We start from the raw sequence: 56,214 nt of genomic DNA, 5'->3' as shown, positions 1-56,214 counted from the left end.
CTGGGCTTCCTGCTGTGCTCCTACGCCAACGTGCCCGTCCTGGGCGTCGCCCTGATCGCCATCATCATCGGCATCGACAAGTTCGACCTGCTCGGCCTGGGCGGAGCCCAGCCCCAGCTTTCCGCGGAAGGGGATGAGGACGATGACTTCTAGTCCCGAGAACAAGATCACGCGCTCCGACCTCGTCAAGAGCGCCGTCAACGTCGGCGCCCTGGGCATGGAGTTCTCCTGGACCTACTACAAGCAGATGAACATCGCCTTCTGCCTGATGGTCGCCAACATGCTCAAGAAGATCTACGCCGGCCGCCCCGACGACTACGCCGAGGCCCTGCACCGCCACTGCGCGTTCTTCAACATCACCGTCCAGTTCGCCCCGTTCGTCGGCGGCATCGCGATGGCCATGGAGGAGAAGGTCGCCCGCGGCGAGATCGAGCCCGAGAGCGTCAACGACGTCAAGGCCGCCCTCATGGGCCCGCTGTCCGGCATCGGCGACTCCATCTTCCTGTCGACGCTGCGCGTGGTCGCCGCCGCGGTGGGCATCAGCCTGTGCCAGGCCGGCAACCCCTTCGGCCCCATCGCCTTCCTGCTCATCTACAACGTCCCCGGCTTCGCGCTGCGCATCTGGGGCGCCGTCAAGGGCTACGAGCTGGGCGTGGGCTTCCTGGACGAGGCCCAGAGGACCGGCCTCATGCGGAAGATCATGACCTGCGTGGGAATCGTGGGCGTCATGGTCGTGGGCGCCATGTGCAAGGACATGTTCTGGGCCAGCATCCCGGTGGCCATCGGCTCGGGCGACGACGCCCAGACCCTCCAGGACATCCTGGACGGCATCATGCCCGGCATGCTCGGCATGATCGCCTTCTGGCTGTACTACTGGCTGCTGTCCAAGAAGATCAACCCCATGGTGCTGATCGTGGCCACCATGGTCGTGGGCATCATCGGCGCGTTCTTCGGCGTGCTGGCGTAAGGGCCCGGCTGCATAGACTGTCATTGCAACCTGGTAAGGGGATGGAGCGGGCCTATGCCCTCCATCCCCTTACTTGTATAGAGGGAGTTCGTATGTTCGCGAAGGATCGCGAAGCAATGCGCCTGACGCCGGCAGAGGTCAGGCTGATTCTTATTGAGTCCCTGCAATGGTGCGCCAACAACGCGGTGTACTTTTTAGGGCTTATCGGCGCGGCGACGTATGATTTGGCTGGCACGGCCTTTTTGGTTGCTGCCATTACGCTCGTACGCAATCTTATGACGTCGGCGGGCAATATGGTGTCGGGCTCGGTCATCGACCGCTTTGGACCGCGCCGGACGTCGTTTGTGACGTGCGTGATTACGGCGGTGCTATCGCTTGGCGTGGGGTTGGCGCCGTTGTCTGTCCCCGGGCTTGTGTTTGCCGCGTGCGTCTTGGGGCTTGCGGGCGGCTTTATCAACACCTGCACGCATGCGTTTCCGGGCTATCTTGAATCGACCACCGAGGGCCGCACCCGCGTGAACGGTCTCATGGTGTTCTACAGCAATATCGCCTATACCGCTGGCCCGCTGCTCGGTGGTGCCATCGTGAGCTTTTTTGCCACGCAATCGGTCTATCTGCTCATGGCGGGCATGATGGGTGTGGCGGCCGTGCTCTCCTTGGGCTGTCGCGAGTGTGTTGCTCCCGCAAAAGGGGAGAAGCCGAAGGGCGGCATTCTGGGCGGCATGGCCGAGGGCGCGCGACTTACGTTTCGCGACCACGACCTGCGCCTTATCTTTATCTCGGGCTTTTTGGGTTTCTTTGCGTTTGGCGCGTTCGATTCGCTGGAGTCGTTGTTCTACCGTGATGTGCTCAACGTGGATATCGTCTGGCTGGGCTGGCTGTCCTCGGTCGTGGGCCTCACTTCCTCGGTGGGCGCGTTCATCCTGACCAAGCTTTCTGCCCGCCATGTCAACCTGCGATTGTTGCTTGGCGCGCTCATGGCCGTGGGCATTGGGTCCATGGTGTACGTGGGCACCGATATGCTGGGGGTCGCGATTATCGGTCAGGCGATTAACGGCCTGGCCTGGGGATTCCTGGAACCGCTGCAGATGATCTTGATTCAGGAGCGCGCCGACATCAAATACCTGGGGCGCATTACCGGCTTTGTGCGTTTTGGCCTGATGAGCGCCGGCGTGCTGCCGCTGCTGGCGGCTCCGTTTTTGGCGGAGGCTTTGGGCGTCCAGGCGGTGCTGTTTGGGGCATCGACCATTATTGCGCTGGTGGGAACGCTGTTCTTTGTCGCACAAGGGAGGCGTCGGCGGTGTTAGCTATACATTCAATTCTAATTTAATACCACTCACCAGAGAATTTCGACCGTTCACCGAGGATTGAAATAGATTGATAAGTGGTATTAAAAACACGTTAGGTGTATGTCTATAATTGGTATCGAAAAGAAACGCGATGTATAGAGTTGCGTGCAGGACAGAAAGGAAAAGCCATGAAGGAAACCGAGAAGATCGAGATTATGCACTTTAGCCAGGAGGGCTACGTCGAGGACGGCAAGAACGTCTACGAGGCCGGCAAGAAGATGACCGCGCTCGCCGACAAGGTCGCCGACGAGGGCTACGACGCCGTGTTCCTGATGGGCGTCGGCGGCACCTGGGACGAGCTCATGCAGCTCGAGTACCTCATGAACAAGTTCGGCGACCGCGACCTCGAGGTCTACCTGATCCACGCCGCCGAGTGGAACGTCATGGGCCACAAGCGCATGACCGAGAAGTCCGTCGTGCTCACCGCCTCCGAGTCCGGCACCACCCCCGAGGTCCTCGAGGCCGTCAAGAAGATGAAGGACATGGGCGTGCGCGTCTACGCCATGACCAAGCCCGAGGGCCCCATCGGCCAGGCTGTGGGTGCCGAGAACTGCGTCAAGATGGCTTCCGATCACGGTAACGGCGGCTGCGAGATGGGCTACTACCTCGCCGACTGCTTCGGCCTGCGCCTGCTCAACCGCCGCGGCTGCTTCCCGCAGTTCGATAAGTTCATCGAGCAGACCAAGGACGTTTGGACCCACCTGGTCGACATCCGCAAGAGCTTCGAGCCGCGCGCCGAGGAGCTCGCCAAGAAGTACGCCCTGGCCCCCTACACCATGTTCATCGGCTCCGGTGCCCTGTGGGGCGAGACGATCCTGTTCTCGATGTGCATCCTGGAGGAGATGCAGTGGAAGCGCACCCGCTACATCACCTCGGCCGACTTCTTCCACGGCACCCTCGAGCTCGTGGAGCCCGGCGTCCCGGTCTTCCTGTTCATGGGCGAGGACGAGAACCGCAAGCTCGACGAGCGCGTCCGCGCGTTCCTGACCCGCGGCGTGACCGGCGACACCGACATCAACATCATCGACACCGCCGAGTTCGCCATCCCGGGCCTTGACGACGAGTTCCGCGTCATCGTGTCTCCGTGGATCCTCTCCTCGCTGATCACCGATCGCCTTGCCGCTTACTACGAGACGGTCACCAAGCACAACCTCAACTACCGTCGCTACTATCACCAGTTCGATTACTAATCGGCGACAAATTAGCTACTGATCAAGAAGCACCCTGCCCGGGCGCATGCGTCCGGGCATTTTTATGCCGAAGTTCGCAAGAAAGGGGAATCGAATGAGGCAGTTCATCGTTGCATCCCATGCTCATTTTGCGTCCGGAATCGTCGAGAGCATTGGGCTACTCTCGGGCGAGCGCGAGAACGTCCATGCGCTGTCTATGTATGTCGACGGAAACGAGGACCTGGTCAAGGAGGCCGCAGCGATTCTGGACGGCTTTGCCGCGGACGATGAGGTCGTCGTTTGCACCGACCTCTTTGGCGGCAGCGTCAACAACGAGTTCACCAAGATCGTCCAGACGCGCCCCAACACGCACCTGGTGACCAATATGAATCTGCCGCTCCTTATTCAGCTGCTGTTCGTGCCCGACTCCACCCCGATCGATGAGGCCATTCGCCAGATCGTCGAGGCGGACGACACCAAGGTCAAGTACGTCAACGACCTGCTGGGGCAGGCCGAACTCGATGAGTTTTAATCGTTAGGAGCACATCATGATTCAGATGATTCGCGTGGACTATCGACTGCTTCACGGCCAGGTTGCCGTTAGCTGGACCTCGGCTCTGGGTGCCGACTGCATCCTGTTAGTGAGCGACACGGTCCTCAACGACAAGCTTCGTCTGCAGGCCCTGTCCCTTGCAAAGCCCGAAGGATGCAAGGTCGTCGTCAAAAACACCGAGGATGCCGTCAAGGCGCTCCAGAGCGGTGTGACCGACAAGTACAAGCTCTTCGTGGTTTGCGAGACGATCCAACAGGCCGGTGCCGTCGCCAAGGCGATGGGCGTCAAGAAGATCAACCTCGGCAATGTGGCCTTTAGCGAGGATGCCCGCCAGGTCTCGACGAGCGTATTCCTTACGCCCGAGAACGAGGCCTACGTGAAGGAGCTACTCGGCGAGGGCTATGAGCTGTTCATTCAGATGATTCCGGCGGATGCGAAGACTGATGCCGCAAAGGTCATCGGTTAGGGGCTGTCATGGTTATCAAGACGATCCTGATTTTCCTGATTGCCCTTTTGGGCTATTCCGAGTGGCTGACCGGTACGAGTTACCTTCAGCGCCCCATTGTGCTCGGACCGTTGGTCGGCCTTGTCATGGGCGATGTGGTGACCGGCACCATTATGGGCGCCACGATGGAGCTTGCCATGGTCGGTGCCATCTCGGTCGGTGCGTATAACCCGCCCGATACGATTTCCGGAACCATTCTGGGCGTGTCGCTTGCCATGCAGGCCGGCGCGGACGCTTCGGCGGCCCTGACCCTGGGCATTCCCATCGCAACGATCGTCCTGGCGCTCGATACGGCCCTGGGCCAGCCGGTCATGCTGCTGCTGGTGCACCGTATCGACAAAAACGTCGAGGACGGAGACACCAAGGCCATCACGCGCAACATGCTCATCGCCGGTTACGCGCAGAGCTGGTGCGGCCTGCTGATCATTCCCCTGGCATTCTTCTTTGGCGCCGATGCTGTTGCCAGCCTGCTCAACATCATCCCCGATTTCGTTCAGACCGGCATGGATGTCGCCGCCGCCTTCTTGCCCGCACTCGGCTTTGCGATGCTGGCGCAGATGATTATGAACAAAACAGTGGCTCCGTTCTTCTTCGCTGGCTTCTTCCTCGTCGCCTACTTTGGCATTAGCACGACTGGCGTGGCGATCTTTGCCGCGATTATCGTCGTCGCGATGACGGTTTTGGGTGACAAGAAAAAGGCGGAGCAGCCCGCAGCGGCAACCGAGGATCCTGCGATTGGGAGTGGGTTCGATGAGTTTTAAGTTTGAGTCTTCTTACGACGGGCTGATTTCCCGCGCAGACCTTAAGAAGCTGTTCTGGCGCTCGATTCCCTATGAGCATTCCTGGAACTACGAGCGTATGGGCCATATCGGCTTTATGTGGGCCCTTATGCCGATCCTTCGCAAGCTGTATCCGCAGGATGCGGACTTTAAGGCCGCACTCAAGCGCCATATGGAGCTCTATAACGTCACGCCGTATATCTCGACGCTCCCCATGTCCATTGCTGCCGCAATGGAAGAAGTCAACGCCACCGAAGATAACTTTGACACGAGCGCGATCTCTAATGTCAAGCTTGCTTTGATGGGACCGCTGTCCGGCGTGGGCGATGCCTTCTACTGGGGTACGCTGCGAATTTTGGCAACGGGTGTCGGCACGTCGCTGGCGCTGCAGGGCTCTATTCTTGGCCCGATTTTGTTCCTGCTCGTGTTCAACGTTCCCCACTACATCATCCGTTACCTGCTGACGTTTGTGGGATATCGCTTTGGCTCGGACATGATCAGCAAGGTCCAGGAATCGGGCATTATGGACACGATCGTCAAGATGGCCTCTATCATGGGTGCCATGGTGATCGGCGCTATGACCATGGAGATGGTCACCGTGGACATTCCGCTCATGGTCGGCGCGGGCGATGGCGCTCAGACGCTCGCCGAGCTGCTCAACGGAATCTTCCCGGGCTTTGTCACGATGGGGCTGTTTGGAATTGTCTATCTCATGCTCAAGAAGAAGATGAATCCGCTGCTCATCATGCTCGTGATCCTACTCGTGAGTATCGCCGGCGCGTTCTTTGGAGTGCTTGGTGTTCAGTAGGGCATCCGTCATAATTAAAACAATGTAAGAGGGGGCGTCGCGCACATTGTGCTGCGGCGCCCTTTTGCCGAAAGGTGGACAAGATGGAGTATCCGCAGCTTGCCGTCATGAATATCAGCCATCGTTATTTTGACCTTGAGGAATTCTTTTCCTCGGCTGCGGCCTCGGGCTACACGTGTTGCGAGCTTTGGACCGGGGCGATGCATCTGTATGTCGATTGCCATGGATACGATTCGATCGAGCAGGTGCGGGAGCTGTCACAGCGGTATGGGGTTCGGATTGTGGGGCTTTGTCCCGAACAGAACAACCCCAAGCCGTGGAATATCGCGGCGCGCGGGAATGAAGCGCGTGCCCGCACGCTCGCGTACTTTAAGAACGTTGTAGATATCGCGGCGGAACTTGGAGCCGAGCAGGTCATGGTCTCGAGCGGCTGGGCATTTTTGAACGAGCCGATCGAGGACGCGTGGGGTCGCAGCGCCTCGATGCTGCGTGCGATTGCCGAGCATGCGGGAGAGTGCGGCGTGCGACTGGTGCTCGAGGCCCTGCAGCCAGTTGAGTCGATGATCGTGAACTCGGCGGCCGACACGAAGCGCATGATCGAGGCAGTTGATCATCCGGCACTTAAGGCATGTCTGGATATGGGCGCCATGGCGGTGGCGGGGGATACTATCGACGATTATTTCGATCTGCTTGGCGATGATGTCGCCCACGTGCATTTTGTCGATGTTGCGGCAGATGGCACGACGCATCTTGCCTGGGGTGACGGCAACCGCGACATGCGCGCCGACCTGGATAGGCTGGTGGCGCGCGGCTATCGCGGAGTTGTTTCGGCCGAGACCTATGACGGGCGCTATTTTGCCGACCCCGCAGCTGCCGATGCGCAGGTAATGGCAGAGTATCGTCGTGCGATTGGCGCCTAAGTGGGGTTGGGTTGCGGCAGCCTACCCTATGTTTCCAAATGAATACGCTATGAGCTGCAAGCGACGATTTTCCCCGCAAACACTCTAGTATGCTAAAGTACCCAGAAGACCGGCGGAGCTATGCCGGTTTTTCGTTCTATAGGAAACGTAGCATGAGGAGGCTCACCAGATGACGGCCACACCGTGGGGATTCCGGGACATATTGCCCGAGGAGGCTCAGGCGCGCGAGGAGATTGCGCTGACGGTGAAGGGCTGCTTCAGGGAGCATCATTACCTTCCGGTCGAGACGCCGCTACTCGAGGACAAGGGTTCGCTCGAGGAAGGCGGCCGCATCGCGGATACTCCGTTCAAGCTTTTTGACGACGACGGCCGCTTGTTGGTGGTCCGTCCCGACAACACGCTGCCGATCGTACGCCTGGTTTCGACCCGCATGCGCGCTGCCGACCTGCCCCTGCGCCTTCGCTACGAGGCGCCGGTGGTTCGTGAGTGTCAGCGAAATGCCGGTGGTTCGCGCCAGTTTACACAGTTGGGCTTTGAGCTTATCGGTGCGGGCGATACCGCGGGCGATGTCGAGATCGTCTCGCTCGTGGCCGAGGCCGTGCGCAAGCTGGCACTGCCCGATGCGCGCATTATCACAGGTAGCGTACGCCCGTTTAAGGAGCTGCTCGCGGCGTGCGAGGATCGCGAGCTGGCCGCCGAGGCCCTGCGCTGTGTGCACGCCAACGACTTTGTGGGCCTCGATGCCCGCGTGGCGGCAAGCGCCGAGTCCGATGCCGTCAAGGCCGCCATTAGCGAGTTGCCGCGTCTGCACGGCGGTGCCGAGGTACTCGACCGCGTGGACGCGCTGCTGGAGGCCGCCGGTATCGTCGCGCCGCTGACGCGCGAGCTGCGTGCCCTGGTCGAGGGCCTGGCACCCGAGGACGCCCAGGTGCTGTCGTTCGACTTCTCTATCATGAACTCTTTCGATTACTACACGGGCTTGGTCTTTAAGGCCTATGCCGGCGGCTTGCCCGATCCGGTCGGTTCGGGCGGACGCTATGACTCCATCTTTACCGGCGCATTTGGCGCCGGTATCGAGGTGCCGGCGGCGGGCTTCGCCTTTTCGCTCGAGCGCCTGGAGGCCGCGCGCACCTCGGCCGAGGATGCCGCTTCCGATGGCGACCATGCTGCGGGCCGTGGCGCCGAGGGCCCGCTGCGTATCGCCGTGCCCAAGGGCTCGCTTAAGGCCGACACGCTCGACGTGCTCGAGGCCGCGGGCCTGGACGTCTCTGAGCTGCGTGACCCCGGCCGTCACCTGATTGTGCGCGGCCGCGACACGCGTGCCGGCGAGGGCACGGTCGGCGATATCGAGTTTGTCATCGTGCGACCCAGCGATGCACCCGCCTTTGTGGGCTGCGGCGGTGCCGATTGCGGCATCTGCGGTTGGGACTCGCTCATCGAGGCCGACCTCAACCTGCTGCAGCTGGTCGATTTGGGCTACGGCCTGTGCACCTTTATCGAGGCGGAGCCCGCGTGGCGCGCCGGTCAGGCCGAGCGCAACTATGCCCGCCGCGGGTCGCTTCGCGTGGCAACCAAGTACCCGCGTATCGCGAGTGCCTGGTATGCCGAGCGCGGCGTGAACGCCGACATCGTTTCGCTGCACGGCAATATCGAGCTGGGGCCCATCGTCGGCATGACCGATCGCATCGTGGACATTACCGCCACTGGTGCCACGCTGCGCGACAACGACTTGGTCATCACCGGCCGCATCATGGACTGCACGGCCCGCTTCTTTGTCAACCCGGGCGCCGCGCGCCTGGACCCGCGCGTTCGCAACCTGGCCGATCGCCTGGCCGCGGCTGTTAAGGACAAGCATTTTGAGCCCGTTGCGGGCTCGGCACAATAGCGCGAGCACGCACGGGCGCCCCAACGTCCGGGCTGCGGGCCGACTGGCGCCGCCGTCCGGCCTCTCGTTTTTCGAACACAACCTCGACCGATAGGGGATACCGATATGAAGACCATCAAGCTTGTTCCCGGTGAGCGCCTCGTTACCAACCAGCTCAACCGCAAGGGCGTGCTGCCGCAAAACATCGTCGACGCCGCCCGCGATATCGTGGCCAACGTGCGCGCCAACGGCGATGCTGCGGTGCGCGATTACTGCCAGCGTTTTGACGGTGTTGAGCTGGAGAGTTTCCGTCTGCCGCAGGATCAGATCGATGCCGCGCTCGAGGGCCTCGACCCGGCTTTTGTCGCCGCGCTCGAGAAGGCCGCGCGTCAGATTCGCGAGTTCCACCAGCGCGAGGTCGAGCAGAGCTGGTTTACCACACGCCCGGACGGCACGATGCTCGGCGTTAAGGTGACCCCGCTCGCGGCGGCCGGCATCTATGTGCCGGGCGGCCGCGCGCAGTATCCCTCCACGGTGCTCATGAATGCCATTCCCGCCAAGGTGGCCGGCGTCAAGCGCGTGGTCATGGTGACCCCGCCGCAAAAAGACGGCCTGATCAGCCCTTACACGCTTGCCGCGGCAAAGCTCGGCGGCGTGGACGAAATCTATATGGTGGGCGGCGCTCAGGCCGTGGCCGCGCTGGCGTACGGTACCGAGACCATTCCGCGTGTCGATAAAATCACCGGTCCGGGCAACGCCTTTGTCGCCGCGGCCAAGCAGATTGTCTCGGGCGACGTGGGAATCGACATGGTCGCTGGCCCCTCCGAGGTCTGCGTGCTGGCCGATGCCACGGCCAAGCCTATGGTGGTCGCGGCAGACCTGATGGCCCAGGCCGAGCACGATCCGCTGGCAGCCTGCTATCTGGTGACTTGCGACGAGCAGTTTGCGCGCGAGGTCGAGGCTGGCATCGACATCCTGGTGGCGCAGTCGCCGCGTGCCGAGATCACGCGCGCTTCGCTCGACAACGAAGGCACCATCGTGGTGGCCGCCGATATGGCTGCCGCCGTCGAGGCCGTGAACACCGTGGCGCCCGAGCACCTGGAGCTGCACTGCAAGGATGCGATGGGCCTGCTTGGCGGCATTCGCAACGCCGGCGCCATCTTTGTGGGCGCTTGGAGCTCCGAGCCGCTTGGCGATTATGTTGCCGGCCCCAACCACACGCTGCCGACCGGCGGCACGGCCATGTTCTCCAACCCGCTTTCGGTCGAAGAGTTCGTTAAGCGCTCGAGCGTCATTTGCTATACGCCCGAGGGTCTGCTCTCCGACGCTCCCGCTACGCAGCGCCTGGCCGAGGCCGAGGGCCTGTGGGCGCACGCGCTCTCTGCCGCCCTGCGTCGTCGCGTGTTAGAGCAGGGCGAGGATGCCGTGAGTGCCGAGTCGCTGGCTGCGGCCGACCTGACCAAGGTCGCCTGGCCGGGCGACGCTGTGGCGACGGTCGCCGAGGGTGTGGATCTGGCGGCTGCAGGCTCGGATGGCGCTGGCGCGACCGGCGGGGAGGCCTAACATGGCCGAACTCACGCCGCGCATGAAGGAGCTCGTCCAGCCCTACTTGGCCGGTATCGAGCCCTACGATCCCAACTTTACGCCCACGCGCATCAATCTTTCGGCCAACGAGAACACCTATCCCGTACCTGCTGGCGTGCGCGAGGCGGTTGATGCGGCCTTGGCTGCCACGCCGCTCAACCGCTATCCCGATCCCATGTCCAACGACCTGCGCGATGAGCTCGCTGCCTGGCATGGCGTGGCGCGTGAGAATATTTGCGCGGGAAACGGCGGCGATGAGCTGCTCTATAACTACTTGCTGGCGTTTGGCGGCGCGGGGCGGACCCTGCTCAACTGCCCGCCGTGCTTTAGCGAGTACGCGTTCTTTGCGTCGCTTTGTCAGACCGAGGTGCGCGATGTGTGGCGCGACCCGGCGACCTTTGAGCTCGACCAAGCGGCTGTGCTCGCAGCGGCTCCCGAGTGCAATCTGGCGATCGTGACCTCGCCCAATAATCCCACGGGTGACGTGGCGCCGCTCGACTTTGTCGCGGCCCTGTGCGATGCGTGCCCCGGCATGGTCATGGTCGACGAGGCCTACGTTGAGTTTGCGGACGATTCGTTTGGCGCGGCTACCACGGCGCAGGGGCTTATCGCCGAGCATCCCAACCTGGTGATTCTGCATACGCTGTCCAAGGCGTTTGGCGCCGCCGGCACGCGTCTGGGCTATGTGATCGCGGCGCCCGAGGTCATCGATGTGTTTGCGGCGATTCGCCAAATCTACTCGGTTAACGTGCTGAGCCAGGCCGCCGCGCTTGCCTGCGTGCGTGCCCGCGATGCGTATGCGCCTGTGGTGGCACAGGTCGCATCCGAGCGCGAGCGCGAGTTGTACGCCCTGCGTGCAATGGCTGCCGAGGGCATGCCCGTGGAGGCATGGCCGAGCGCAGCGAACTTTGTGCTCGTGCGCACGCCGCATGCCACGCGCGTGCGCGAGCGTCTGCGCGACGAGCATTCGATTTTGGTGCGCGACTTTAGCTACGCGCCGGGGCTCGCGGACTGCCTACGCATTACCGTGGGCACCCCGCAGGAAAACGACAAGGTGCTGGCCGCGTTTGCCGCGCTGGTGAAGGAGGAGATGTAGATGGACCGCTATGCCGAGGTGACCCGCAAGACGGGCGAGACCGACATTGTCGTAAAGCTCGACCTGGACGGAAGCGGCGTGTGCGATATCTCGACCGGCGCGCCGTTTTTCGACCACATGCTCAACGCTTTTGGCCGCCATGGTCTGTTCGATCTGACGGTGCACGCGGTGGGCGACGTGGAGGTCGATGCGCACCACACCGTCGAGGACACGGGTATCGTGCTGGGCGAGGCGTTTTGCCAGGCGCTGGGCGACAAGGCGGGCATTACGCGCTTTGCCGACGCGGCGATTGCCATGGACGAGACGCTCGTGATGGCCGCCGTTGATATTTCGGGCCGCGGGCAGGCCTACTGCGAGCTGCCCGTGCCCACCGAGCGCGTGGGCAGCTTTGATACCGAGCTGGCCGTCGAGTTCTTCTACGCCTTCGCGCGCGATGCCAAGCTCACGCTGCACGTTCGCGAACTGGCGGGCGGTAACTCGCATCACATTATCGAGGCCGCCTTTAAGGCCGTGGGCCGCACGATGCGCCACGCCTGCGAGCTCGATCCCCGCGTGCAGGGTATCCCCAGCACCAAGGGCTCGCTGTAACCGTCACAAGGGTAAAACCACCACGAAGATGCCTGTCCTCTTTGTGGTGGTTTTGGATGATGAGAAGTGGAGGGGTCGCGTGGGCGAACCGAAGATCGTGGTGGTCGACTACCACAAGGGCAACTTGTCGAGCGTCGTGCGCGGGCTTGCGCGCGCCGGTGCTGCCGCCTGCACGTCGGACGATCCGGAGCAGATCCGCAACGCCGACGGCCTGGTCATCCCGGGCGTGGGTGCGTTCTATGACGCGATCGCCTTTATGCGTCAGAGCGGCGAGGAGGTGGCCGTGCTCGATGCCGTTGCCGCCGGAACTCCGCTGCTCGGCATCTGCCTGGGCCTTCAGCTGTTTTTTGAGCGCGGCAACGAGGGCGTGCCTGCGAACGAGGACGCGGACGCGGACGACGATGCCTCCGAGCAGGCCGGTGGTCCCTGGGTCGATGGCCTGGGCATCATGCGTGGCTCGTGCACGCACCTGGAGTCGAGCCGTCTGAAGGTCCCGCACGTGGGCTGGGACCAGGCGCGCATGACGCCCGCCGGTGCGGCCGATCCGTTGCTTGCCGGTTTTGCCGAGGGCGCCAACATGTATTTCACTCACAGCTACGCGGTGGCCGACGACGTCGATGCCGCCGATGTGTTGGCGCGCACGCACTATACACGGAGCTTCCCGTGCATCGTGCGCCACGGCAACGTGTGGGGCTGCCAGTTCCATCCCGAGAAATCCTCTGCGCTGGGTCAGCGCATCCTTAAGAACTTCGTGAGCATCGTCGAGGGGGCCGGCCGATGATTCTGTTTCCCGCAATCGATTTGATCGGCGGCAAGGTCGTGCGCCTGGAGCGCGGCGACCGGAGCCGCTGTAAGGTGTATTCTGACGACCCCGTGGCCGTTGCCCGCTCCTTTGCCGAGCAGGGCGCGAGCTGGGTGCACGTCGTCGACCTGTCCGCTGCCTTTGGCGAGGACGAAGACGCGTGCGCTGCCAACTTGGCAGCGATTAAGGCCATCTGCGGCGTCGACGGTCTGTCCGCGGACGTGGGCGGCGGCGTTCGTTCGCTCGCGCGCATCGACGAGCTGGCCGGCTACGGCGCGCGTCGCATCGCGCTAGGCACGGTGCTCGTGACCGAGCCGGGATTTGCCGAGGTGGCGGCGCAAGGCTTTGGCGAGTTACTGGTGGCAGACATTGCCGCCCGTGACGGCCAGGTCAAGGTGAATGGTTGGCGCGACGGCGCGGGTGTGGCGCTCGACGACGCCGTGGCGCAGCTCACCGAGCTGGGCTTTAAGCATCTGGTGTATACCGACATCGCGCGCGATGGCATGCAGACGGGCATCGACGTGGCGGCGTATCGCCATGTGGCCGAGGTCGCGGGCTTTCCCGTCGTGGCTTCGGGCGGCATCTCGACGCTCGACGATATCCGCGCACTGGCCGCGGTGGGCGAGGATGCCATCGAGGGTGCCATTACCGGTCGTGCGCTCTACGAGGGCAACTTTACGCTGGCCCAGGCGTTGGCCGCCGCCCGAGGGAAGGAGTAGCCCATGCTTGCCAAACGCGTGATTCCCTGTCTGGATGTTAAGGACGGCCGCGTGGTCAAGGGCGTCAACTTTGTGAGCCTGCGCGATGCTGGCGACCCGGTGGAGCTGGCGCGCGCCTACGACCGCGAGGGTGCAGACGAGGTCGTCTTCCTGGACATTACCGCGACGAGCGACAACCGCGCGACGACCATCGAGATGGCGGCGCACGCGGCCGAGGAGCTCGCTATTCCCTATACCGTGGGCGGCGGTTTCCGCGACTTGGCGGGCATGCGAACCATGGTTGCCGCCGGTGCCGACAAGGTGTCGCTTAACTCTGCCGCCGTGCGCGATCCGTCGTTGATCAGCCAGGCCGCCGCGGCGTTTGGCAGCCAGGCCGTGGTCGTGGCGATTGATGCCAAGCGCGTGGGCCTGCCCGGTCAGCCGGATGCCGACAAGTGGGAGGTCTTCACGGCGGGCGGTCGCAACGCCACGGGTATCGATGCGGTGGCGTGGGCCGAGGAAGCGGCTCGTCGCGGCGCCGGTGAGATCTTGCTCACCAGCATGGATCGCGACGGCACCAAGGCTGGCTTCGACCTGGCACTCACCCGCGCCGTGGCGCGCGCGGTGCCGATCCCGGTGATCGCAAGCGGCGGCGTGGGCACGCTCGAGCATTTTGCCGAGGGCGTGATCGAGGGCGAGGCCGATGCCGTGCTGGCGGCCAGCGTCTTTCACTTTGGAACTTTCAGCATTCGCCAGGTGAAGGAGTATATGGCCAGCCAAGGCATCCCTGTGAGGCTGGACTTCTAGTGCTACGGCTTGCCCAGGCACCGCATCTTGCCGCTCAAACCGTCGCTCGCGTACCAAAGTACGCGTCGCTCCTCTTTCGCGGCAACCTGCGGCACCTGGACAACCCTCGCCGACCTGTGGGATTTCGTTTGTTACTTGGGAGAAATGATGACTGAGGTAATAAATGCTACCGAGCTTAAATACGACGCCCGCGGGCTGATTCCTTGCGTGGTTCAGCAGCATGACACCGGTGAGGTGCTTATGGTTGCTTGGATGAACGAGGAATCGGTGGGGCTGACGCTCAAGACCGGGACCACGTGGTTTTGGAGTCGCAGCCGTCAGGAGCTCTGGAACAAGGGCGCGACGAGTGGCAACATGCAGGAGGTCAAGGAGCTCTGGGCCGACTGCGATAGCGATACGCTGCTGGTCAAGGTGGACTCACCGGGCCCGGCCTGCCATACCGGCAACCGTACCTGCTTCTTTAAGCGCGTGGAAGGGGGAGTGCGATGAAAGTCGTGACGCCGTTCGAGGTCGCCGAATGCAACACCGAGCTCCTCCGCGCGGGCGTGCCATGCCGCGTGCACCTGACTGATGCCTGCGGGGCGCAGTCGCTTTGGCTCGAGGCCGAGAAGGAAAGGCTCGATGAGGCCCATGCCGTCATCGTCGAGTTCTTTGAGAAAAAGGGCGCAAAGCCTCGGTTCGATGAGGCCGGTACCTACTTTACGCTGCAGTAACGAGAGGAAATAACCATGGGAGTCAGAACAGCTAACGTGCAGCCGGGAAACATCGGTGAGACGCTGACGGGACTGGCCGAGGTGATTCACAGTCGTCGCGACGCATCGCCGCAGGAGAGCTATACCGCGCGTCTGCTGACCGACGTCGAGGACGAGCTTCTCAAGAAGCTTGCCGAGGAGGCGAGCGAGGTGATCATGGCCTGCAAGGATAACGACCACGATCACATCCGCTACGAGGCCGGCGACCTGATCTACCACCTGCTCGTGACGCTCGAGCGCTACGGCATCACCCTCGACGAACTGGCCGGCGAACTCAACGCCCGCCGCCACTAGTCATTGGGGACGTTCTTAAACGACTAGTTAGGCGAGGGGCGTGGATTCCCATTCGCCGGTGGGGTGGGGGATATCGAAGGCCCGGTAGCCGCAGTCGTAGGCGTGGGCCTGGGCCTCGCGGATGTTCCAGCAGATGTCGCAGGCGCGGTGCGCGTCCGAGCCAAAGGTGATGGGCACCTCGGCATGGGCGAAGCGGCGCAACAGCCCGGTCGCGGGGTAGTAATCGTCGAGCCCCTTGCGCGGTGCGGCGGTCGAGACCTCAACGCGGCGACCCGTATCGTGGGCGCATTCGGCCATCTGCTCCCAAAACGGCGCGGGGTCAAAGTCGGGTGCAAAGCCGTCCTTCGAAAAGCGCATGACCAGGTCGGGATGGGCCATCGCGTCAAAGTTGAGTGAGCTTTCGCAAGCACGGCACCAGTCGTCGACGTAGCACTCCCACACGCCGCGCACGCCTAAGTTTTCCCAAACATGCAAGTTGGTATCGTCGTCGATCCAACCGCAAAGGGAATCGGGTGTATCGGGGCGCGCGACGTCCTCTGTCCCTGCCGTGCCCGCGGCGCCTGCCGCAATATCGTCCGGGTTGCCAATCCAGTGCACGCTGCCCAGACGTACGACGGCGCCCTGGGACCAGTGCTCTACCAAGGGCTCGCAGCCCTCGTACCAATCGCATTCAAAACCGTAGATAAAGGTGAGCTCCGGCGCAATCTGCGCGGCGAGTTTGCGGGCGTCCTCAAAGGCCAAACGATGTGCCGGCAAGTCGCCCTCGACGACCTGCACCTCGCAGTTAGCATCCATACTGGCGGGCAGGGTAAGGTGGTCGGTCGAGACCATGACGCGGCAGCCGGCGGCAGCAGCGGCACGGACGTTGTCCTCGAACGAGGCATGGCCGTCCGAAAACGAAGTATGGGTGTGGCAATCGACCAGCGGGCAGGCGGGCATGGCGACTCCTTTGCATTTGGTGAATCCGCTCCATTGTAATGGTGCAGCTCTCAACACGCCGCGCACGCCGGGGGTCGAAATCGATTGGAAAGGCTGCGCGGCGCGCGGTGCGGCCTCGCTCTAAAATGTGTACGTCAGCCTCCAAAAGCTGCAAAAAATGACATGTTTGGAGGCTGACGTACACGTTTGAGACGAGGGCGAGGGGCGGGGCAGCGCGTGCCGGCGCCGGCGACTACTTGCTTCGTGTCGCCGCTCGTTTGGACTGCACGGTTATAATCGCGTGCCGCACGGCGGTGACGGGACGATAGCGGATCATACGCGGTCCCGACCAGCGCATGACCTCGCGGATCTTCTCGCGCATGGCAGGCCGGTAACAATGCGAAGGACAGGCCGAGCAAAATGTCTTGGTGCCCATGTGCGGGCAGTGCTCAATGCGCGCGATGGCGTATTTCTGCAGCTCGGCGCATTCGGGGCAGAGCGTAACGGTTCGGAGCCCGAGTTTGACGCGAGTGGGCTTTTCGCCGTTGGGAGCCTGCTTACCCTCGTGGCCGCCGCGATGATGCCCGCGGCACCACAGTGCAATCATCTGCGACACCATCTGGGCCTCGCGTGCACGTTTGCGCGCCAGCTCCGGCGTGTCGACCGGGCGCGCCATTAGCTCAGCCTCCCGTGCTCGACCGAAAGCGAGCAATCGGCAAACGCGCAGGTGCTGGCACGGTGGCTTACGAGCACAATGGTCTTGCCGCGGCGCTTGAGCTCGTCAACGGCCTGCATTACGGCTGCCTCGTTGAGAGCGTCGAGTGCGCTGGTGGGCTCGTCGAGCAAGATGAAGGGTGCGCCGTTGAGGAAGATGCGCGCAAGGCCGATGCGCTGGCGCTCGCCGCCCGAAAGCGAGTCGCCCAGCTCGGCAACGGGCGTGTCGAGACCCTGCGGCAGGCGGTCGATGAGGGCGGTAAGCGAAGCGGAGCGGCAAGCGTCGAGCAGCTCGGCATCGGTGGCGCTGGCGTGCGCAACCAGCAGATTCTCGCGTACGGTGCCGCAGAACAGATGTGTGTCCTGGGTCATATAGGCCTCGTGGCTGCGCAGGCTCGCCGTGTTGATGTGGCGGGCATCGATGCCGCTCACCGTGATGGTGCCAGCTGCGGGGTCCCAAAAACGCATGAGCAGCTTAAGCAGCGTCGACTTGCCCGAGCCCGAGCGCCCCATGATGCAGGTCATGGTGCCGGGCGCAAAGGTGCAGGTCACGTCGTCGAGGATGAGACTCGCAGCGGTGTCGTTCGCGGCCTGCTCTGTGGCGCCCGCACCGCCCGCGTCCACGCCGCCCGCATAGCTAAAGCTCACATGCTCGGCTGCGGCGCCGGCAAACTCAACGTTCTGTCCATCGGCGACCTCGGCGCACTGGGGCTGCTCGTCGAGCAAATCGAGCACGCGTGCGCCCGAGGCGAGCGTCTCCTGCAGTGAGGCGCCCAGGCGGCTCACGGCCATCACCGAGCCAAACGACGACACAAAGGTAAAGACGGCGACAAACGCTGCGGCAAAGTCAATCGTTCCCGCAGCCACCAGCTGCAGCGCACGCCCGAGCATCACCAGATTAGCCACAAGAATAAGCGCATCGGCTGCGGCCTCGCTGACCGCCTGGCGGCGCTTGAGGCGCGCGTCCACGGCGCCGACTTGCTCGGTCAGCTTGCCCAGGGCACGGCTGCGATCGGTGCCACCGGCAAACTGGATGGTCTCGCCCGCGCCGCGCAGACTGTCGAGTACAAAGGCGCCCAGCTTACCGGCGCCCTCGCGGCTCTGGCGGCCGGTGGTGCCGCATGCCTTGGCCGAGGTCAGGGGCAGCAGCACGCCCAGGACCGCGTAGGCCACGAGCGCGATGCCCGCGAGCTCGGGGCTCACAGCCAGCAAAAAGCCCTCAAACACAACGGTGCAGACCAGAGCTATAGCAATGGGCGAGATGGTGTGCGCGTAGAAGACCTCGAGCAGCTCGATATCCGAGGTGACCAGGCTCACGAGTTCGCCCTTGCCGCGGCCCTCGAGCTTGGCGGGGGCGAGCTGGCGCAGGGCGCCAAACACCAGGTCGCGAATGTGTGCGAGCAGACGGAATGCGATGTAATGGTTGCAGAGCTGCTCGCCGTAGTGGAGCGGCCCGCGCGCGATGCCGCAGGCGGCGCAGGCCGCGCATGCTGCGATAAGACCAAGCCCCAAGGCGTTGCGGCCCAGCGCGGCCATAAGGCCAAGGGCGCCAAAGGCCGGCACGAACGCGGCGGTGAGCATGCCGATGCTGCCCAGCGCGACGGCTAGCACAAGCCAGCCGGCAAGCGGTCGGACGAGCCCCATCATGCGCCACATGATGGACGGCGCCGAGCGACGGGCGCGGCCGGAGTCAGGCGCCGCGGCAGCGGAAGACGAACTAGTACCGTTGAGGCCATCGGCACAGGCGGCGCTGCCGTCAACAGCCTCAACCGCGCCGGCATCCTCAGCATCACCCTCTGCATACGCATATGCCGAGAGCTGCTCCTGGCTGTTCCACATGCGCGCATAGGCGCCCGCGGCGGCCAAGAGCTCGCCGTGAGTCCCGTGCTCGGCAATGCGGCCGCGTTCCAGCACCAGGATCTGATCGGCGTCCACGATCGTCGACAGGCGGTGTGCCACCACAATTACAGTGTGCCCGCCGGCAAGCGACGCGATGACCTCGCCGATCGCGGCCTCGCTTGCGGCATCGACGTTGCTCGTAGCCTCGTCAAACACATAGATCGGCGAGTCGTGCAGCAGGGCGCGGGCCATGCACACGCGCTGGCGCTGGCCGCCCGAAAGGTTGGTGCCACCCTCGTTAATCACCATGTCGAGCCCGCCGTTGGCCCGCACAAAGGCCGCCACGCGCGTGCGGTCGAGCGCGCGCAAAAGCTCGGTGTCGGTGGCGTTGGGCTGGGCGAGCAGCAGGTTGTCGCGCAGGGTGCCGGCAAACAGGTAGCCGTTGGTGGGCACCAGCGTGACGGCGCGCATGAGTGAGGCGGCCGTGACATCGCGCAGCTCGACGCCGCCAATGCGCACGCTGCCGCGGTAGGCGTCCTTGCGGCCCGCGATAATCCCCGCGAGCGTGGACTTGCCGCCGCCGCTTTCGCCCACGAGTGCCACGAGCGAGCCGTGCGCAATGGTCGCGCTGGCGCTGTCCAGCACGGTGCGGTCGCCGTAGGCATAGCTCACGCCTGCGAGCTCGATATCGCCGCGACCATCAAGCTCAACATCGCCGCGCTCGGGCTCGGGCGTATCCAAAATGCCAAACATGCGGCGCGAGGCGGCCATGCCGTTCATGGCCGTGTGGAACAGCGATCCCAGGCGGCGCATAGGCAAAAAGAACTCCTGTGACAGAAAGACGATGAGGAAGGTAGCCTCAAAGCCGATCTTGCCCGTGGCGAGCTGCAGTGCGGCCACGATAATGCCGAGCGCGGCGCCCATATAGACGACCAGGTCCATAACGCAAATGGAGCGCAGCTGCATCACCAGCAGGTGCATGGTCGCTGTGCGGAAACGCTTGGACTCGGCGTTGATGCGCTCGTGCCAGCTTCGATCGGCCTGGTAGACCTTAAGGGTGGTGAGACCCTGCACGGCCTCCAGGAACATGCCGCCAAGATCGACATAGCTGCCCCAGTACTCGGCACCGATCTTTTTGGCGTTGCGCATGACCATCATAATGGAGACGGGGATGATCGGAACGCAGGCGAGCAGCAGCGCGGCGGGAAGACCCGCCTGGCCCACGAGCAGTACAAACAGCGTGATGGGTGTCAAGCCGGCAAAGAAGAGCTGCGGCAGGTAGCCGCCAAAGTACACCTGGAGTTGCGTGGCGCCCTCGACGCTGGTCTGGACGGCCTCGGCGGTGGGGACGGTCTCGGTGTAGGAGGGGCCGAGTGCGGTGAGCTTGTCGTAGACGAACGAGCGCACGCGGCGGACGGCCTCGAACGCGGCCTTGTCGCCGGCGCGTTGGGCCAGGTAGATGGAGGCGGCGCGCACGATGATGGCGGCGGCGAGCGGCAGGGCCGCCTGTGCGAGGGCATCGACGGCGAGCGCGGCGGAAAGGCCGTCCGTGACGATGCCGCCCAAGATGCGCGCAAGCACCCACATCACCGTGATGTTTGCCATGAGCGCGATCCACTTAAACAGGACGCTTGCCATAATGTAGGGCGTTGCCTGCGGAACCAGGGAGAAGAGCCGCTTCTCGAACATGAAACCTCCTATGCCGTAACGGTGCCGGGCGGGGTCCTCGGCAGCCGCTTAGTTAGCCAAATGCAACTAGAGTAACATCGTGCAGCGGGTAAGTATGCCGAGGGTAATTTTTGGTCGATGAACTGCGTAGAAAGTCCAAAATTGTTGAGTGCGGCGAACTTTGTGGTGGACGGAGTGCGGGCGCAATTCTGATCGTGTGCGGCCTCGCTCCAAAACGTGTACGTCAGCCTCCAAAACCGACAAAAAATGACATGTTTGGAGGCTGACGTACACGTTTGGATAGGGGTGAGGGCGGCGACGGACGAAAGTCACGCCTGTGCCACGTCCGATGTGCTAGCGTTTGGGTGAATAAAACGAGCCCGTGCGGAAAGGATCCGGACCGTATGCAACGTGGAAGTACATCTCCGCTGTCCCGCGAGACCGATGCGCCCGAAACTATCGTCAAGCTGGAGTGCGACATCGATGACGCGTCGCCCGAGGTGCTCGCCTACGCCGCCGACCGCCTGCGCGAGGCCGGCGCCCGCGAGGTGCACTGGCTGCCCCTCTACTGCAAAAAGGGCCGCCCCGGATGGCAGTTGCAGGTGATTTGCTCGCATGAGGATATCGAACGCCTGCAGACGATTATCTTTTTGGAAACCACGACCAACGCCGTTCGTCGCCAGGTGATGGAACGCGTCTGCCTGCCGCGTCGTTTTGAGCAGGTAGCGACGCCTTGGGGCGAGGTGGCCGTCAAAGTAGCCACCCTGCCCGACGGCAGCGAGCGCGCGGCTCCCGAATACGAGGATTGCGCCCGCCTTGCCCGCGAGCATGGCGCGCCGCTCCAACGCGTGATGCAGGCGGCTCAGAGCGCGGCGCTGCGATTTGAGTAACACGGTAGATGGGCTCCACATCCGCCGGACCCCGTATTCAGCCCCCATCAACTCCGCTTCGAAAGGACTCCCCATGAAATACCTCATCGCCTCCGACATCCATGGCTCGGCATACTGGGCCGAGCGCCTCTGCGCTGCCATCGAATCCGAGCAGCCCGACCGCATCGTGCTGCTGGGCGACCTGCTCTACCACGGCCCGCGTAACGACCTGCCGCGCGACTACGCCCCCAAGCGCGTGATTCCGCTGCTCAACGCCCTGGCCGACCGCATCATCGCGGTGCGCGGCAACTGCGACGCCGAGGTCGACCAGATGGTGCTCGACTTTCCCGTCATGGCCAACTACGCCACGTTGTTCGACGAGGCCGGCCGCGAGCTGTTCTTGACACACGGCCACGTTTTTGGCGCCGGTATGCACAACAGCGTCGACCACGTGCCCGCGCTGCCCGAAGGCTCCGCGCTCGTCTACGGCCACACGCATATCAAGGTTAACGAGGCAAGCGAGGCGCACCCGGGCCTGTGGCTCTTCAACCCCGGCAGCGTGAGCATTCCCAAGGACGGTACACACAGCTACGGCATCTACGAGGGCGGCGCGTTCCGTCACGTGATCCTGGAGGAGGAATAACCATGGCGCAGCACATGGCTCAGCAAAATGCCGAGGGCTCGCGCGACCTGTCCACGCTGGTCGACGCGTCGGCCGAGCTGCAGCATCTGGTGCAGACCATTTGGCGCCTGCGTCAGCCCGACGGCTGCCCGTGGGACCGCGAGCAGACGCACCGCAGCATTGGCAAAAATATGATCGAGGAGGCCTATGAGGCGCTCGACTGCATCGAGGCCGACGATGCCACGCATCTGCGCGAGGAGCTGGGCGACGTGCTCATGCAGGTCGTACTGCATGCGCAGATCGCGGCGGACGCCGGAGAGTTTACGCTGGCCGACGTGGCGCACGATATCGACGCCAAGCTCATCCGTCGCCATCCGCACGTCTTTGGCGATGCGGATGCCGACAGCTCCGACGAGGTGCTCAAGATTTGGGACGAGGTCAAGCTTGCCGAGAAGGCTGCCAAGGACAAGGCTGTGGCGGCGGACGAGGCTGCGCCCGAAGGCCTGCTCGACGGCGTGCCCACGCACCTGCCGGCGCTGATGCAAGCTCAGAAGGTGTCGCGCAAGGCGGCGGCCGTGGGCTTTGAGTGGGAGACGGTCCAGGATGTGTGGGACGAGGTCGCCGAGGAGCGTGCCGAGTTTGAGGCCGAGGAGCCCGGCTCGCCCGAGCGCGAGATGGAGTTTGGCGACCTGCTCTTTGCCCTGGTCAACGTTGCGCGCAAAGAGGGGATTGACGCCGAGAGTGCCCTGCGCGCGAGCACGGCCAAGTTCCGCCGCCGCTGGGCTGCGATGGAGCAGATGGCGGCTGACGCCCACGTGGATCTTGCCGAGCTTTCGACCCACGGCCTTAACGACCTGTGGGATGCCGCAAAGGCGGAGGAGTAAGACTGCGGGAATGACGGGCTGACACGCCTCATCGTTCCCGCTAAATTTTTCGAAAATCAAGTGTATCCCTCGGTTAACTTAGGGCATAATGCAAAAAGTGCGACATGGCTAACTTACGGAGGCGCACCGACGGTGCACGGTCAGCCGGTCGCTTGCATCCACTATGTTTCCAAGTGAGAGGGAGACAACATGAGCGATATTTTGGACGTCTACGGTCGCGAGGTGCTCGACAGCCGCGGCAATCCCACTGTCGAGGTCGAGGTCGTGCTCGAGGACGGTAGCTTTGGCCGCGCAATGGTGCCTTCGGGCGCTTCGACCGGTGCCTTTGAGGCCTGCGAGCTGCGCGATGGCGACAAGGGTCGCTACCTGGGCAAGGGCGTTTCGCAGGCCGTCGAGCACGTCAATAACGAGTGCGCTAACGCCGTCGTGGGCCTCGACGCCTTCGACCAGCGCGCCGTCGATGCCGCGCTGATTGCCGCGGACGGTACCCCCCAACAAGACCAATCTCGGTGCCAACGCCATTCTGGGTGTGTCGCTGGCCGTTGCCCGCGCCGCTGCCGAGTCGGCGGGTCTTTCGCTGTACCAGTATCTGGGTGGCGTCAACGCCCACCTGCTGCCCACACCTATGATGAACATTCTCAACGGCGGCGTGCATGCCGACAATAACGTCGACTTCCAGGAGTTCATGATCATGCCGGTGGGCGCCCCGAGCTTTGCCGAGGGCCTGCGTTGGTGCGCCGAGGTCTACCACACCCTCAAGGGCGTGCTGCACGAGGCCGGCCTGGGCGGCGGCGTGGGCGACGAGGGCGGCTTTGCGCCCAACCTCAAGACCAATGCTGAGCCGTTCGAGTACATTACCAAGGCCGTCGAGAAGGCTGGCTTTAAGCCCGGCGTCGACTTCATGTACGCCATGGACCCGGCCTCGACCGAGTTTTACAACGCCGAGACCGGCATGTACGAGCTCAAGGGCGAGGGTGTTGAGTACACGAGTGCCCAGATGGTCGATTACTGGGAGAAACTCGTCGACACCTATCCCATCATCTCCATCGAGGACGGCATGGCCGAGGAGGACTGGGACGGTTGGGTTGAGCTTACCCGCCGCATTGGCAACAAGGTGCAGCTGGTGGGCGACGACCTGTTCGTCACCAACACCGAGCGCCTCAAGAAGGGCATCGAGCTGGGTGCCGCCAACGCGATCCTGGTCAAGGTCAATCAGATCGGCACGCTCACCGAGTCGCTCGAGGCCATCGAGACCGCCAAGGAGGCCGGTTACGCCTGCATCGTGAGTCACCGCTCCGGCGAGACCGAGGATTCCACGATCGCCGACCTGGTCGTGGGCGTCAATGCCGGCCAGATCAAGTCGGGCGCCCCGTGCCGCAGCGACCGTATCGCCAAGTACAATCAGCTCATCCGCATCGAGGACGAGCTCGAGGGCAGCGCGCGCTACGCCGGTAAGACCGCGTTCTACAACATTCGCTAAACGGGCGAATTTGGCGAGGGGGAGGCTGACTCGGTTCCGTCCCGCCTTGACTGGATGCTGCAAAGCGCCATGGGCGCTGGGCCATACGGCTCAGCGCCTTTTTTATGTCGAGCAAAGGCTGGCGAAGGCGGTGCAGGCGCTCGTGCTATAACTAAAGGACTTAGCGCAAACAAACCTCAACCGCACAAGGCGCACATGGATCAGATTTACGACAACAGGTACTATTCCGCCGGTTCGCGCGAGCCGTCGCCTCGCCGTGCGCGCACGGTGCAGCTCGGTGGGTCCGCTTATGCCGGCGCCGACCGCTCCACGCAGCGCCCGGCAAGTACCTCGCGCCCCAATGCTCAATCAAATACCTTGGCAGATGGACCGGTGCGCCCGGCACGTTCGTCGCATGCGTCGCGTCCCTCGACTCAAGCACACGACAAATCGAGTAGGCCCTCGAACCGTCTTTCGGGCTCGGACTTTATGCATTACGCCAACGACAACGCGGTTGTCAAGGCGATCTATGACTTTACGCATGGCCCTCTGCGTCCGCTGTTTATCGGTATCGTGGTGGCGCTGGTGCTCGTGAGCCTGTATTTCCCCGTGCGCGATCTGTACGTGGCAAAGCGTTCGAGCGATATCTTGGCCAAGCAGGTCGAGATTCGCCAGCAATACAATGATGAGCTGCAAAAAAGCGTCGACAAGCTGCTCTCGGAGGAGGGTATCAAGGACGCGGCGTCCGAGGACCTGGGCCTGGTGATGCCCGGCGAGAAGAAGATTGACGTGCTAGGTTTGGACGACGATTCGGACTCGTCGTCGAGCAAAAAGTCCTCAAACGCCAAGAAGGCCAGCGAAGTAGCCAAGGAAATCGAAGAAGTCGGCAAGGACGCGCCGTGGTACATCCAGGCGCTCGACATGCTGTTTGGGTTTAACGGCGTCGAGGGTCAGACGGTCGTGTCCAACGGCAAATAGCGCCCGGAGGGGAGCCCGCAATGACAAATTGCAAACGCTATAAGGTAGCCGCGATCGACCTGGGAACGGTGTCGTCGCGACTGGTGTTGGCCCAGGTCGAGGGCGGAGCGATTGTGGAATCGTCCAAGCATACCGAGATTACCGACCTGGGCGAGGGCGTGGACACGACGGGGCGCTTTTGCAAGGCGGCTGTCGAGCGTGTGCTCGCTGCGTGCCGCATGTTTGTGGACGAGGCCCGTGCCTTTGGGGCCGTGTGCGTCTGCACCACGTGCACGAGTGCCGCGCGCGATGCGTCCAATGCCGCGCTGCTGCTGGACGGCCTGCGCGAGTTGGGGCTCAAACCACAGGTGATTCCGGGCGAGGTCGAGGCGCGCCTGACATTTTTTGGCGTGGCGCACGACTTTGCCGGCGAGCGCATCATCGTCGCGGATTCGGGCGGCGGCTCCACGGAGCTCGCGACGGGCGTATACGCTCCGGAGTGCAGCGTCTTTGCGCTGGAGGGAACGCGCTCGCTGGACATCGGTTGCCGTCGCGTGACGGAGCGGTTTTTCTCGGCGCTGCCACCCGCGGATGGCGAGCTTTCAGCCGCCGCTGCGTGGTCGGGCGAGCAGTTCGCCGCCTATTTTGAGGGCCTGCCCAGCGACTTTGAGCATGCAGAGCGCCTGGTCGCCGTGGGCGGCACCGTCACCACGCTCGTGGCACTGGTTCACGAGCTGGAACCGTACGATTCGAGCTTTGTGCACCTATGCGAGCTGTCGCTGGAGCAGGTCTCGGCCGCTATCGAGCGCATGTCTGTGTTGGACGCGGAAGGCATCGCCACGCTACCGGGTGTACAGCCCAAACGCGCGGGCGTGATTCTGGCCGGCGCCGTGGTGATCCGCGAGCTCATGCGTGCCGGCGGCTACAAGACGCTCACCGTAAGCGAGAACAGCCTACTCGCCGGCATGGCCGCCACCATCAACGAGACCCTCGACGGCACAACCCCCACCATCGGCTGGACCCCCAGCCTCAACGCCCTTTAACCATCCCCTCATAAGTTGCGGTGAAATACGGACTAAAATCGCCCTTTCGGGCCCCAAACAGTCCCTATTCCACCGCAACTCACCATCTGTATCGGCATCCAAAAGAAACGGGCCCGCATCCCCAGGGGACACGGGCCCGTAACCAATACATGGTAGGGGCGGTGGGACTCGAACCCACAATCCTTGCGGCGAGAGATTTTAAGTCTCCTGCGTATGCCAATTCCGCCACGCCCCCGTGAGACTAGAAGTCTAGCACAAGCCGTCCGTTACGCGTTGACGGCCATCGAGTGTTGGCCCGACTTCTCCAGGAACTCCTGGAACTTGGCTTCGTCGCCCTTGTTCTGGTACTGCAGGGCCAGCAGGTACTCCAGTCGGCAGCGCTTGACCGGGTCGTCGCCAACATCCTCGAGCATGCGCTCCAGCTCGGGAATGTCGTTGTGGCGCTTGAGGATCATCGTGTCGTACATCAGCTGGCATTCGTGTGCGACCGCCTCGGCCTGACCGCCCTCAAAGCCCTTGATCTCGTGCAGAAGCTCCTTGGACTTTTTGCGGTCCTCCTGGCCAACGTAGTAGTTAAAGGCTTTGATCACCAGGTCGACGCGCTGCATCTTGGGCAGATTGAGCCCCAGCAGCAAATCGAACATCTCATCGGCGCGCTTGTGGTCCTCGCGCAGCAGATAGGAGTTCAGGCGCAGATAGTCGCGGTTGTAGCGCGGGTACAGCATGCTGGTGAGTCTGCCGTCGAGCAAACGATCGAACTCGTCCCACTGCTTGGCAGCCATAAGCTGCTGCAGGCGCTTGAACGTTGTGCGTTTTTTGACGCTAAAGAACACCGACACGGCGATGCAGATGATAACGACGGCGGTCCAGAGTGTGCGGGAATCGGGCATATTGGGATCCTTAGTCGCTCATAAAGCGAGCGGTATGACAACACGTACTAGATGTATTATACGCAGCGCGCAAGCAAACTGGCATAAAAGCTCATCGAGGCTGAGTGCCATCGCTCGCTGCGGTACACTTACCTAAAGTAAACCATGAAGGGAGACATTACCTATGAAGAAGATCGTTTTGGCTTGCGGTGCTGGCGCTGCTACTTCCACGCTTGTTGCCCAGAAGGTCGCCACCATGCTCGACGCCAATGGTTATGCCGGCAAGTATGAGATCGTGCAGTGTGCCATCTCCGAGGCCAAGGACTACTGCGACGAGGGCGCCGACCTGCTGATCGCCACCACCGTTGCCCCCGAGGGCCTCACCTGCCCGTACGTGAGCGGCGTGCCCTTCATGACGGGCATGAACCGCGTCGCTGCCGAGAAGGCCGTCCTCGACGTCATGGCTCAGTAGGCGCTGACTGTATGAGTGAGCAGAACGCCAATCCGGTCGAGCTCTTTGGCATGCGCGTTGCCCATGTGGGCATTAACGCCACCGACCCGGCAGATGCCCTGGAGATCGCGGAGCTGTTCTCGACGATGATGGGCCTGCCCGTTATCGAGACCCCGGTTTCGTACTTTAACGATTCGCTGGTCGAGATCATGAAGCAGAACGGTCGTGGCGCCAAGGGCCACATTGGCTTTGCTGTCAACGACATCGATGCGGCCGAGAAGTGGTTTGCCGAGCGCGGGCTCGAGGTCAACGAGGAGTCGCGCGTGCTGCTGCCCGACGGCGGCACCAAGCTCGTGTACTTTAAGCGCGAGTTTGCCGGTTTCGCCGTGCACCTGTGCCGCGAGTAGCGCACAAGCTGCCATAGCTAGCAAAAAGGGATAGGGCCGTGTGGCCCTATCCCTTTATTTATGCCGAGGGGCTTCCTAGCGCGGCAGGCGAATCGTAAAGCGGCTGCCGACGCCCTCGACTGAGGTCACGCCAATGACACCGCCATGGCTGTCGACGATCCACTTGGCAATGGCAAGCCCCAGACCCGAGCCCTGCGCGCCGGCATCGCGTGCGTTGTCGGCGCGGTAGAACCGTTCAAACGCGTGGGCTGCGGATTCCTGGTTCATGCCGATGCCCTCGTCCTCAACACTTATGTCGATCGTGCCCGCGCCCGCATCCGGCGTCACGCCAAACGAGATGGATGTGCCCGCGTCCGAATACTTGGCGGCGTTCTGCACGATCACGCGCAGAGCCTGCTTCACGAGCGCCACGTCAACGGGCGCGTCGCAGCGCGGGTCGCTGGTAAGTGCGGCATCGTACGCCAGTCGATATGTGTGCGCGGCATCGATCATCTGCGATTCCTCGCATACCTCGCCGACCAGTGCGGCCAGGTTAGTATTCGCACGCCGCAGGACCGTGCGCCCGGCATCGCCGCGCGCCAAAAACAGCAGCTGCTCCACGAGCTCCTGCATATGCTCGCTTTCGGCCTTGAGCGAGGCAATGGACTCTGCCAGCACGTCCGGGTCGTCTTTGCCCCAGCGGTCGAGCATGTTCACGTAGCCCTGAATCACCGCGATGGGCGTGCGCAGCTCGTGGCTCGCATCGTTGACAAAGCGCATCTGCTGCAGCTTGGCCTCTTGCATCTGGCGCAGTAGGCGGTTGAGTGCAACCTCGATGCTTGCCAGGTCGGCGTCGCCGGTAGTGACGCTCGGCGAGTCGACGCTTGCGCGCTCGATGGCCTGCTCCAGTGTTTCCATCTTGCCGCCGGAGAGCTGCATGCGGCCGAGTTCGTCCACGCGCAGGGCCAGATCGTTGAGCGGCGCCATGGTGCGGCGCACGCGGCGGGCGCCGCCGAGCATGTTGAGCACGCTGATGACCTGCCCACCTGCAACGACAAGATAGAGGGGCCACAGCGCGATGAGGTCCTGCGCGAGGGGGAAGGTCTTGGTGGTGCGCGCAAGCTCGACGGTATAGGTGAGCGTGGCGGGGTCCCAGCCGTGCGCGGGCGTCAGCGACATGCCGCGAACGGTGGCGCTGGGGATCCATCCTGCGGTAAACGCGCCGTTGGGCAGCGTCTGGTTGTATCCATAGACGAGGATCGCCGCCGCAATAACCAACAGTAACAGATCGAGCCAGATGTGGCTCATCAAGCGGCGCCACATATAGCTCCAGTTGATGGCGCGGGCGATGGAGGTGACGCGCTTGACCTCGGCGTTACGCACGGCAGACATAGCCCACCCCGCGCACGGTTTGGATGATGCGGGCACCGCCGGCGTCTTCGATCTTGGCGCGCAGGTGCGCGATGTGCACGTCGACGTTGTTGGTGTCGCCCACGTATTCGTAGCCCAGCGCCTCGTGCGCGATGCGCTCGCGCGTGAGCACGGTTTCGGCATGCGTCATAAGCAGGGCGAGGACGTCGAACTCGCGGGCCGTGAGCGCGATGGGCGAGCCACCGACCGTGACTTCGCGGCGGTCGGGGTCGAGCGCAACCGAGTCAACGGTAAGCGCGGCGTGGGAGGGCGTGGCAGCGGTCTGGGCCGTGTCGGTTGCCGGGGGCATTGTGGCGATACCGGCGCCCGCGCCGCCTGCCGCGCCCGCCCCAGTACCGGCGCCTCCAATGCCCGAAGCCGCCCGCACGGCCTCCGAGCGCTTCAGCGCCACGCGGATCCGTGCGAACAGCTCCTCAATCGCAAATGGCTTGGTCAGGTAATCGTCGGCGCCGGCATCGAGCCCGGCCACCTTGTCCATCACGGCATCGCGCGCGGTGACCATAATCACCGGCACATCCTTGTGCTTGCGGACACGCCGCAGGACCTCCATACCGTTGAGCTGCGGCAACAGCACATCGAGCAGAATCAGATCGTAGTCGCGCTCCAGCGCCAGGTTCACGGCGGTGCGACCGTCGGCGGCGTGCTCCACCTGGTAGCCTTCGTGCTCCAGCTCGAGCGTCACAAAGCGGGCGATTTTCTCCTCGTCCTCTACGATCAGAATCCGTGCCATGCGTGCCCCCGTCTGCGACTACTTGTCGTCGTTCAGATTTTGCTTGATGTCATCCGCGGCGTTAGCAGCGCTATCCATAAGGTTGTTGATGCTGCCGGGCACGTCGCCGTCGCTGTCGATGCGGTAGCGCATGCCAAAGAACAGGCCAATCAGCATCAGCCAAATCGTAGCGCCCCAGGCAAACAGCGCGACGATGGGAATCAGGATGGGGATGTTGAGGATGATCGCATCGCGGCGCGTGGCGATAAACTTGGTGTCCAGACTCAGGCGGAAGAGCTTTTTGAGGTACTCCCACACGCTGTCCATCTTCTTGGAGAAGTCGGTCTTTTCGCTCGACTTTTCGTAGGCTGCCTGCGCGGCGACCATCTCGGCAGAGGGCTCATCGACTGGCGCGGACTCGGTGGCGGCATGCGCCGACGTGGTCTGGGTCTTGCCCTGCGACTCGAGCCAAATGATGGCATCCAAAACGTTGCCGTCGGCAGCGTCGAGCGCCGCCTTGGCATCGGTGTAACTCACGTTGCACTTGGTGCGGATGGTTTCAACTTTTTCGAGGTCGTCCATGACCTGTCCTTTCGTTCGATGGGCGCGACGCCGGGCAATTTGCTCGGGCGCGAGCGTTGCGTTCGGCGGTTTGCGTTGCGCCGCCCCGCCCTTGGTCGAACTCTATAGTGCAGGTTATAGATTAAGCGATTCTTGAGCCAAGATTAATGTTGGATGAGTTTTTGGGTGGCAGTGGGAAAAGTATTAGACCTCGATAGCGGGAGATGGGGTGCCGGTACAAAACGGCGTCAAGGGTTGGTCGAGCAGGCGGTTTCTCCATTGATGTCTGCACGGCATGTGACACTTACTCTGCCGCTTCGTTCTGCCACGGCGGCATGCATCTGAACAACGACCCTCTAAGGAGTTCGATATCGATGGGCGACAACGCAAAGCATCTCGCAAAGAAGTGCGTTAAGGACGCAGGACCGTGCCTTGCGCTGTGCGTAGCCGGCGCAGCGGTCGCGCTGCTGGCTGTTCGGGGGCCATTCGACGTGCTTCGAAGTGCCAGCTCTCTGCACGTTTGCATGGCCCTTGCCGGCGCCATGATGACCGGCGGCGTGCTCGATCTGATCTTTTGGGTGTTTGACCCGTTTGGATGGAAGAGCGAGGGGTAGGTCCCAAAGGATGGAAGGGCTGGAACGGTTGACTTAGTGATCGTGCAGAATGTGGGCTAGCGACTTACAGGGAAGCGGTGATCCGATGACGGTCTATGTGACGGGCGACGTCCATGGCGGCGCTGACATGCAAAAGCTGCGCGATTGGGATCTTGGGGAAAGCCTGACGAGCGACGACCATCTCATCATTGCCGGCGACTTTGGCTTTCCGTGGGATTTCTCTGCCGAGGAGTGCGCCGACATCGCTTGGCTGGAGTCGCGCCCCTATACCGTGCTGTTCGTCGACGGCAACCACGAACGTTTCGACCACTGGGCGGAGCGACCCATGGAGTTGTGGCACGGCGGACTGACACAGCGCCTGTCGGACACCTCGCCCATACGGCGCCTGACGCGCGGCGAGGTTTTTGAACTCGACGGCTCAACGGTCTTTACCATGGGCGGCGCCACGAGCGTGGACAAGGAATACCGCATTCCGTATTCCAGCTGGTGGCCGCAGGAGTTGCCGGACGAGCGCAACTTTGAGGAGGCGCGGACAAAGCTCGACAGCGTGGGCTGGAAGGTCGACTACGTGATCACCCACACCTGCCCTACGCGCATGCTTTCGCCCACGCTTTATCCGGCGCCCGGCTGGAATTGCCCCGCCGTTGATCGGCTTACGGCGTTTTTCGATGAGCTGGAAGATCGCTTGGACTACAAGCGCTGGTACTACGGGCATTTTCATCGTGATGCCAACCCGGCCGAGCGCCATACCGTGCTCTACGACTGCATCGTTCGCCTGGGCGACGAACTCCAGCCTTGGGATGTTGCGTAGGGGTGGGGTGTATTTGGCTACTCGGCCGTTACAGTGATGTTCTCTCGGTGCGCGCGGATGACGTCCCAGCTAAAGTGCTCGACCAGCCGCTCGGCAGAGCGCGGCGTGGTGTCCGGCGCGATGCCCGTTTGCCCGGCGAGCCAGCCCAGCAGCGCTTCGGGCGTGCCAAAGCGGGCGCGGAGTTCGCCCAGGTCCAGATCGCGGTCTCGTTTGGAAAGGCGGCGGCCGTCCGGTGCCATGAGCAGCGGAATATGTGCGTAGTGCGGCGTGGGCAGTCCCAACAGGTGCTGCAGATGGATCTGGCGCGGCGTGGACCCCAGCAGGTCGCATCCGCGCACGACCTCGGTGACGCCCATGGCGGCGTCGTCGACCACCACGGCTAGCTGATAGGCAAATACGCCGTCGCTGCGGCGGACCAAAAAGTCGCCGCACTCGGTGGCGAGCGCCTCGCATTGGGCGCCGTACGTGCGATCCACAAATTCGATCACGTCGTCTGCGAGGTCGTCGACGGTGGGCACGCGCAGACGTGTGGCCGGGGCGCGCAGGGCGCTGCGGCGGGCCACCTCCTCGGCCGAAAGACTTCGGCAGGCGCCACGGTAGATGGGCGTGCCGTCGCTCGCGTGCGGTGCACTCGCGGCGTGGAGCTCGGCGCGTGTGCAAAAGCAGGGATAGGTGAGGCCGGCGTCTTTCAGCCGGCGCAAGGCGCTCTCGTACAGGTCTAGGCGGTCGTGCTGATAGTAGGGGCCTTCGTCCCACTCCAGCCCCAGCCAGGCCAGGTCGTCAATCAATTGAGCGGCAAGTTCGGGGCGCTTGCAGCGATCGTCCAGGTCCTCAATGCGTAACACGATGCTGCCGCCCTGGCTGCGGGCCGAAAGCCACGCGCACAGGCAGCTGAACACGTTGCCCAGGTGCATGCGGCCCGAGGGCGACGGGGCAAAGCGGCCCACGACCGGCGCGAGGGCGGGGGCGAGCTTGCTGTTGGGCGCCGTCGACATGGCCACGGCGGGTGTTGCTATGTTGCATGCGTTGATATCCATGCGGACGAGTATAGCGCGGGGTGAGGTGAGGGGGCGTCGTCGATGCTCGCGAGTTGCCGAGGCTGCGTGTTGTGCGCGGCGGGCACCGACTGAACACCTCGATTACCGCCCCAAGCTCAGCCCCTTCAACCCCTCAAACGACAGAAACCCCGGCAGCTCTTCGCAACTGCCGGGGTTTCCGCGGAAAAGGGGGACATGATCCTCAAGCGAACGGCAAAGGGGCAAACCGTTTTCGCTCAACTGCTTTATGCCCCTCGCTCGCCGGCTTAATCGGCTCACGCCGCGCCCACACAAAGCCGCTACACCTGTGACGGAGCTATGAAGTGGTATCTATGCCGGAGCGGGCTATGCCAAGGAGTGTCCCAGATTGCCGGCAGATAAGGAACGTCCCCAGGTGCCGGTCGCGGGCGTGACTTTCGTCCCGTTTAATACTCCGCTGACCTAGATGTTCGTCACATGAACCCGCAAACGTGGGACAATGACGCTACTGGTATCACAGACAAAGGATGTGCCTATGAACGCCCCCGTTGCCAAGACCTGTCGGCAGCGCTGCCCGTTTGCGCGATTTGCTTACATTTGCGCGCTCGTCGCGTGCGCGCTGCTGCTGCTACCCGCCGTTGCACGTGCCGACGGGTATTCCATGACCCAAACCTACATCAGTGCCACGGTCGAGGCCGATGGATCGCTGACCGTTGTCGAGGGACGCCAGTTCGATTTCGACGACGACATCAACGGCGTGTATTGGGATATCAATACAGGCTCTAACCAGCAAGGCGGCTCGGTGGTCGTCAATGTGCTAAGCGTCGAGGAAGACGACACTGCGTTTAACAAGGTCGACAGCGCAAACAAAGGCGACGACGGCGTTTACACGGTGGAACAGTCCGACGACGGCGTAAAGATTAAGGTGTTCAGCCCTCACGAGAGCGGCGACAGCGCAATCTACTACGTGAGTTATTCCATGACCGGTGCGGTTATGAACTGGGCCGATACCGCCGAGCTCTACTGGAAATTTGTGGGTGACGGCTGGTCTGCGGACTCCGATGACGTCGAGATGGAAGTCTACTTTGCAAATGCCGCTGCCGGGACGGCCGCCGTCAAGGGCGATAACTTCCGCGCATGGGGCCACGGCCCGCTGACGGGCGACGTGTCACTCGATGCGGACGAGCCCATGGTCACCTATACCATTCCCTGCGTGCATGAGGGAGAATTCGCCGAGGCACGCATCGCCTTCCCCAACGACTGGGTGCCGCAGCTCGCCGCCTCGAGCGAAGAGCGCATGTCGACGATTCTGAGCGAAGAGAAGGAATGGGCCGACGAGGCCAACGCTCGCCGTGAGCACGCGCGTGCGGTTGCCGGCGCGATTGCCGTGGTGTGTGTTGTCGTGGCGGTTGCCTATACCGGTGTGATCGTGATGCTTAAGCTGCGCAGGCCCAAGCCCAAGCCACTCTTCCAGGACGAGTACTTCCGCGATGTGCCCTCGGCCGACCATCCCGCGGTGCTTGCAGCTCTCATGAGCTGGAACGACGTGCCCGATCAGGCATATATCGCCACACTTATGAAGCTCACCGACGACCGCGTGATCAAGCTGGAAGAAGCGACCGAGACCAAGAAGAAGGGTCTGCTCCGTCGCGAAAAAGAGGAGCAGACGTATCGCATCACAGTGACCGACGAGGCCTGGAAGGCTGCCAAGAAGGACGGCATCGATCGCGACGTGCTCAAGGTCTTCTTTGCTGGCGTTAAGCCCGATAAGGACGGAGTCCGTTCGCGCACGTTTAGCGAGTTGGAGGAGTACGCTAGCGAGCGCACCACATCTGTTGGCGACAAGCTCGAGGACTATCAGAGCACAGTTAAGGGCAAGCTGGAGGCGCGCGAGCTTATTGCATCGGATGGCACTATCGCGATGGTGGCCGGCCTGGTTCTCGGCATCATCATTGTCTTTGGCATTCTGGGCTCTCTGTTCTATACCGACTTTGCGGATGCCAACGTCGGTGCCGCTATGATCTCGATCCCCGTTACGATCGTGGGCTTTGTCCTGAGCTGCACCTTCCGCCGTTACACGCCGGAGGGCGCCGAGGTGGCGGCTCGCTGCAAGGCGCTCAAGCATTGGCTCGAGGACTTTACGCGCCTGAAGGAGGCTATCCCCAGCGACCTGATCTTGTGGAACAAACTGCTGGTGATGGGCGTTGCCCTGGGCGTTTCGAAAGAAGTGCTGCGACAGCTGGCCGAGGCCGTGCCTGCGGATCTGCGCAACAGCGACGATTTCTACGACAACTACCCCTGCTACTGGTGGTATTACCATCACTACGGCAACGAGTCTCCGCTCGATTCGTTCAACGATGTGTATCACGAGACCATCCGCGAGCTGGCTTCGAGTTCCGATAGCTCGAGCGGCGGCAGCGGCGGCGGCTTTTCCGGTGGCGGCGGTGGCGGCGTCGGCGGAGGCGGCGGCGGAACGTTCTAACGGTCGTAAATTATGGGATGGGCTTTTCTCGACAGCCGTCGGGGAAAGCCCATCCCCTTTTTACGCGCTACCTACGAAGACTGTCCCCAGCAACTAGTCATTTAAGAACGTTCCCAACGACTAGGTGCGGTTGCTGCCAAGGAGTGTCCCGGGGTGCCGGCACAAAAGGAACGTCCCTAGCTGCCAGGTTTAGGCTGTTAGATCGAGTTCGTAGAGAAAGCTTTCACGCGGCATGTCGTGACGACGCTCTTCGCGGTTGGCGCGGTGCGTGGCCGTGCGCTTAAAGCCGTGCAGCTCGTAGAACTTCCACGAGCAGTTGGAGTCGGTGTACAGGTGCGCCCTTGTCGCCCCGCGCGAGGAAAGGTACGAGACAGCGGCATCGAGCAACACCGAGCCAACGCCCAGGCCATGGACATCGGGATCGACGGCGAGCAGCGTGACTTCGTTGTCGTGCGGCAATGGGCTGCTCTCGAGCAGGCGGTTGTTGGTTCGGATGGTTGCGCGCACAAACGAGAGATACTCGGCGCAGGCATCGGGCTCCAGTTCGCGCATCTGCGACAGCAACGCGCGTTCGGTATCCATCCAATGCTCGTTGATAGTGACGCCGGGGCTCTGTCCTGCGCGTGCAAGCGCAATGCCGCGCGCCTCGCCGTCAATTACCGCAACCTGCGAAAACGTCGAGGACGAAAGGCAATAGGCGAGGTCGCATGCGGCCTCAAGGCGGTTGTACTCATCGTTATCCGAATTGTTATGCCAAAGCTGCTGCAGAATCAGCGCGATGGCGTCGAAGTCTTCGGTATCAAACGGTCGGTAGAGAACCCGCGAGACCATGGTGCCTCTTTCTTTTGCGGATGCATATCGAGCACAGTTCTACCACGCTATTGGCATCTAATTATGGTGCCCCTGTGTTCCATGAACTCACCGTGCCCGGTGCCGTGCCCATCCCCTCTGCTCGCAAACTTTTTCTGCACATGCGCCCGTTGCGGGGTGCATCGATGCGCTCGATGCGCTACATTGAATCAGTATTTTCAATGCCGCTGCGCGAGCGCTGCAGATCGACGTATCACCGACTCACAGAGCACGGCGGCGTACCAGACAGGAGGACTGCATGGGATCTGATGTGAAGATCGCGCGCGCGTTGATCTCGGTTACCGATAAGACGGGCGTCGTCGATTTCGCACGGACGCTGGTCGATGACTTTGGCGTCGAGATCATCTCTACGGGCGGCACGGCTCGTGCCATCGAGGACGCGGGCGTTCCCGTAACCCCCATCGAGGAGTTCACGGGCTATCCCGAGATGATGGACGGCCGCGTTAAGACCCTGCACCCCAAGGTTCACGGCGCGCTGCTGGCCCGCCGCGATTCCGAGCAGCACATGCAGGAGGCCGCCCAGCACGGCATTAAGCTGATCGACCTGGTCGTCGTCAACCTGTACGAGTTCGAGAAGACCGTCGCCAACCCCGAGGTCACCTTTGCGGATGCCATCGAGCACATCGACATTGGCGGTCCCTCCATGCTGCGCTCCGCCGCTAAGAACGCTGCGAGCGTTACCGTCATCTCTGACCCGGCCGACTACGACGCTGTCCTTGCCGAGATGCGCGAGACCGGCGGCTGCACCACGCTTGCCACCCGTCGTCGCCTGCAGGTGAAGGTCTACCAGACTACCGCCGCCTACGATACGGCTATCTCCCGTTGGCTTGCCGCCCAGGCAAGCGACGTGGCGGACACCTCTGCCAAGCTCGAGATTTCGCTGGAAAAGGTCGACGACCTGCGCTATGGCGAGAACCCACAGCAGAAGGCCACGGTCTATCGTTTTGCCGAGGGCTGCGAGAACACCGCGAGCTCGCAGTTCCCGCTCGTGGGCTCCGAGCAGATCCAGGGCAAGCCGCTCAGCTACAACAACTATCTGGATGCCGACGCCGCTTGGAACCTGGTCCGCGAGTTCGACGAGCCGGCCTGCGTGATCCTCAAGCATCAGAACCCCTGCGGTTCCGCCGTTGCCGAGGACATCACGGCCGCCTACGATCGCGCCTTTGCCTGCGATCCCAAGAGCGCCTTCGGCGGCATCATCGCCTGCAACCGCGAAGTTCCCTTTGAGCTGGTTGAGCACTTCGCCGACCAGAACAAGCAGTTCGTCGAGGTCATCATCGCCCCGAGCTATACCGCCGAGGCGCTCGAGCGCATGGCCAAGCGCCCCAACCTGCGCGTGCTGGCTACCGGCGGCGTGGACCACGGTGCCCATGTGGAGCTGCGCTCCATCGACGGCGGCATGCTGGTGCAGGAAGTCGACCACGTGACCGAGGACCCCGCGACCTTTACGTTCCCCACCGACCGCAAGCCCACCGACGCCGAGATGGCCGAGCTCGAGTTTGCCTGGAAGGTCTGCAAGGGCGTCAAGTCCAACGCCATCCTGGTCTCCAAGGGTAAGGCCGGCATTGGCATGGGCCCCGGTCAGCCCAACCGCGTGGATTCCGCGTTGCTGGCCTGCGAGCGTGCTGAGGACTTCTGCGAACGCGAGGGCGTGGAGAAGGGCGGCTTTGCCTGCGCAAGCGACGCGTTCTTCCCGTTCCGCGACAACGTCGACGTGCTTGCCGCGCACGGCGTGACCTGCATCATTCAGCCCGGCGGCTCCAAGCGCGACGACGAGAGCATCCAGGCCTGCAACGAGCATGGTATTGCGATGGTCTTCACCGGAGCTAGGCATTTTAGGCACTAGAGGCTTTCCCAAGCACCCGACCTTGCCCCTCAAACCGTCGCTTGCGTACATTTAGTACGCGGCGCTCCTCTTTCGGGGCAATCTCGGGCACTTGGAAAACCCTTAATGGGATGTTTCTCTATCCCATTAAACTGTTCGGTCGCCTGACCATATCGTCAAAATAATCTCTGCAAAAGACGGTCGCTCCGTTTGGAGGGCCGTCTTTTTGGTATAAGAGGACGGAATGACTAACACGAAAGGTATGACCATGCCCCAGATTGATGATGCCGAGCTGTTTGGCAATGCCGAGGATCAGCGTGCGTACGAGGACTTTTGCGCCAATCAGGAGGCGGTCGAGAAGTTCACGCTCGACAAGCCCGCGCTTGTCTGCCGCTGGCGCATGTCCAATAAAAAGGTGCCCATGCTCAACCGCCACATCCGTGCACTGTCCGAGCGTCTGGTGCAGGGCGAGCCGCTTACCCATAACATGCTCAGCTGGGCCAAGCAGCACGTTGAGTGGTCGCTAGCCGAGGGCGATTACACCGCACACGACGGTGTGCTCATGCTGGTGATCGACATCAACGGCAACGCCGCCATGACAGTGGGGGAGTACGAGCCGCTCGCCGATACGTCGGCCAAGGCGCTGCGTGCCCGCTCCGCCGAGGCCCGCTCCGAAGCCGACGAGACCGGCGTGGCGCCCGAGCTGCTCGCCGCCGTCAACAACGGCGAACTCGCCTTTGTGGCGCCGGCGGACGAGTGCCTGTGCGGCACGGCGACGCTCATCGAGCAGCTGGCCCAGACCAAGGGCATCTCGGTTACGCGCGTAGACATTCCCGCGCAGCTCAAGGGTGCCTTGTTCCTGGTGAGCGACGAGCACGGCGTGGTTCCCGCCGCCGACGCCGACGCCGCCGAGTCCGATGCCGCGACGGTCGCCTTTTTTGCCGACGGCTACGAAAAGCTCCGCGCCCGCCGCTCCTAACCTCAAGGCGGGGTGGGCTTACTGAAGCGAGCGAGCGCGTTCGATGGCGTAGGCGAGCGACAGCTGCTCCATCTCCGGGGCGCATTTGTAGCTCAGTCCGGTGAGAGCCGTCACCTTATCGAGGCGATATCGAATCGTATTCGGGTGCTGGTTAGTCTGCTTGGCGGTTCGCTCGATACGTCGGTCGTTCTCGATGAATGCGGCGAGCGTGGATTCCAGTTCGCTGCCATGCTCACTGTCGTGCTCGCGTATCGGCGAGAGAATCGCCTCCGAGAACGATCGCATCTCCGGGGTTTCCGCAAAAGGCATCACGGTTCTCAGGATGCCGAGCTGCGTATAGCGGACGGGGCCTTCGGCTCGTTGACAAGATAGGCGCTGTGCGTAAATCGCCTGCGAGATCGCCTGCGCCACCGCCTCGTCTCCAAACAGAATGTCGCTGATGCCGAGCCCTTCCGCTCCGCCATCGATACCGCTAGCCTCGATGAGCTCCGTGAGCGCCTGCACGATTTGCTCCACATCGAGCGTCTGCTCCGAGTCACTTGTCGCTACGAATAACAAACCTCCGTCATAGGGTGCCAGCATGTTGTGGCATCCGGCGAGGGTCGATTTTGCACAGAGACGTTCGATTTGCAAAAACGTACGCGGATCGAGGGGCTCTGCAAACGATGCGAACAGGGCGACCGCTTCGTCCAGAAATGACGGGTTGAGGCCTCGGATGCGTCGGCGGATGGACTCGGGCGATGCGTCTGTCCTCAGGGCATCGATCTCGCGCTGTGCGAAGTCGATGGACGCGAGCTGCTCGATATGCCGTTTGACCTCATAGATGACGCTGTCAAAGAACAGTGAGTCGTCAGTCGTGAGAAAGACCGGGTAGTGCCGCGCGTTGGCGTAACGGATGGCTTGGTCGGGAATCGGGATGTGCAGGACGTTTTTGATGATGAGACCGCTCGTTCCCTTGGCGACGAGGTATTTCACGGCTTCAGTGATGAGGTACGGGTCGTCCTTCGCATAGAGGAAGGTGCTGAGGACGATCCCGTCTGAGGTGAAGTTGACGCGCTGGTACTTGTTCTTGAGGCCGGGCATGAGTTCATAATCGAGGATCCCGACGCCAGAGACGGCACGCGAGACGCCATCGCTGCCGGCGATTAGACGGACCGATCCCTCATATTCCCGTGAGAAGTCCGAGACGGTGTATAGCATCAACATCACCCTATAAATCACAACAATAAATACCTGTATAAATAGGATAATTGCACATCTGCATGCCGGTAATGCGAGAAATAGTTCAAATATCTGCTGATAGATGGAAAAATCAGATTGAAAATCGTTGTAGATTCCAACAAGAAATGATCCTTGGCGGCATCATTGCTAAACCGTACAGTGAAGCAACGTAAAGCTTTCGCTGAAAGGAGCGATGATGGGGCAGATGGTGGTGCTTTCGGCCGAGGAAGTTTCTAAGGTGCTGACGATCGAGGATGCAATCGCTGCCGTGGAGGAGGCATATCGCCAGAAGGCAACGGGCAAGGGTGTTGCGTGGCCGATGGTATATGAGCGGTTCGAACCCGGCGTGGCCGATATGGATATCCGCTCGGGCGAGTTGGCGGGAAGCGGTCTCTTCGGCCTCAAGCTCACTGCTTGGTTCTCTCAGAATCCCAAAAAGGGGCTGCCCGAGATCTTTGGCACCACGCTGCTGTGCGACAACGCGACGGGCGAGCCGCTGGCGCTGCTCAATGCCTCCGCCGTCACTGGGCTTCGCACCGGTGCCGCCGCTGCGCTCGGTGCCAAGTGGCTGGCTCGGGCGGATGCGTCCAAGCTGCTTGTTGCGGGTGCCGGCCATATGAGCACCTATATGGTGGCGGGCGTGCTCGCCGCCTGTCCCAAAGTGAGCGAGGTCAAGGTGTGGGAGCCGGTTTCCGATGCTGCGCCCGAGGCCCGCGTCGAGCGCATACGAGGCGAGGTCGCCCATATCTTGGACGCCTGCGAGCATGCTCGCGAGGCATCCACCTATTCCATCGAGGCGACGGCCGACGGCCAAGGTGCCGCGGCGGAGGCCGACATCATCGTGACGATCACGCCGGCGACCAAGCCCATCATCCCCGATGCATGGGTGCGCCCCGGTACGCATATCTCCTGCGTCGGTGCCGACATGCCCGGCAAGCAGGAGCTCGCCTCGGCACTTGTCGCCCGTGCCGCTGTTTACGTCGACGATCGCGAACAATCGGTCGCATCCGGTGAGCTGGAGATTCCGGTTGCCGAGGGTGCCATCACGCCCGAGGACATCAAAGCGGAGCTCGGCGAAGTCATCGCCGGCACGGCTACGGGGCGTTCGGATGACGAACAGGTGACGGTGTTCGATACGTCGGGCATCGCCGTTCAGGACCTTTCGGCATCGAAAATCGCCTATGACCGCGCCGTCGAGGCGGGGCTGGGCATCGTGGTGGAACTGTAAGAAAGTCAAGGAAAGGAAACGACAATGCAGATCAAGGATTTCGCCGTCGAGCAGTGGATGAACGACTGGGAGACCAAGTGCATCCACAACGTTGCGGAGACGTGTGTCTACTCCCTCACGCTCGACCAGCTGTTCGAGCTTACGAACACCGACAAGAAGGCGTGGCTCGATAGCCTGTGCTCGCGCCGATTCACCTACGGAGACATCGAGGGGCAGCCCGGCTTCCTCGAAGGGGTCGCGCGTCTCTATAAGACGGTCGAGCCCGGGCATATCGTGCCCACGCACGGCGCGACCGGTGCCAACTCTCTGGTAATTTCCACGCTCGTCGAACCGGGCGATCACGTAGTCTCCGTCAAGCCCACCTACCAGCAGCTTTACTCGATTCCCGAGATGTGTGGTGCGAAGGTCGATATCCTTCAGCTCGACCGCAAGAACGGCTACCACGTCGACGTCGACGCGCTCGATGCCTTGGTGACCGACGATACCAAGCTCATCTGCATCAATAATCCGGACAACCCCACGGGCGCCCTGCTCGACACCGATACGCTCAAGGCGATTGTCGAGGTCGCGCGCAAACACGACGCGTGGCTGCTCTGCGACGAGGTCTACCGTCTGCTTACTCAGACGGATGAATACTCCGAGTCCGTGATCGACCTGTACGACAAGGCCGTTGTCACCGCATCCATGTCCAAGGTCTGGTCGTTCGCCGGCCTGCGTCTGGGCTGGGCGGTCACCAAGAGCCCGGAACTTCGTCGCGCGCTGCTCTCGCATCGCGACTACAACCTGATTTCCGCCGGCATATTCAGCGAGACGGTGGCGGAGCTGATTCTGGGCAACGCTTCCGTGATCCTTGAGCGCAGCCGTCGCATCGTCCGTCAGAACCTTGCTGTTCTGGAGAAGTGGGTCGAGAGCGAGCCGCACCTGTCGTTCGTCAAGCCCGAGGCGGGAACCACCGCGCTCGTGTATTACGACTACGACATCGACTCCAGGACGTTCTGCATCGACATGATTAAGAAGACTGGCGCACTCGTCACCCCGGGCGATTGCTTTGAGGAGCCCAAGAGCATGCGCATCGGCTATGCATACTCCGATAACACCGACGACCTGCAGAAGGGCCTGGATGCCATCTCCGCGTACATGCGTACGCTCGAGTAGAGACTCGAGGTCGAAGTGATGGGGCCGATCGGTTTAGGACCGGTCGGCCCCGGTTCCAGGGGGTACTCGATGGACGTCCTATATCTGTCGCGCGAGGAGATCATATCTCTCGCGACGCTTGACGACGTGCTTACGTGCGTCGAGGTAGCGTACCGCGAGAAAGCGGTAGGTCGCGGCGTCTATCCACTCGTGTACGAAGAGCTGGGCGCGGCGGGTCTGGATGGATTCCGTTCGAACATGGACATAAGGTCGGGGGTCTCTCCGTGCCGCGGCCTGTTTGGGGCGAAGCTCATCACTGAGTTTCCTCCGGATTCATCGGACCGGTGCGGCCTGCCTGTCTTTCACAGCGTGCTACAGGTTTTCGATGCCAAGACGGGGTGTCTCCGTGCGGTCATGGACGGTCTGGGCGTGACGCGTTTAAGGACAGGTGCTGCTGCCGCTATCGGTGCGAAGTGGTTGGCGCGGAATGACGCGAGGACGCTTGCCGTGGTCGGTACGGGTTCGCAATGCGCCCCGGTCATCGCATCGATGAAGCGCGTCTTTTCGGAACTCGAGCGCGTCGTGTTGTGGAATCCCCGTTCCCATGAGCGGGCGCTCGGCCGACTGGGTCCGATTGTCGATGGGGCGTGTTCGCTCAATCCGGATTGTGCCCGCTTGGATATAGTCGCCGAGGCGGAAGGTGAATGCGCGATCGGGTCTGCCGACATCGTGGTGACCGCAACGGGTTCGAAGGCACCGCTCTTTCCGGCGGTGTGGGTGCGCTCCGGTCAGCATTATTCGTGCATCGGTGCCGATATGCCCAGCAAGCGGGAGGTGCCGTCCGACTTGGTAAAACGGGCACGCGTCTTTGCCGACGATCGAGTCCGTATTCTCGAATTCGGCGAGATGCGTGGCGCTGTCGAGGAGGACGCGATCCTTGCCTACCGGATCGTGGGCGAGGTCGGTGAGGTTATTCGCGGCGAGCGGCGTGGCCGCGTCCGGCCGGATGACGTGACGCTGTTCGATTCATGCGGACTGGCGACACTCGACATCACGTTCGCGAGCCTGCTGATGGAGCGCGCGAGTCGACAGGGGGTCGGAACCAGATTGCAACTTTAGGGGTTCAGGTCCACAACAAGATACGCCGACGCCTGCTCCTCGTTGTTGGCGGGCGAGACGAGAAGGGAAATCGACCATGCAAACGTTACGCGGGGAGATCGTCGCCCTAAAAGAGCGGATGGTCTCAGATAGGAGATGGCTCCATCAGCATCCCGAGACCGGGTACGACTTGCCGGAGACATGCGGGTATGTGAAGAACAGGCTTGTCGAGATGGGGTATGAGCCCCGTGAAATCGTCGAGAGCGGACTCGTCTGCACCGTCGGCGATCCGACGGCCGGCCCGTGCATCTTGCTGCGCGCCGATATGGATGCGCTTCCCATGGGGGAGCAAACGGGTCTTCCGTTCGCGTCGACCAACGGCAACATGCACGCCTGCGGGCATGACTTCCATATTGCCATGTTGCTCGGAGCGGCCCAATATCTCAAGAACCACGAGGGTGAGCTCGCCGGATGCGTGAAGCTTATGTTCCAGCCCGACGAAGAGGCGACGGATCCCCGCGAGTTGCTTGGTAACCAAGCGATGATCGAGGCCGGCGTTCTCGAGAACCCGCATGTCGACGCTGCGTTCGGCATGCATGTCTGCCCGGTCGGCGTTCCCGACGGCACCGTCGGCAGCATCAAGGGCACCTCGTTCTTCTCCGTCGACGATGTCGAGGTGCATATCCAGGGAAGCGGTGCCCATGGGGCGCAGCCGCAGAAGGGCGTCGACCCGCTCAATATCATGTCCCATATCCACTTGGCGCTTCAGGAGGTCATCGCGCGCGAGGTGAACCCGTATGAGGCGAGCGTGCTGACGTTCGGGAAGATGGAGGGCGGAACTGCGGCCAACATCATTCCCGACCAAGCGTTCATGCTCGGCACGCTGCGTACCACCAACGAGGAGACGCGTCATCGTCTGCACATGCGCATCATCGAGATTGTCGAGAACACTGCCCGCGCCTTCGGCGGCGCGGCGACGGTCGAGTTCCTGCGCGGTCTTCCCACCGTATGGAACGACCCCGACCTGACCGATGAGCTCGAGGCGTCATATGAGCAGGGGACGGGCGGGCGAATCCTGCATCTCGCCGAGCCGTTCTCGGGTTCGGATGACTTTGGCGTGATGTCGCATACCGTTCCTTCGACCTTCTTCCTTTTGGGCTGCACGCCCGAGGGGGCGGAGGAGATCCCGTTGCACAACCCCACTCTTGTTTTGGACGAGAACGCCTTGGTCGAAGGTGCTGCGCTTTTCGCGGCTGCCGCGACCGGATGGCTTACCCGTCATGCCCAGTCCGAATAGTCAGGAGCTGCTATGAGCGAAGCGATCGATAAACCGAAAAAGAAGAAAAAGGGGCTCAACTCCTATCTTATCCTCGTGGCGTGCCTCGTAGGCGTTGCCATCATCACTTGGATCGTTGCGGCGTTTTCTGCCGATGTTACGGGCGCGACGGTGGCGCAGTTCCTCAGCTCGCCCGTCCAGGGATTCACCAGTGCCATGCCCGTCTGCTTCTTCGTCATCGTGCTCGGCGGATTCCTCGAGATCGTGTCCACTACCGGTGCTCTCGATACCGGTATCGCCGCGCTTGCCCGCGCCATGAAGGGTAGGGAGCTCATGCTTATTCCCATCCTCATGACGCTGCTCGGCATCTGCGGCTCGACGTATGGCATGTGCGAGGAGACGGTTCCGTTCTACTTCATTATCGGCAGCGCCATGTATGCCGCCGGATTCGATACCCTGACCTCGGCGATGATGGTGCTCTTGGGTGCCGGTGCCGGCTGCATCGGATCGACGGTCAACCCGTTTTCCGTCGGCGTCGCCAAGGCCGCCCTTGCCGATCTGGGGTACACCGTCAACGAGGGCTTGCTGCTCGGTCTCGGCTTTGCCCTGCTCGTGATCGCCGAGGGGTCGGCCATCGCCTTCGTCATGCATTACGCTAAAAGGATTCGTAGCAATCCCGAGGCGTCGCTTTTGAGCCCTTCCGAGCGCAAGGCGGCTGCCGAGGAGTTCTCCGGCGCTAAAGATGACGAGGAGAAGGCTCTGACCAGCCGCCAGCGCGGCGTGCTTGTCCTGTTCGCCATCTCGTTCATCGTCATGATTGTCTCGTTCGTTCCCTGGGATAGCTTCGGTATCGATCTGTTCACCATCGGTGGAACCGATAAGGACATGTCGACCGCATGGAGTTCCCTGCTCACCGGCGTGCCGCTGGGCCAGTGGTACTTCAACGAGTGCACCACCTGGTTCTTGCTGATGGGCGTCATTATCGGCATCGTCGCTGGCTTCTCGGGCGATAAGATCGTCAAAACGTTCCTCAAGGGTGCCGCCGGCATCCTCGACATTGCCCTGGTCATCGCGCTCGCCCGTGCCATCTCCGTGCTCATGGCGGCAACCGGCCTCGATGTTTGGCTGCTCAACAGTGCCGCAGGTCTGCTGGCTAATGTTCCCGCACCGATCTTCGCTATCGGTTCCATGGTGGTTTACCTGCTGCTTTCGTTCGCCATCCCCTCTAGCTCGGGCATGGCGACGGTTTCCATGCCCATCATGGGTCCGCTTGCCATCCAGCTCGGACTTTCGCCTGAGGTCATGGTCATGATCTATGTGGCGGCACACGGTCTGATCTTGCTGTTCACGCCGACGTTCGGTGTCCTGATCGCCGGTCTGCAGATTTCCAAGGTCGACTACTCCACGTTCCTCAAGTTCATTACCAAGTATCTGTTGGGACTGGGCGTCGTCATGATGGTGCTGCTCACCGTAGCGATGACGGTTCTCTAGCGTCGGTTTTGCGGAACCCGGTCCGTCCGAACCCACCGGATCATGTCACCGGGTATGGCGATGCACCATTTCTCAGATGGTCGATGATATGGCCCGGAGGATTCGGACGGACTTCTGTCCAAGCCGATCGGCTCGGGCCCGAGGGTCCCTCTTTTCTCTCAAGGCTACCGAACACTTTTGTCATATTAGGTGCCCACGGGGTCGTATCGCTGCGACGCCGTGGGCATAATGGTGTGGAAGGTGCAAGTTACGCGAAATGGGAGGACACATGGCGCTGATCTATATCGTTGAGGACGACGAACCCATTCGTCGCGAGCTTGCCGACATCCTTGCCCGTGCCGGTTTTGAGGTCGAGGCCTGCGAATCGTTCGAGCATGTTTCGCGCGATATTCTCGCCGCCGCGCCCGACTTGGTGCTGCTCGACCTGACGCTTCCCGTCAAGGACGGCCAGCATATCTGCCATGAGGTTCGCCGCGAATCCGAGGTTCCCATCATCGTCCTCACGTCGCGTACGACCGAGATCGACGAGGTCATGGCCATGACGCTCGGCGCGGACGACTTTGTTCCCAAGCCCTACAGCGCCCGTGTGCTCGTGGCGCGCATCAACGCACTACTGCGTCGCACCGCGACGGCGGGCGAGCGCAGCACGCTCGTCCACAAGGGACTGGAGCTCGACCTCGCACGCTCCATGGTCACCAACACACAAACGGGCACCAGCACCGAGCTCACCAAAAACGAGCTGCGTATCCTCTCGCTGCTTCTGAGCCGCGCGGGCAAGATCGTTTCGCGCTCGGCCATCATGCAGGACCTGTGGGACTCCGACGCCTTCGTGGACGACAATACGCTCACCGTCAACATCAACCGCCTGCGCACCACGCTCGAAAAAATCGGCATCAAGGGGTATTTGACAACGCACCGCGGCCAGGGCTATTCGGTCTAGGGGCCGGCTATGTCGTTTGGCAAGTTCTTTAAAGATGCGCTGCTTCCCGTCGCCGTGTGGACGTGCGGCGTGCTGCTGAGCTGCTTTGTGCTGACGGTCGCCGGCGCACCCGTTTCTATCGTGGTCGTGGCGGTCGGTGTGTCCTTTATCTTTGGTATGCTCGGCATCGTGATCGAGTACGCGCGCCGTCGTCGTTTTCTGCGCCAGCTGGAGCGTGCGGCCGAGGAGCTCGAGAGTCCCGCATGGGTGCAGGAGATGGTGCAATGCCCGACCTATGCTGAGGGCGAGCTCGAGTACGAGGTCTTGCGCCGGGTGGGCAAGGCGGCATGCGATGAGGTGGCGGAAGGCCGGCGCCAGACCGATGACTACCGCGACTATATCGAGAGCTGGGTCCACGAGGCCAAGCTGCCCCTGGCAGCAGCCCATCTGATTTTGGAAAACCTGGACGGCAGCGAAGACGATCTGTCGCGTGTGGATGACCTGGGTCGCGAGCTTGCCCGCGTGGAGCGCTATATCGACCAGGCGCTGTACTATGCGCGCTCGGAAGTCGTGGAGCGCGACTACCTGATTCGTCGCTGGGACCTTAAGACCTTGGTGACGGGTGCGATTAAAGCCAACGCCCGCGAGCTCATCGCGGCGCACGTGGCTCCGGTGTGCGAGAACCTCGACTTCGAGGTCTTCACCGACGAGAAGTGGCTCGAGTTTATTCTGGGCCAGCTCATTCAGAACAGCATTAAATATGCGCGTGAGGACGGCGCAAAGATCGTGTTTTCGGGTGCGTTGCTGGACGAGGGCCTGGCAAGCGAGCGCATTGAGCTTGCCGTTGCCGATAACGGCTGCGGTGTGTGCGCGGCAGACCTGCCGCGTGTGTTCGAGAAGGGCTTTACCGGCGACAATGGCCGCACCACCAAGCGCGCAACGGGCATCGGCCTCTATCTGGTGGCGCGCCTGTGCTCCAAGATGGGCATCGACGTTACCGCAGCCTCCGACCCCGGCGAAGGCTTTGTCGTAACGTTTGCCTTCTCGACAAACAAGTTCCAATACTTTGAGTAGCCGGCCCGTATGGCGCGGCCGATCGGAATCTTCCCATCTGGGAACAAATCGGGGCTTTTCAGCAACTATATTCCCGAACGGGAACATTGCTAATGTAGTCGATACTATATTCCCGTACATGAACATAGCTCAACAGTTTTATACTATGTTCACGAATAGGAATATAGCTAGGAGCATCATGAGAACAGTGACAACGATTAAAAAGCTGGATGGGCGCATCAAGCTCAAGCCGTCAGAAGCTGCTTTCTCGGAGCGCATGGTTTTCGATCCGGCCGAGATGGGGAAGGCCCTCAGGCTCAGAAGACGTGAGCTCGGCTTCACTCAACGCGACGTCGCGACTATGACGGGCCGCAGCCTTCGTGTGATTGGTGATATCGAGCGGGGGCGGACAACGGTCGAAATTGGCGTCATTTTCGACTACGCCTCCATCGTGGATATCGATTTTATTCTGAAGGTGAGGGGAAAATAATGGATGGCGCGCTGTTCGTTCATCGTGAGTTTAATGGGTCCTACCAGCTGGTTGGCGTATTAGAGGAAAACGCCGGGCTTCCGATATTCGCCTATGACCCCAAGTATCTCGAGAGTGCTGATGCGGCCCCGATTTCGGCCTCGCTGCCGCTGTCGGTCGATACGTTCAGCCCGGACGTAACGGGCTCCTATTTCTCCGGCATCATTCCAGAGGGGCAGCTTAACAGAGATCTCGAGAAAAGGGCGCGAGCGGAACGCGGAGATTACTTTAAGGTGCTCGACTTGGTCCGCGATGAACCCGTCGGCGCCCTTGTTTTGACGCGAGAGCCTTCGGCCGAGGGCCTCGAAATGGGCTATGAAGAGATAGGTGGGGAGCGGCTAAGCAGGCTGGCATACGCACCGGCGGAGGTTGCTTTTGACTTGGCGCTAGAGAGCCGAATCTCCCTTGCGGGTGCTCAGGCGAAGGTTGGCCTTTACCATACGGGCAATGACCCGTGCAGCGGATGGTACCTGCCTCATGGAGCGGCTCCATCTACGCACATCCTCAAGGCGGGGTCGAAAACGTTTCCGGGCGAGACAGTGTGTGAAGCGATGTGCGTTAGGGCCGCCTCTCTGATGGACCTATCGGCCGAAGAGTGCTTTCTTATCCGGGTTGAGGGCGCCGAGCCGATTATTGCTGTGAAGCGATTTGATCGAGTAGCGTCGGATGACGGACGCTTGGTTGATGGATTGCCAATTCCATACCGTTTGCACCAGGAAGATGTTTGTCAGGCCAAGGGTATCTCGCGTGAGCTTAAATACGAGCCGACGGGCGTCAATTATCTGGGACTTATCGTCGATGCGGTGCGAAGGGTGTCGACTAATCAAATGGAGGATAGGTTCCTTGTCGGCTATAACCAGCTGTTCGATTATGCCGTAGGTAACTGCGATAACCATCTTAAGAACTGGTCGCTCGTGTGGGACGAAAGTTGGAAGCAGGTGAGGTTGGCGCCGCTCTATGACGTGCTGTGCACAACGGTTTACCCCAGTCTTGTTCGCGAGATGGGCGTTTCGTTTGGTGGGAGCCGGAAGATCGACGATGTAACGCGCAAATCGGTGATGAACGAAATGATCGAGGCGGGTTTGCCCGCGGGAATTGTTGCCGGAATGATTGCCGATACCTGCAATGAGGTTCCAGACGCACTAAGAGACGCCGCACGCGGTCTCAAAGAAGAGGGCTTTCCCGAGGCGGAGGTAATGTTCGAGAAGATCATTCCCGAAGTACAAACTCGCCTAAGCAGGATCGCCTCATAACAAAACGTGCCGCCCCAACCCGGGCGGCACGCCATCTTCATACCAGCCAACTCGCTGAAGTAAGGCTGCGAAGGCCGCGGGGCCGGGAGGGGTTTCCTTAGGGCACATCCCGCAGCCGCAACGCGGCGAGGACGTGCCCGTGGAAACCCCGCAGGCCCCGCGGCCGGTGGGAGCAACGCTACTTCACGACCAGAATGTCGCAGTCCGTGTTGCGCAGCAGGAACGTCGAAATCGAACCCAGGAGCGCATACTTGATCGAGGACAGGCCGCGGGCGCCGCAGAGCACCAGGTCGGGCTTGACCACGTCGAGCATCTCGTCCTTGAGCGTCTCGCGAATGCGGCCGGCGCGAATCATGACCTCGACCTCGGGAATATCGGGATTAGCCTTGGCCTCTTCGAGCTGCTTGGCGATGGAGTTCTTAAAGGCCTCCTCCAGGCCGTTAACTAGGTCGACCGGATAGGAACCGGCGCTCTCGAGCGCCGTGGAATCGATGACGTGACCGATGATCAGCTTGGCGCCATTGTTCGCGGCGACCTTGATGGCGCGTGCGAGCACAAAATCCTGCTGCTCAGTACCGTCGAGTGAAACAAATACCTTGGTATAGCCCTCGTTCATGGTTTCCTCCTTGGTCTATCGCACGGGCGCGGGGCTCGTGCATCGGGCGGGCGCGGATGCGTGGCCGCCGGACACTTTATCTTGTTGCAGTTATACCCAAGGATTTGGGTTTGACCGCTCGCAATTCTGTGAACGGGCGAGTTTTTTGGTAAGGGTAGGCGCAGGCGCGCCGCCAACGGTTGATAATGGGACATCGCCCGCACCGTCCGCAGAACAATATCGGCGGGTGTCTAACGAGGGGGTCCCTTTGGATATCATCGAGCTTTTAAAATCTGCCTTTATGGGCCTGGTCGAGGGCATCACCGAATGGCTGCCTGTTTCGTCGACCGGTCACATGATCTTGGTGGACGAGTTCGTCAAGATGAACGTGAGCGAGACGTTCTGGAATATGTTCCTGGTCGTGATTCAGCTTGGCGCCATTTTGGCCGTTTGCGTCCTGTTCTTCTACGACCTTAACCCGTTTTCTCCCAGCAAGGGCAAGGAGGGTCGTCGCGACACCTGGGTGCTGTGGGGCAAGATTGTGCTCGGCTGCATTCCCGCCGCGGCGATCGGTCTGCCGCTTAACGACTGGATGGAGGAGCATTTCTATAATGCTCCCGTCGTGGCGCTGGCACTCATTGTGTACGGTGTGCTGTTTATCGTGATTGAGAACTGGCGCGCGAGCAAGCGCGAGGAAATGGCCGTTGCCGGTTCGTTTGGTTCGCGTGCTGTGGTGTCGGGTGGACGTCCCGCCGGTGCGCACTTTGCGGCGCCCGCCGCGGCTACCGCTGAGGATGAGGACGATGACGAGGATCTGGACTTTGGCTCCATCGCCACGCTCGAGGACCTGAGCTGGAAGACTGCGCTGGGCATCGGCTGCTTCCAGGTGCTTTCGCTGGTGCCTGGTACGTCTCGCTCCGGTTCTACCATCATCGGCGGCCTGCTTTTGGGCTGCACGCGTTCGGTGGCGTCCAAGTTTACGTTCTTCCTGGCTATCCCTGTCATGTTTGGCGCGAGTGCGCTCAAGCTGGTCAAGTACTTCATCAAGGGCGGTACGTTCGGCGCCAACGAGGTCGCTATCCTGGGCGTGGGCTGCGTTGTGGCCTTTGTGGTTTCGCTCATCGCCATTAAGTGGCTCATGGGCTTCGTCCGCCGTCACGACTTCAAGTGCTTCGGTGTTTACCGCATCATCCTGGGCATCGTGGTGCTTGCGTACTTCTTCGTCCTGGAGCCGATGCTCGGCCTCTAACTTAGTCGACGCTGCGCGGCGGTCAGGGCGACAACTTGTCATTCAAAGGGGGTGGCATGACCAAAAGGTCTATGCCGCCCCCTTTTCATGCCAATTTGTTCGCCCTGACCGTCGCTCGCTGCTGCTGCCATGACATCGGCGGTTTCGTGATTGTCAATAGATTGGTGCAAAGTAACCTGACCTCATTACACCAAACCCGCTGGGGCGGGTTCGACGGCGGCGCACGGAGTCGTGGTGTGATTTGCGTCGGTGTCCGCGCGGCTCGGTATACTGGTACGGCTCAAACTATGGCGCTGCCCGCAGGCGCGCCGTCCGTCAGATGAGGAGTCGCCCATGACCCAGCCCCTGCCCTGGGAAAAGAACACTGCTGCGTCCGTGCCGCCCGCGCCGGAACCCGTGCCGCTCGATGCATACACTGCCCCCGCTGCGCCGGAGCCCGAGCTCGTCCCGCTCGACATCTACGATGCTCCCGCACCGGCACCCAAGCCCGCTAAGTCGCTTGTCGACATCGACAGTCTTAACCCCGCCCAGCGCGAAGCGGTCCTGACGACCGAAGGTCCGCTGCTGGTCCTTGCCGGTGCTGGCTCGGGCAAGACCCGCGTCTTGACCTTCCGCATCGCCCATATGCTCGGCGACCTGGGCGTTAAGCCCTGGCAAATCCTTGCCATCACGTTTACCAACAAGGCCGCGGCCGAGATGCGCGAGCGTCTGGCGGCACTTATCCCCAGCGGTACCCGCGGCATGTGGGTGTGCACCTTCCATGCCATGTGCGTGCGCATGCTGCGCGAGGACGCTGACCTGCTGGGCTACACCGGTCAGTTCACCATTTACGATGACGACGATTCCAAGCGCATGGTGCGTGATATTATGCAGGCGCTCGGCATCGAGCAAAAGCAGTTCCCCATCAACATGATCCGCAGCAAGATCAGCTCGGCCAAAAACGCCATGATCGGGCCCGAGGACATGCTCAAATCCGCTGACAGCCCCAATGACAAAAAGGCCGCGCAGGTCTACCTGGAGCTGGAGCGCCGCCTGCGCGCCGCCAACGCGATGGACTTCGACGACCTGCTCGTGCGCACGCTCGAGCTACTGCGAACCCGCCCCGAGGTGCTCGATAAGTACCAAGAGCGCTTCCGCTACATTAGCGTCGACGAGTATCAGGACACCAACCACGTCCAGTACGAGATCGCCAACCTGCTGGCCGCCAAGTACCAAAACCTCATGGTTGTGGGCGACGACGACCAGTCCATTTATAGCTGGCGTGGCGCCGACATCACCAATATCCTGGACTTTGAGAAGGACTTTAAAAACTGCAAGACCGTCAAGCTGGAGCAGAACTATCGCTCCACGGGTCACATCCTGAGCGCCGCCAATGCCGTTGTTCGCCACAACTCGCAGCGCAAGGACAAGCGCCTGTTTACGGCCGAGGGCGATGGCGAGAAGATTCAGGCTTTCCAGGCAAGCGACGAGCGCGACGAGGGCCGCTGGATTGCCGGCGAGATCGAGAAGCTGCATGCCAAAGGCACGAGCTACGACGATATCGCCGTGTTCTACCGCACCAACGCCCAGTCGCGTATCCTCGAAGATATGTTCCTGCGCGCGGGCGTGCCCTACAAGATCGTGGGCGGCACGCGATTCTTCGACCGTGCCGAGATCCGCGACGTCATGGCCTACCTCAAGATGATCGTGAACCCGGCCGACGAGATGAGCGTCAAGCGCGTCATCAACACGCCGCGCCGCGGCATCGGCTCCACCTCGATCCAAAAGATCGAGCAGCTGGCGCGCGACAACCGCTGCTCGTTCTTCCAGGCCTGCGAGATCGCAACAGCCGAGACGGGCATGTTTAGTGCCAAGGTGCGCAACGGCCTGTCGAGTTTTGTGGCGCTGGTGCGCGAGGGCCGCCGCATGGACGGCGAGCTCAAGGACGTCGTCGAGATGATTGTCGATAAGACGGGCCTGCTGCAGGCGTTTCGCGCCGAGGGCACCATGGAGTCCGAGAGCCGCGCCGAGAACATCCAGGAATTCCTGGGCGTCGCTGCCGAATTTGAGGAGACGCACGAGGATATCGAGGGCACGCTCGAGAGCTTGGAAGAGCTGCGTGCAGCCGGTGTTGCCGATGTGCCTGCCAGTGCCGAGCCCGAGCCCGTTGTGGTGAGCGCGCCTGCGCCCGAGCCAGGGCCGTCCGCGCCCGCGTCTTCGTTTGAGGCGCTCGTCGGTGCTCGTGACGCCGCGGGCTCCAATCCGCTCGATAGCCTAGCCGCTCCGGCGCTCTCGCCGCAGGATGCCCTGACCGCTGCCATCGCGGGCAACGCATATGCCGCGCCGACGGAGCTGCCGGCGGGTGCCGTGCATGCCGACGAGATCGAGCGCGCCTATGGCCCGCTCACCTGCAAAGCGCTGCCGGCGCTCATGGAGTGGCTGGCCTTGCGCTCCGACTTGGATTCCCTGGCCGGCGAGACGCATGCCATTACCATGATGACCATCCACTCTGCCAAGGGCCTGGAGTTCCCGGCGGTGTTTGTGGCCGGCATGGAGGAGGGTATCTTCCCGCACGTGCACGACTTTGGCGGCAGCGATGATCCGGGCAAGCTCGAAGAGGAGCGTCGCCTGGCCTACGTCGCCATCACGCGCGCCCGCAAGCGCCTGTTCCTGACCTATGCGGCCACGCGTCGCACCTACGGTTCGACTTCTGCCAACCCGCGCTCGCGCTTCCTCAACGAGATTCCGTTTGAGGATATCGAGTTTAGCGGCATCGGCTCTGCCGGTTTTGAGGGCACGGGCTGGGAGAAGCGCGGCGACCGTCACGGCACCTTTGGCTCGGGCATGGGCTCGGATATGTATGGCGGTAAGGTGTTCGGTTCGCATACGCGCTCGACCGGCGGTTTCGGTTCGCGCGGCGGATCGAGCTTCGACGATTTCTTTGGTGGCAGCACCTATGGCACCGAGCGCCATCGCGGGGTTTCGCCCGACGCCGGCCGTGTTGCCTCGACCTTTGGTTCGGGCGCGCCGCGAGCTAAAAAGCCGTCGTCCAAGGTGTCGCCGACGGTGGAGCGCAAGGTCGATCGCGCCAGCGCGTCGCAGGACTTTGCCGCGGGCGATACCGTGAGCCACAAGACCTTTGGCACCGGTACCGTGATCTCGGTCGCCGGAGACATGATCGAGGTGCAGTTCGAAAAGACCGGCCAGACTAAAAAGCTGATGAAGGGTTTTGCACCTATAGTGAAACTGACCTAGGCGGCTTTCCCAGGCACGGCACCTCGGCCTTCAATCGTCGGGCATGACCTCAAGGTCTATGCCCTCCTCTTTCAGGCCGATTTGCCGCACCTGGAAAACCCGTACATCCGGCTAGGCGGGCGCGCCGGGGGCTTTGGTCGCCTGCTCGGGCAGTCCTGCGCAAGACGGAGAGCACATTAAGTGCTCTCCTTTGCGTGCGGAACTCGCGACCGATGTTGCCCTATACGCCCGCCCCGGTCCTTAGATAACGTTGCTTGCTGGCGTCGCTCTGCTCGTCCGCCTTTTTGGTCTGGAGAGCCGGGTGGGCTGATTAATAGATATGAGTAGGGGCTCCTCCGTTGATGAACGGGGGAGCCCCTTGTTGCTTTTTGATTGTCGTAACTAGCCAGAGGCTCGCCGGGACGGGGCGCGGGGTTTGGTCG

At 62.1% G+C, this 56,214-nt stretch carries 53 protein-coding genes, 1 tRNA gene and 1 pseudogene (1 of these 55 only partly in view); 43 read left to right on the top strand and 12 right to left on the bottom strand.

The features are described 5' to 3' along the window. From DW195_RS06885 to hisE, 19 genes are all read left to right on the top strand, one after another. Window positions 1-153, top strand: partial view of a PTS sugar transporter subunit IIC gene (locus DW195_RS06885; RefSeq protein WP_118206271.1) — the end only. 621 nt of this gene lie to the left of the window's left edge; 153 of the gene's 774 nt are visible here — the last part of the coding sequence; its start codon lies beyond the left edge, outside the window; the stop codon is at window positions 151-153. After that, window positions 134-967, top strand: coding sequence for a PTS system mannose/fructose/sorbose family transporter subunit IID (locus DW195_RS06880; RefSeq protein ID WP_118206270.1), 834 nt, complete (start codon window positions 134-136; stop codon window positions 965-967). Before DW195_RS06885 ends, DW195_RS06880 begins: the two co-directional genes overlap by 20 nt. Before the next feature lie 92 nt (window positions 968-1,059). After that, window positions 1,060-2,274 (top strand): MFS transporter, encoded by a 1,215-nt coding sequence (locus tag DW195_RS06875; RefSeq protein WP_199576333.1) that lies wholly within the window; start codon window positions 1,060-1,062, stop codon window positions 2,272-2,274. 170 nt (window positions 2,275-2,444) lie between these two features. Beyond that, entirely contained in the window at window positions 2,445-3,506 is a 1,062-nt protein-coding gene (locus tag DW195_RS06870) for an SIS domain-containing protein (protein WP_118206269.1), read from the top strand. Between the two features lie 94 nt (window positions 3,507-3,600). Beyond that, window positions 3,601-4,017: a PTS sugar transporter subunit IIA gene (locus DW195_RS06865; protein WP_117637123.1), complete on the top strand. Its 417-nt coding sequence runs from the start codon at window positions 3,601-3,603 to the stop codon at window positions 4,015-4,017. A gap of 16 nt (window positions 4,018-4,033) precedes the next feature. After that, complete coding sequence (locus tag DW195_RS06860) at window positions 4,034-4,504, top strand: PTS sugar transporter subunit IIB (RefSeq protein ID WP_099432278.1); 471 nt, start codon at window positions 4,034-4,036, stop codon at window positions 4,502-4,504. 8 nt (window positions 4,505-4,512) lie between these two features. Further along, window positions 4,513-5,304 carry a PTS sugar transporter subunit IIC gene (locus tag DW195_RS06855; RefSeq protein WP_117637121.1) on the top strand — a complete coding sequence of 264 codons (792 nt, stop codon included), beginning with the start codon at window positions 4,513-4,515 and terminating at the stop codon, window positions 5,302-5,304. Further along, complete coding sequence (locus tag DW195_RS06850; protein ID WP_099432276.1) at window positions 5,294-6,130, top strand: PTS system mannose/fructose/sorbose family transporter subunit IID; 837 nt, start codon at window positions 5,294-5,296, stop codon at window positions 6,128-6,130. The genes DW195_RS06855 and DW195_RS06850 overlap by 11 nt, the downstream gene beginning before the upstream one ends. Before the next feature lie 83 nt (window positions 6,131-6,213). Next, complete coding sequence (locus DW195_RS06845; RefSeq protein ID WP_118206268.1) at window positions 6,214-7,050, top strand: sugar phosphate isomerase/epimerase; 837 nt, start codon at window positions 6,214-6,216, stop codon at window positions 7,048-7,050. A 169-nt stretch (window positions 7,051-7,219) separates the two neighbouring features. Then, window positions 7,220-8,935: an ATP phosphoribosyltransferase gene (gene hisG, locus DW195_RS06840; protein WP_118206267.1), complete on the top strand. Its 1,716-nt coding sequence runs from the start codon at window positions 7,220-7,222 to the stop codon at window positions 8,933-8,935. 105 nt (window positions 8,936-9,040) lie between these two features. Next, the gene (gene hisD, locus DW195_RS06835) at window positions 9,041-10,477 is read left to right on the top strand and encodes a histidinol dehydrogenase (protein ID WP_118206266.1); all 1,437 of its coding nucleotides are present in this window, start codon (window positions 9,041-9,043) and stop codon (window positions 10,475-10,477) included. Between the two features lies 1 nt (window position 10,478). Further along, the gene (hisC, locus tag DW195_RS06830; protein WP_199576332.1) at window positions 10,479-11,594 is read left to right on the top strand and encodes a histidinol-phosphate transaminase; all 1,116 of its coding nucleotides are present in this window, start codon (window positions 10,479-10,481) and stop codon (window positions 11,592-11,594) included. Next, window positions 11,595-12,182, top strand: coding sequence for an imidazoleglycerol-phosphate dehydratase HisB (hisB, locus tag DW195_RS06825; RefSeq protein ID WP_118206264.1), 588 nt, complete (start codon window positions 11,595-11,597; stop codon window positions 12,180-12,182). Window positions 12,183-12,261: 79 nt separating this feature from the next. Continuing rightward, on the top strand, window positions 12,262-12,963 hold the full coding sequence (locus tag DW195_RS06820) for an imidazole glycerol phosphate synthase subunit HisH (protein WP_233540833.1): 702 nt from the start codon (window positions 12,262-12,264) through the stop codon (window positions 12,961-12,963). Beyond that, window positions 12,960-13,703: a HisA/HisF-related TIM barrel protein gene (locus DW195_RS06815; RefSeq protein ID WP_117648476.1), complete on the top strand. Its 744-nt coding sequence runs from the start codon at window positions 12,960-12,962 to the stop codon at window positions 13,701-13,703. Before DW195_RS06820 ends, DW195_RS06815 begins: the two co-directional genes overlap by 4 nt. Before the next feature lie 3 nt (window positions 13,704-13,706). Continuing rightward, on the top strand, window positions 13,707-14,489 hold the full coding sequence (hisF, locus tag DW195_RS06810; protein WP_117799852.1) for an imidazole glycerol phosphate synthase subunit HisF: 783 nt from the start codon (window positions 13,707-13,709) through the stop codon (window positions 14,487-14,489). 147 nt (window positions 14,490-14,636) lie between these two features. After that, on the top strand, window positions 14,637-14,978 hold the full coding sequence (gene hisI / locus DW195_RS06805; RefSeq protein ID WP_089573591.1) for a phosphoribosyl-AMP cyclohydrolase: 342 nt from the start codon (window positions 14,637-14,639) through the stop codon (window positions 14,976-14,978). After that, window positions 14,975-15,202, top strand: a complete 228-nt coding sequence (locus DW195_RS06800; RefSeq protein ID WP_089573590.1) for a hypothetical protein — start codon at window positions 14,975-14,977, stop codon at window positions 15,200-15,202. The genes hisI and DW195_RS06800 overlap by 4 nt, the downstream gene beginning before the upstream one ends. Window positions 15,203-15,217: 15 nt before the next feature. Further along, window positions 15,218-15,535: a phosphoribosyl-ATP diphosphatase gene (gene hisE / locus DW195_RS06795; RefSeq protein ID WP_117646209.1), complete on the top strand. Its 318-nt coding sequence runs from the start codon at window positions 15,218-15,220 to the stop codon at window positions 15,533-15,535. A 27-nt stretch (window positions 15,536-15,562) separates the two neighbouring features. On the opposite strand, the gene DW195_RS06790 is transcribed toward hisE, so the two are convergent. From DW195_RS06790 to DW195_RS06780, 3 genes are all read right to left on the bottom strand, one after another. Further along, entirely contained in the window at window positions 15,563-16,474 is a 912-nt protein-coding gene (locus DW195_RS06790; RefSeq protein ID WP_118206262.1) for a PHP domain-containing protein, read from the bottom strand. Between the two features lie 232 nt (window positions 16,475-16,706). Then, on the bottom strand, window positions 16,707-17,129 hold the full coding sequence (locus tag DW195_RS06785; protein WP_118206261.1) for a nitrous oxide-stimulated promoter family protein: 423 nt from the start codon (window positions 17,127-17,129) through the stop codon (window positions 16,707-16,709). After that, window positions 17,129-20,695, bottom strand: a complete 3,567-nt coding sequence (locus DW195_RS06780) for an ATP-binding cassette domain-containing protein (protein ID WP_118206260.1) — start codon at window positions 20,693-20,695, stop codon at window positions 17,129-17,131. Before DW195_RS06780 ends, DW195_RS06785 begins: the two co-directional genes overlap by 1 nt. A gap of 383 nt (window positions 20,696-21,078) precedes the next feature. On the opposite strand from DW195_RS06780, the gene larC reads away from it, so the two are divergent. The 6 genes and pseudogenes from larC (at window position 21,079) to DW195_RS06750 (ending at window position 26,508) form a co-directional block, all read left to right on the top strand. Then, entirely contained in the window at window positions 21,079-21,564 is a 486-nt protein-coding gene (gene larC, locus DW195_RS06775) for a nickel insertion protein (RefSeq protein WP_118206259.1), read from the top strand. Window positions 21,565-21,637: 73 nt separating this feature from the next. Continuing rightward, entirely contained in the window at window positions 21,638-22,186 is a 549-nt protein-coding gene (gene yfcE, locus DW195_RS06770) for a phosphodiesterase (RefSeq protein ID WP_118206258.1), read from the top strand. Window positions 22,187-22,188: 2 nt separating this feature from the next. Beyond that, complete coding sequence (mazG, locus tag DW195_RS06765; RefSeq protein ID WP_118206257.1) at window positions 22,189-23,049, top strand: nucleoside triphosphate pyrophosphohydrolase; 861 nt, start codon at window positions 22,189-22,191, stop codon at window positions 23,047-23,049. Between the two features lie 189 nt (window positions 23,050-23,238). Continuing rightward, a pseudogene (gene eno / locus DW195_RS06760) lies at window positions 23,239-24,529 on the top strand (phosphopyruvate hydratase). Window positions 24,530-24,724: 195 nt separating this feature from the next. Next, window positions 24,725-25,486: a septum formation initiator family protein gene (locus DW195_RS10590; protein ID WP_233509137.1), complete on the top strand. Its 762-nt coding sequence runs from the start codon at window positions 24,725-24,727 to the stop codon at window positions 25,484-25,486. 20 nt (window positions 25,487-25,506) lie between these two features. Next, a complete protein-coding gene (locus DW195_RS06750; RefSeq protein ID WP_118206256.1) occupies window positions 25,507-26,508 on the top strand; it encodes a hypothetical protein in 1,002 nt (333 codons plus the stop codon). Window positions 26,509-26,658: 150 nt separating this feature from the next. Here the strand turns inward: DW195_RS06750 and DW195_RS06745 are convergent. Then, window positions 26,659-26,743: transfer RNA gene (locus tag DW195_RS06745), tRNA-Leu, on the bottom strand. Between the two features lie 31 nt (window positions 26,744-26,774). Then, on the bottom strand, window positions 26,775-27,398 hold the full coding sequence (locus tag DW195_RS06740; protein ID WP_117785980.1) for a hypothetical protein: 624 nt from the start codon (window positions 27,396-27,398) through the stop codon (window positions 26,775-26,777). A 163-nt stretch (window positions 27,399-27,561) separates the two neighbouring features. Between DW195_RS06740 and DW195_RS06735 the strand changes: the two genes are divergently transcribed. Beyond that, a complete protein-coding gene (locus DW195_RS06735) occupies window positions 27,562-27,849 on the top strand; it encodes a PTS sugar transporter subunit IIB (protein WP_117654890.1) in 288 nt (95 codons plus the stop codon). An 11-nt stretch (window positions 27,850-27,860) separates the two neighbouring features. Next, window positions 27,861-28,235: a VOC family protein gene (locus DW195_RS06730; protein WP_117757630.1), complete on the top strand. Its 375-nt coding sequence runs from the start codon at window positions 27,861-27,863 to the stop codon at window positions 28,233-28,235. A gap of 75 nt (window positions 28,236-28,310) precedes the next feature. Here DW195_RS06730 and DW195_RS06725 read toward each other — a convergent pair whose 3' ends face one another. From DW195_RS06725 to DW195_RS06715, 3 genes are read right to left on the bottom strand one after another with little or no spacing between them, the layout of a single operon-like run. After that, window positions 28,311-29,606: a cell wall metabolism sensor histidine kinase WalK gene (locus DW195_RS06725; RefSeq protein WP_117785978.1), complete on the bottom strand. Its 1,296-nt coding sequence runs from the start codon at window positions 29,604-29,606 to the stop codon at window positions 28,311-28,313. Continuing rightward, window positions 29,590-30,375 carry a response regulator transcription factor gene (locus DW195_RS06720; RefSeq protein WP_117785977.1) on the bottom strand — a complete coding sequence of 262 codons (786 nt, stop codon included), beginning with the start codon at window positions 30,373-30,375 and terminating at the stop codon, window positions 29,590-29,592. Before DW195_RS06720 ends, DW195_RS06725 begins: the two co-directional genes overlap by 17 nt. Before the next feature lie 18 nt (window positions 30,376-30,393). Beyond that, window positions 30,394-30,936, bottom strand: coding sequence for a DUF4342 domain-containing protein (locus DW195_RS06715; RefSeq protein ID WP_089573575.1), 543 nt, complete (start codon window positions 30,934-30,936; stop codon window positions 30,394-30,396). Between the two features lie 353 nt (window positions 30,937-31,289). On the opposite strand from DW195_RS06715, the gene DW195_RS06710 reads away from it, so the two are divergent. After that, a complete protein-coding gene (locus DW195_RS06710) occupies window positions 31,290-31,529 on the top strand; it encodes a hypothetical protein (RefSeq protein WP_118206255.1) in 240 nt (79 codons plus the stop codon). A gap of 85 nt (window positions 31,530-31,614) precedes the next feature. Further along, the gene (locus tag DW195_RS06705) at window positions 31,615-32,340 is read left to right on the top strand and encodes a metallophosphoesterase (protein ID WP_118206254.1); all 726 of its coding nucleotides are present in this window, start codon (window positions 31,615-31,617) and stop codon (window positions 32,338-32,340) included. Between the two features lie 17 nt (window positions 32,341-32,357). On the opposite strand, the gene gluQRS is transcribed toward DW195_RS06705, so the two are convergent. Next, window positions 32,358-33,335 (bottom strand): tRNA glutamyl-Q(34) synthetase GluQRS, encoded by a 978-nt coding sequence (gene gluQRS / locus DW195_RS06700; protein WP_118206275.1) that lies wholly within the window; start codon window positions 33,333-33,335, stop codon window positions 32,358-32,360. 556 nt (window positions 33,336-33,891) lie between these two features. On the opposite strand from gluQRS, the gene DW195_RS10410 reads away from it, so the two are divergent. Next, window positions 33,892-35,838 carry a DUF2207 domain-containing protein gene (locus tag DW195_RS10410; protein ID WP_158567915.1) on the top strand — a complete coding sequence of 649 codons (1,947 nt, stop codon included), beginning with the start codon at window positions 33,892-33,894 and terminating at the stop codon, window positions 35,836-35,838. A 189-nt stretch (window positions 35,839-36,027) separates the two neighbouring features. Here DW195_RS10410 and DW195_RS06690 read toward each other — a convergent pair whose 3' ends face one another. Continuing rightward, complete coding sequence (locus DW195_RS06690) at window positions 36,028-36,669, bottom strand: GNAT family N-acetyltransferase (protein ID WP_118206253.1); 642 nt, start codon at window positions 36,667-36,669, stop codon at window positions 36,028-36,030. A gap of 277 nt (window positions 36,670-36,946) precedes the next feature. Between DW195_RS06690 and purH the strand changes: the two genes are divergently transcribed. After that, on the top strand, window positions 36,947-38,554 hold the full coding sequence (purH, locus tag DW195_RS06685; RefSeq protein ID WP_118206252.1) for a bifunctional phosphoribosylaminoimidazolecarboxamide formyltransferase/IMP cyclohydrolase: 1,608 nt from the start codon (window positions 36,947-36,949) through the stop codon (window positions 38,552-38,554). Window positions 38,555-38,777: 223 nt separating this feature from the next. Then, window positions 38,778-39,512, top strand: a complete 735-nt coding sequence (locus DW195_RS06680) for a hypothetical protein (protein ID WP_199576331.1) — start codon at window positions 38,778-38,780, stop codon at window positions 39,510-39,512. Window positions 39,513-39,530: 18 nt separating this feature from the next. Here the strand turns inward: DW195_RS06680 and DW195_RS06675 are convergent, their stop codons facing one another. Continuing rightward, window positions 39,531-40,712, bottom strand: a complete 1,182-nt coding sequence (locus tag DW195_RS06675; protein WP_118206251.1) for a PucR family transcriptional regulator — start codon at window positions 40,710-40,712, stop codon at window positions 39,531-39,533. Between the two features lie 217 nt (window positions 40,713-40,929). Here DW195_RS06675 and DW195_RS06670 point away from each other — a divergent pair, with 217 nt between their 5' ends. From DW195_RS06670 to DW195_RS06630, 9 genes are all read left to right on the top strand, one after another. Next, the gene (locus DW195_RS06670; RefSeq protein WP_118206250.1) at window positions 40,930-41,961 is read left to right on the top strand and encodes an ornithine cyclodeaminase family protein; all 1,032 of its coding nucleotides are present in this window, start codon (window positions 40,930-40,932) and stop codon (window positions 41,959-41,961) included. Window positions 41,962-41,985: 24 nt separating this feature from the next. Next, window positions 41,986-43,116, top strand: a complete 1,131-nt coding sequence (locus DW195_RS06665) for an aminotransferase (RefSeq protein WP_118206249.1) — start codon at window positions 41,986-41,988, stop codon at window positions 43,114-43,116. A 69-nt stretch (window positions 43,117-43,185) separates the two neighbouring features. Then, window positions 43,186-44,214 (top strand): ornithine cyclodeaminase family protein, encoded by a 1,029-nt coding sequence (locus DW195_RS06660; RefSeq protein ID WP_158567914.1) that lies wholly within the window; start codon window positions 43,186-43,188, stop codon window positions 44,212-44,214. Between the two features lie 76 nt (window positions 44,215-44,290). Then, a complete protein-coding gene (locus DW195_RS06655) occupies window positions 44,291-45,490 on the top strand; it encodes a M20 family metallopeptidase (protein ID WP_118206247.1) in 1,200 nt (399 codons plus the stop codon). 12 nt (window positions 45,491-45,502) lie between these two features. Beyond that, window positions 45,503-46,960, top strand: coding sequence for a YfcC family protein (locus tag DW195_RS06650; protein ID WP_118206246.1), 1,458 nt, complete (start codon window positions 45,503-45,505; stop codon window positions 46,958-46,960). A gap of 268 nt (window positions 46,961-47,228) precedes the next feature. Beyond that, window positions 47,229-47,900: a response regulator transcription factor gene (locus DW195_RS06645; protein ID WP_118206245.1), complete on the top strand. Its 672-nt coding sequence runs from the start codon at window positions 47,229-47,231 to the stop codon at window positions 47,898-47,900. 9 nt (window positions 47,901-47,909) lie between these two features. After that, window positions 47,910-48,953 (top strand): sensor histidine kinase, encoded by a 1,044-nt coding sequence (locus DW195_RS06640; protein ID WP_118206244.1) that lies wholly within the window; start codon window positions 47,910-47,912, stop codon window positions 48,951-48,953. 178 nt (window positions 48,954-49,131) lie between these two features. Then, on the top strand, window positions 49,132-49,422 hold the full coding sequence (locus tag DW195_RS06635; protein WP_118206243.1) for a helix-turn-helix domain-containing protein: 291 nt from the start codon (window positions 49,132-49,134) through the stop codon (window positions 49,420-49,422). Then, window positions 49,422-50,714, top strand: coding sequence for a HipA domain-containing protein (locus tag DW195_RS06630; protein ID WP_118206242.1), 1,293 nt, complete (start codon window positions 49,422-49,424; stop codon window positions 50,712-50,714). The genes DW195_RS06635 and DW195_RS06630 overlap by 1 nt, the downstream gene beginning before the upstream one ends. 178 nt (window positions 50,715-50,892) lie before the next feature. Here DW195_RS06630 and DW195_RS06625 read toward each other — a convergent pair whose 3' ends face one another. Then, entirely contained in the window at window positions 50,893-51,330 is a 438-nt protein-coding gene (locus DW195_RS06625) for a universal stress protein (protein WP_006235921.1), read from the bottom strand. Window positions 51,331-51,577: 247 nt separating this feature from the next. Here DW195_RS06625 and DW195_RS06620 point away from each other — a divergent pair, with 247 nt between their 5' ends. Further along, on the top strand, window positions 51,578-52,558 hold the full coding sequence (locus DW195_RS06620) for an undecaprenyl-diphosphate phosphatase (protein WP_118206241.1): 981 nt from the start codon (window positions 51,578-51,580) through the stop codon (window positions 52,556-52,558). Between the two features lie 333 nt (window positions 52,559-52,891). Next, the gene (locus DW195_RS06615) at window positions 52,892-55,792 is read left to right on the top strand and encodes a UvrD-helicase domain-containing protein (RefSeq protein ID WP_118206240.1); all 2,901 of its coding nucleotides are present in this window, start codon (window positions 52,892-52,894) and stop codon (window positions 55,790-55,792) included. Window positions 55,793-56,214 lie beyond the last annotated feature (422 nt).

The organism is Collinsella sp. AM17-1 (assembly GCF_003470665.1).
Classification (GTDB): domain Bacteria; phylum Actinomycetota; class Coriobacteriia; order Coriobacteriales; family Coriobacteriaceae; genus Collinsella.
The sequence above is the reverse complement of the archived record's forward strand: the minus strand, read 5'-3'. Positions and strand labels throughout refer to the sequence as shown.

What these genes read in the sequence shown, in the direction of transcription:
- hisB (WP_118206264.1), top strand. Translation starts at nt 11,595, where the DNA reads ATGGACCGCTATGCCGAGGTGACCCGCAAGACGGGCGAGACCGACATT.
- DW195_RS06730 (WP_117757630.1), top strand. Translation starts at nt 27,861, where the DNA reads ATGAGTGAGCAGAACGCCAATCCGGTCGAGCTCTTTGGCATGCGCGTT.
- DW195_RS06690 (WP_118206253.1), bottom strand. Translation starts at nt 36,669, where the DNA reads ATGGTCTCGCGGGTTCTCTACCGACCGTTTGATACCGAAGACTTCGAC.
- DW195_RS06675 (WP_118206251.1), bottom strand. Translation starts at nt 40,712, where the DNA reads ATGCTATACACCGTCTCGGACTTCTCACGGGAATATGAGGGATCGGTC.
- DW195_RS06650 (WP_118206246.1), top strand. Translation starts at nt 45,503, where the DNA reads ATGAGCGAAGCGATCGATAAACCGAAAAAGAAGAAAAAGGGGCTCAAC.
- DW195_RS06780 (WP_118206260.1), bottom strand. Translation starts at nt 20,695, where the DNA reads ATGTTCGAGAAGCGGCTCTTCTCCCTGGTTCCGCAGGCAACGCCCTAC.
- purH (WP_118206252.1), top strand. Translation starts at nt 36,947, where the DNA reads ATGGGATCTGATGTGAAGATCGCGCGCGCGTTGATCTCGGTTACCGAT.
- DW195_RS06660 (WP_158567914.1), top strand. Translation starts at nt 43,186, where the DNA reads ATGGACGTCCTATATCTGTCGCGCGAGGAGATCATATCTCTCGCGACG.
- DW195_RS06670 (WP_118206250.1), top strand. Translation starts at nt 40,930, where the DNA reads ATGGGGCAGATGGTGGTGCTTTCGGCCGAGGAAGTTTCTAAGGTGCTG.
- DW195_RS06705 (WP_118206254.1), top strand. Translation starts at nt 31,615, where the DNA reads ATGACGGTCTATGTGACGGGCGACGTCCATGGCGGCGCTGACATGCAA.
- DW195_RS06750 (WP_118206256.1), top strand. Translation starts at nt 25,507, where the DNA reads ATGACAAATTGCAAACGCTATAAGGTAGCCGCGATCGACCTGGGAACG.
- DW195_RS06740 (WP_117785980.1), bottom strand. Translation starts at nt 27,398, where the DNA reads ATGCCCGATTCCCGCACACTCTGGACCGCCGTCGTTATCATCTGCATC.
- DW195_RS06665 (WP_118206249.1), top strand. Translation starts at nt 41,986, where the DNA reads ATGCAGATCAAGGATTTCGCCGTCGAGCAGTGGATGAACGACTGGGAG.
- DW195_RS10590 (WP_233509137.1), top strand. Translation starts at nt 24,725, where the DNA reads ATGGATCAGATTTACGACAACAGGTACTATTCCGCCGGTTCGCGCGAG.
- hisF (WP_117799852.1), top strand. Translation starts at nt 13,707, where the DNA reads ATGCTTGCCAAACGCGTGATTCCCTGTCTGGATGTTAAGGACGGCCGC.
- DW195_RS06860 (WP_099432278.1), top strand. Translation starts at nt 4,034, where the DNA reads ATGATTCAGATGATTCGCGTGGACTATCGACTGCTTCACGGCCAGGTT.
- DW195_RS06865 (WP_117637123.1), top strand. Translation starts at nt 3,601, where the DNA reads ATGAGGCAGTTCATCGTTGCATCCCATGCTCATTTTGCGTCCGGAATC.
- DW195_RS06720 (WP_117785977.1), bottom strand. Translation starts at nt 30,375, where the DNA reads ATGGCACGGATTCTGATCGTAGAGGACGAGGAGAAAATCGCCCGCTTT.
- DW195_RS06615 (WP_118206240.1), top strand. Translation starts at nt 52,892, where the DNA reads ATGACCCAGCCCCTGCCCTGGGAAAAGAACACTGCTGCGTCCGTGCCG.
- DW195_RS06735 (WP_117654890.1), top strand. Translation starts at nt 27,562, where the DNA reads ATGAAGAAGATCGTTTTGGCTTGCGGTGCTGGCGCTGCTACTTCCACG.
- larC (WP_118206259.1), top strand. Translation starts at nt 21,079, where the DNA reads ATGCAACGTGGAAGTACATCTCCGCTGTCCCGCGAGACCGATGCGCCC.
- DW195_RS06875 (WP_199576333.1), top strand. Translation starts at nt 1,060, where the DNA reads ATGTTCGCGAAGGATCGCGAAGCAATGCGCCTGACGCCGGCAGAGGTC.
- DW195_RS06635 (WP_118206243.1), top strand. Translation starts at nt 49,132, where the DNA reads ATGAGAACAGTGACAACGATTAAAAAGCTGGATGGGCGCATCAAGCTC.
- hisD (WP_118206266.1), top strand. Translation starts at nt 9,041, where the DNA reads ATGAAGACCATCAAGCTTGTTCCCGGTGAGCGCCTCGTTACCAACCAG.
- DW195_RS06790 (WP_118206262.1), bottom strand. Translation starts at nt 16,474, where the DNA reads ATGCCCGCCTGCCCGCTGGTCGATTGCCACACCCATACTTCGTTTTCG.
- yfcE (WP_118206258.1), top strand. Translation starts at nt 21,638, where the DNA reads ATGAAATACCTCATCGCCTCCGACATCCATGGCTCGGCATACTGGGCC.
- DW195_RS06850 (WP_099432276.1), top strand. Translation starts at nt 5,294, where the DNA reads ATGAGTTTTAAGTTTGAGTCTTCTTACGACGGGCTGATTTCCCGCGCA.
- DW195_RS06625 (WP_006235921.1), bottom strand. Translation starts at nt 51,330, where the DNA reads ATGAACGAGGGCTATACCAAGGTATTTGTTTCACTCGACGGTACTGAG.
- DW195_RS06655 (WP_118206247.1), top strand. Translation starts at nt 44,291, where the DNA reads ATGCAAACGTTACGCGGGGAGATCGTCGCCCTAAAAGAGCGGATGGTC.
- DW195_RS06645 (WP_118206245.1), top strand. Translation starts at nt 47,229, where the DNA reads ATGGCGCTGATCTATATCGTTGAGGACGACGAACCCATTCGTCGCGAG.
- DW195_RS06630 (WP_118206242.1), top strand. Translation starts at nt 49,422, where the DNA reads ATGGATGGCGCGCTGTTCGTTCATCGTGAGTTTAATGGGTCCTACCAG.
- gluQRS (WP_118206275.1), bottom strand. Translation starts at nt 33,335, where the DNA reads ATGTCGACGGCGCCCAACAGCAAGCTCGCCCCCGCCCTCGCGCCGGTC.
- DW195_RS06680 (WP_199576331.1), top strand. Translation starts at nt 38,778, where the DNA reads ATGACTAACACGAAAGGTATGACCATGCCCCAGATTGATGATGCCGAG.
- DW195_RS06870 (WP_118206269.1), top strand. Translation starts at nt 2,445, where the DNA reads ATGAAGGAAACCGAGAAGATCGAGATTATGCACTTTAGCCAGGAGGGC.
- DW195_RS06710 (WP_118206255.1), top strand. Translation starts at nt 31,290, where the DNA reads ATGGGCGACAACGCAAAGCATCTCGCAAAGAAGTGCGTTAAGGACGCA.
- hisG (WP_118206267.1), top strand. Translation starts at nt 7,220, where the DNA reads ATGACGGCCACACCGTGGGGATTCCGGGACATATTGCCCGAGGAGGCT.
- DW195_RS06640 (WP_118206244.1), top strand. Translation starts at nt 47,910, where the DNA reads ATGTCGTTTGGCAAGTTCTTTAAAGATGCGCTGCTTCCCGTCGCCGTG.
- mazG (WP_118206257.1), top strand. Translation starts at nt 22,189, where the DNA reads ATGGCGCAGCACATGGCTCAGCAAAATGCCGAGGGCTCGCGCGACCTG.
- DW195_RS06845 (WP_118206268.1), top strand. Translation starts at nt 6,214, where the DNA reads ATGGAGTATCCGCAGCTTGCCGTCATGAATATCAGCCATCGTTATTTT.
- DW195_RS10410 (WP_158567915.1), top strand. Translation starts at nt 33,892, where the DNA reads ATGAACGCCCCCGTTGCCAAGACCTGTCGGCAGCGCTGCCCGTTTGCG.
- hisC (WP_199576332.1), top strand. Translation starts at nt 10,479, where the DNA reads ATGGCCGAACTCACGCCGCGCATGAAGGAGCTCGTCCAGCCCTACTTG.
- DW195_RS06880 (WP_118206270.1), top strand. Translation starts at nt 134, where the DNA reads ATGAGGACGATGACTTCTAGTCCCGAGAACAAGATCACGCGCTCCGAC.
- DW195_RS06855 (WP_117637121.1), top strand. Translation starts at nt 4,513, where the DNA reads ATGGTTATCAAGACGATCCTGATTTTCCTGATTGCCCTTTTGGGCTAT.
- hisI (WP_089573591.1), top strand. Translation starts at nt 14,637, where the DNA reads ATGACTGAGGTAATAAATGCTACCGAGCTTAAATACGACGCCCGCGGG.
- DW195_RS06725 (WP_117785978.1), bottom strand. Translation starts at nt 29,606, where the DNA reads ATGTCTGCCGTGCGTAACGCCGAGGTCAAGCGCGTCACCTCCATCGCC.
- DW195_RS06715 (WP_089573575.1), bottom strand. Translation starts at nt 30,936, where the DNA reads ATGGACGACCTCGAAAAAGTTGAAACCATCCGCACCAAGTGCAACGTG.
- DW195_RS06815 (WP_117648476.1), top strand. Translation starts at nt 12,960, where the DNA reads ATGATTCTGTTTCCCGCAATCGATTTGATCGGCGGCAAGGTCGTGCGC.
- DW195_RS06785 (WP_118206261.1), bottom strand. Translation starts at nt 17,129, where the DNA reads ATGGCGCGCCCGGTCGACACGCCGGAGCTGGCGCGCAAACGTGCACGC.
- hisE (WP_117646209.1), top strand. Translation starts at nt 15,218, where the DNA reads ATGGGAGTCAGAACAGCTAACGTGCAGCCGGGAAACATCGGTGAGACG.
- DW195_RS06800 (WP_089573590.1), top strand. Translation starts at nt 14,975, where the DNA reads ATGAAAGTCGTGACGCCGTTCGAGGTCGCCGAATGCAACACCGAGCTC.